The sequence below is a fragment of the Pseudoalteromonas luteoviolacea genome (assembly GCF_000814765.1).
Lineage (GTDB): Bacteria > Pseudomonadota > Gammaproteobacteria > Enterobacterales > Alteromonadaceae > Pseudoalteromonas > Pseudoalteromonas luteoviolacea_H.
Map to the genome: position 1 here is coordinate 1 of NZ_JWIC01000006.1, position 55,440 is coordinate 55,440.

80 protein-coding genes and 1 pseudogene (1 of these 81 only partly in view) are annotated in these 55,440 nt (G+C 37.3%); 79 read left to right on the forward strand and 2 right to left on the reverse strand.

Going from position 1 to position 55,440, the window contains the following annotated elements; genetic code table 11:
* The first annotated feature begins 63 nt into the window (after window positions 1-63).
* The 13 genes from JF50_RS11320 (at window position 64) to JF50_RS11390 (ending at window position 6,688) form a co-directional block, all read left to right on the forward strand.
* Window positions 64-627 (forward strand): hypothetical protein, encoded by a 564-nt coding sequence (locus JF50_RS11320; protein WP_039609595.1) that lies wholly within the window; start codon window positions 64-66, stop codon window positions 625-627.
* Window positions 628-662: 35 nt separating this feature from the next.
* A complete protein-coding gene (locus JF50_RS11325; RefSeq protein WP_039609596.1) occupies window positions 663-977 on the forward strand; it encodes a hypothetical protein in 315 nt (104 codons plus the stop codon).
* A gap of 117 nt (window positions 978-1,094) precedes the next feature.
* Window positions 1,095-1,322, forward strand: coding sequence for a hypothetical protein (locus JF50_RS11330; RefSeq protein WP_039609597.1), 228 nt, complete (start codon window positions 1,095-1,097; stop codon window positions 1,320-1,322).
* Between the two features lie 126 nt (window positions 1,323-1,448).
* Window positions 1,449-1,874 (forward strand): hypothetical protein, encoded by a 426-nt coding sequence (locus JF50_RS11335; RefSeq protein ID WP_152614523.1) that lies wholly within the window; start codon window positions 1,449-1,451, stop codon window positions 1,872-1,874.
* An 86-nt stretch (window positions 1,875-1,960) separates the two neighbouring features.
* Complete coding sequence (locus JF50_RS11340) at window positions 1,961-2,227, forward strand: hypothetical protein (protein ID WP_039609599.1); 267 nt, start codon at window positions 1,961-1,963, stop codon at window positions 2,225-2,227.
* Between the two features lie 175 nt (window positions 2,228-2,402).
* On the forward strand, window positions 2,403-2,759 hold the full coding sequence (locus tag JF50_RS11345) for a hypothetical protein (RefSeq protein WP_039609600.1): 357 nt from the start codon (window positions 2,403-2,405) through the stop codon (window positions 2,757-2,759).
* Window positions 2,760-3,127: 368 nt separating this feature from the next.
* The gene (locus JF50_RS11350) at window positions 3,128-3,418 is read left to right on the forward strand and encodes a hypothetical protein (protein WP_039609601.1); all 291 of its coding nucleotides are present in this window, start codon (window positions 3,128-3,130) and stop codon (window positions 3,416-3,418) included.
* A 111-nt stretch (window positions 3,419-3,529) separates the two neighbouring features.
* Window positions 3,530-3,925, forward strand: a complete 396-nt coding sequence (locus tag JF50_RS11355; RefSeq protein WP_039609602.1) for a hypothetical protein — start codon at window positions 3,530-3,532, stop codon at window positions 3,923-3,925.
* Between the two features lie 48 nt (window positions 3,926-3,973).
* On the forward strand, window positions 3,974-4,336 hold the full coding sequence (locus tag JF50_RS26945; RefSeq protein WP_152614524.1) for a hypothetical protein: 363 nt from the start codon (window positions 3,974-3,976) through the stop codon (window positions 4,334-4,336).
* A gap of 123 nt (window positions 4,337-4,459) precedes the next feature.
* On the forward strand, window positions 4,460-4,669 hold the full coding sequence (locus tag JF50_RS11365) for a hypothetical protein (RefSeq protein ID WP_039609604.1): 210 nt from the start codon (window positions 4,460-4,462) through the stop codon (window positions 4,667-4,669).
* Between the two features lie 596 nt (window positions 4,670-5,265).
* A complete protein-coding gene (locus JF50_RS11380) occupies window positions 5,266-5,922 on the forward strand; it encodes a hypothetical protein (RefSeq protein ID WP_039609607.1) in 657 nt (218 codons plus the stop codon).
* A gap of 24 nt (window positions 5,923-5,946) precedes the next feature.
* Window positions 5,947-6,228: a hypothetical protein gene (locus JF50_RS11385; RefSeq protein ID WP_039609608.1), complete on the forward strand. Its 282-nt coding sequence runs from the start codon at window positions 5,947-5,949 to the stop codon at window positions 6,226-6,228.
* Window positions 6,229-6,331: 103 nt separating this feature from the next.
* The gene (locus tag JF50_RS11390) at window positions 6,332-6,688 is read left to right on the forward strand and encodes a hypothetical protein (protein ID WP_039609609.1); all 357 of its coding nucleotides are present in this window, start codon (window positions 6,332-6,334) and stop codon (window positions 6,686-6,688) included.
* A 160-nt stretch (window positions 6,689-6,848) separates the two neighbouring features.
* Here JF50_RS11390 and JF50_RS27845 read toward each other — a convergent pair.
* Window positions 6,849-7,067 (reverse strand): annotated as a pseudogene (locus tag JF50_RS27845) (site-specific integrase).
* A gap of 306 nt (window positions 7,068-7,373) precedes the next feature.
* On the opposite strand from JF50_RS27845, the gene JF50_RS11395 reads away from it, so the two are divergent.
* The 66 genes from JF50_RS11395 (at window position 7,374) to JF50_RS11715 (ending at window position 54,001) form a co-directional block, all read left to right on the forward strand.
* Window positions 7,374-7,964 (forward strand): hypothetical protein, encoded by a 591-nt coding sequence (locus JF50_RS11395; protein WP_039609610.1) that lies wholly within the window; start codon window positions 7,374-7,376, stop codon window positions 7,962-7,964.
* A 116-nt stretch (window positions 7,965-8,080) separates the two neighbouring features.
* A complete protein-coding gene (locus JF50_RS11400) occupies window positions 8,081-9,142 on the forward strand; it encodes a DUF1413 domain-containing protein (protein ID WP_039609611.1) in 1,062 nt (353 codons plus the stop codon).
* 439 nt (window positions 9,143-9,581) lie between these two features.
* Window positions 9,582-9,911: a hypothetical protein gene (locus JF50_RS11405; protein ID WP_039609612.1), complete on the forward strand. Its 330-nt coding sequence runs from the start codon at window positions 9,582-9,584 to the stop codon at window positions 9,909-9,911.
* A 155-nt stretch (window positions 9,912-10,066) separates the two neighbouring features.
* Window positions 10,067-10,837: a hypothetical protein gene (locus JF50_RS11410; RefSeq protein WP_235423420.1), complete on the forward strand. Its 771-nt coding sequence runs from the start codon at window positions 10,067-10,069 to the stop codon at window positions 10,835-10,837.
* Between the two features lie 347 nt (window positions 10,838-11,184).
* Entirely contained in the window at window positions 11,185-11,481 is a 297-nt protein-coding gene (locus JF50_RS11415; RefSeq protein ID WP_152614525.1) for a hypothetical protein, read from the forward strand.
* Between the two features lie 106 nt (window positions 11,482-11,587).
* Window positions 11,588-12,121 (forward strand): hypothetical protein, encoded by a 534-nt coding sequence (locus JF50_RS11420; protein WP_039609614.1) that lies wholly within the window; start codon window positions 11,588-11,590, stop codon window positions 12,119-12,121.
* 215 nt (window positions 12,122-12,336) lie between these two features.
* Complete coding sequence (locus JF50_RS26055) at window positions 12,337-13,479, forward strand: pectate lyase family protein (protein WP_052262256.1); 1,143 nt, start codon at window positions 12,337-12,339, stop codon at window positions 13,477-13,479.
* 97 nt (window positions 13,480-13,576) lie between these two features.
* Window positions 13,577-13,891, forward strand: a complete 315-nt coding sequence (locus JF50_RS11430; protein WP_039609615.1) for a hypothetical protein — start codon at window positions 13,577-13,579, stop codon at window positions 13,889-13,891.
* Window positions 13,892-13,940: 49 nt separating this feature from the next.
* The gene (locus JF50_RS11435; RefSeq protein WP_039609616.1) at window positions 13,941-14,306 is read left to right on the forward strand and encodes a VanZ family protein; all 366 of its coding nucleotides are present in this window, start codon (window positions 13,941-13,943) and stop codon (window positions 14,304-14,306) included.
* A 929-nt stretch (window positions 14,307-15,235) separates the two neighbouring features.
* On the forward strand, window positions 15,236-15,718 hold the full coding sequence (locus tag JF50_RS11445) for a hypothetical protein (protein WP_039609618.1): 483 nt from the start codon (window positions 15,236-15,238) through the stop codon (window positions 15,716-15,718).
* An 85-nt stretch (window positions 15,719-15,803) separates the two neighbouring features.
* Entirely contained in the window at window positions 15,804-16,148 is a 345-nt protein-coding gene (locus JF50_RS11450; protein ID WP_152614526.1) for a hypothetical protein, read from the forward strand.
* 127 nt (window positions 16,149-16,275) lie between these two features.
* Window positions 16,276-16,728 carry an FxLYD domain-containing protein gene (locus JF50_RS11455; protein WP_039609620.1) on the forward strand — a complete coding sequence of 151 codons (453 nt, stop codon included), beginning with the start codon at window positions 16,276-16,278 and terminating at the stop codon, window positions 16,726-16,728.
* Between the two features lie 326 nt (window positions 16,729-17,054).
* On the forward strand, window positions 17,055-17,369 hold the full coding sequence (locus tag JF50_RS27535) for a hypothetical protein (protein WP_235423421.1): 315 nt from the start codon (window positions 17,055-17,057) through the stop codon (window positions 17,367-17,369).
* Complete coding sequence (locus JF50_RS11465; RefSeq protein ID WP_039609621.1) at window positions 17,362-17,670, forward strand: hypothetical protein; 309 nt, start codon at window positions 17,362-17,364, stop codon at window positions 17,668-17,670. The genes JF50_RS27535 and JF50_RS11465 overlap by 8 nt, the downstream gene beginning before the upstream one ends.
* A gap of 253 nt (window positions 17,671-17,923) precedes the next feature.
* Entirely contained in the window at window positions 17,924-18,220 is a 297-nt protein-coding gene (locus tag JF50_RS11470) for a hypothetical protein (RefSeq protein ID WP_039609622.1), read from the forward strand.
* A gap of 233 nt (window positions 18,221-18,453) precedes the next feature.
* On the forward strand, window positions 18,454-18,768 hold the full coding sequence (locus JF50_RS11475) for a hypothetical protein (protein ID WP_152614527.1): 315 nt from the start codon (window positions 18,454-18,456) through the stop codon (window positions 18,766-18,768).
* A 114-nt stretch (window positions 18,769-18,882) separates the two neighbouring features.
* Entirely contained in the window at window positions 18,883-19,323 is a 441-nt protein-coding gene (locus JF50_RS11480; RefSeq protein WP_200890402.1) for a hypothetical protein, read from the forward strand.
* Window positions 19,324-19,742: 419 nt separating this feature from the next.
* On the forward strand, window positions 19,743-20,078 hold the full coding sequence (locus tag JF50_RS11485) for a CC0125/CC1285 family lipoprotein (protein ID WP_039609624.1): 336 nt from the start codon (window positions 19,743-19,745) through the stop codon (window positions 20,076-20,078).
* Window positions 20,079-20,182: 104 nt separating this feature from the next.
* Window positions 20,183-20,542: a DUF2867 domain-containing protein gene (locus tag JF50_RS11490; protein WP_200890403.1), complete on the forward strand. Its 360-nt coding sequence runs from the start codon at window positions 20,183-20,185 to the stop codon at window positions 20,540-20,542.
* Window positions 20,533-20,679: a DUF2867 domain-containing protein gene (locus JF50_RS27890; RefSeq protein WP_419177510.1), complete on the forward strand. Its 147-nt coding sequence runs from the start codon at window positions 20,533-20,535 to the stop codon at window positions 20,677-20,679. Before JF50_RS11490 ends, JF50_RS27890 begins: the two co-directional genes overlap by 10 nt.
* A 731-nt stretch (window positions 20,680-21,410) precedes the next feature.
* Window positions 21,411-22,673, forward strand: a complete 1,263-nt coding sequence (locus JF50_RS11500) for a hypothetical protein (protein WP_039609626.1) — start codon at window positions 21,411-21,413, stop codon at window positions 22,671-22,673.
* Between the two features lie 124 nt (window positions 22,674-22,797).
* The gene (locus JF50_RS26060) at window positions 22,798-23,160 is read left to right on the forward strand and encodes a hypothetical protein (RefSeq protein ID WP_052262114.1); all 363 of its coding nucleotides are present in this window, start codon (window positions 22,798-22,800) and stop codon (window positions 23,158-23,160) included.
* Between the two features lie 97 nt (window positions 23,161-23,257).
* On the forward strand, window positions 23,258-23,521 hold the full coding sequence (locus JF50_RS11510; RefSeq protein ID WP_039609627.1) for a hypothetical protein: 264 nt from the start codon (window positions 23,258-23,260) through the stop codon (window positions 23,519-23,521).
* A 121-nt stretch (window positions 23,522-23,642) separates the two neighbouring features.
* Window positions 23,643-23,873: a hypothetical protein gene (locus JF50_RS11515; RefSeq protein WP_235423422.1), complete on the forward strand. Its 231-nt coding sequence runs from the start codon at window positions 23,643-23,645 to the stop codon at window positions 23,871-23,873.
* Window positions 23,874-24,004: 131 nt separating this feature from the next.
* Window positions 24,005-24,694, forward strand: a complete 690-nt coding sequence (locus JF50_RS11520) for a hypothetical protein (protein WP_039609628.1) — start codon at window positions 24,005-24,007, stop codon at window positions 24,692-24,694.
* A gap of 147 nt (window positions 24,695-24,841) precedes the next feature.
* Entirely contained in the window at window positions 24,842-25,018 is a 177-nt protein-coding gene (locus tag JF50_RS27350; protein WP_200890405.1) for a hypothetical protein, read from the forward strand.
* 125 nt (window positions 25,019-25,143) lie between these two features.
* Window positions 25,144-25,641: a GNAT family N-acetyltransferase gene (locus tag JF50_RS11525; protein WP_039609629.1), complete on the forward strand. Its 498-nt coding sequence runs from the start codon at window positions 25,144-25,146 to the stop codon at window positions 25,639-25,641.
* Window positions 25,642-25,712: 71 nt separating this feature from the next.
* Window positions 25,713-25,994 carry a DUF7710 domain-containing protein gene (locus JF50_RS11530; protein WP_039609630.1) on the forward strand — a complete coding sequence of 94 codons (282 nt, stop codon included), beginning with the start codon at window positions 25,713-25,715 and terminating at the stop codon, window positions 25,992-25,994.
* A 120-nt stretch (window positions 25,995-26,114) separates the two neighbouring features.
* On the forward strand, window positions 26,115-26,522 hold the full coding sequence (locus JF50_RS11535; RefSeq protein WP_039609631.1) for a hypothetical protein: 408 nt from the start codon (window positions 26,115-26,117) through the stop codon (window positions 26,520-26,522).
* A gap of 107 nt (window positions 26,523-26,629) precedes the next feature.
* Window positions 26,630-26,959: a hypothetical protein gene (locus JF50_RS11540; protein ID WP_039609632.1), complete on the forward strand. Its 330-nt coding sequence runs from the start codon at window positions 26,630-26,632 to the stop codon at window positions 26,957-26,959.
* Between the two features lie 115 nt (window positions 26,960-27,074).
* A complete protein-coding gene (locus JF50_RS11545) occupies window positions 27,075-27,398 on the forward strand; it encodes a hypothetical protein (RefSeq protein WP_039609633.1) in 324 nt (107 codons plus the stop codon).
* A gap of 107 nt (window positions 27,399-27,505) precedes the next feature.
* Window positions 27,506-27,985: a DUF1203 domain-containing protein gene (locus JF50_RS11550; protein WP_039609634.1), complete on the forward strand. Its 480-nt coding sequence runs from the start codon at window positions 27,506-27,508 to the stop codon at window positions 27,983-27,985.
* 180 nt (window positions 27,986-28,165) lie between these two features.
* A complete protein-coding gene (locus JF50_RS11555) occupies window positions 28,166-29,188 on the forward strand; it encodes a hypothetical protein (protein ID WP_039609635.1) in 1,023 nt (340 codons plus the stop codon).
* An 82-nt stretch (window positions 29,189-29,270) separates the two neighbouring features.
* The gene (locus JF50_RS11560; protein WP_200890406.1) at window positions 29,271-29,501 is read left to right on the forward strand and encodes a hypothetical protein; all 231 of its coding nucleotides are present in this window, start codon (window positions 29,271-29,273) and stop codon (window positions 29,499-29,501) included.
* Window positions 29,502-30,154: 653 nt separating this feature from the next.
* Entirely contained in the window at window positions 30,155-30,577 is a 423-nt protein-coding gene (locus JF50_RS11565) for a hypothetical protein (RefSeq protein WP_039609636.1), read from the forward strand.
* 120 nt (window positions 30,578-30,697) lie between these two features.
* Window positions 30,698-31,009, forward strand: coding sequence for a DUF6966 domain-containing protein (locus JF50_RS11570; protein ID WP_039609637.1), 312 nt, complete (start codon window positions 30,698-30,700; stop codon window positions 31,007-31,009).
* Window positions 31,010-31,216: 207 nt separating this feature from the next.
* The gene (locus JF50_RS27155) at window positions 31,217-31,468 is read left to right on the forward strand and encodes a hypothetical protein (protein WP_039609638.1); all 252 of its coding nucleotides are present in this window, start codon (window positions 31,217-31,219) and stop codon (window positions 31,466-31,468) included.
* Window positions 31,469-31,570: 102 nt separating this feature from the next.
* Window positions 31,571-31,858: a hypothetical protein gene (locus JF50_RS11580; protein WP_039609639.1), complete on the forward strand. Its 288-nt coding sequence runs from the start codon at window positions 31,571-31,573 to the stop codon at window positions 31,856-31,858.
* A gap of 127 nt (window positions 31,859-31,985) precedes the next feature.
* Window positions 31,986-32,291 carry an NIPSNAP family protein gene (locus tag JF50_RS11585; RefSeq protein WP_039609640.1) on the forward strand — a complete coding sequence of 102 codons (306 nt, stop codon included), beginning with the start codon at window positions 31,986-31,988 and terminating at the stop codon, window positions 32,289-32,291.
* A gap of 241 nt (window positions 32,292-32,532) precedes the next feature.
* Window positions 32,533-32,859, forward strand: a complete 327-nt coding sequence (locus JF50_RS26065) for a hypothetical protein (RefSeq protein ID WP_235423423.1) — start codon at window positions 32,533-32,535, stop codon at window positions 32,857-32,859.
* A 354-nt stretch (window positions 32,860-33,213) separates the two neighbouring features.
* Window positions 33,214-33,477 carry a PspC domain-containing protein gene (locus JF50_RS11595; protein WP_052262258.1) on the forward strand — a complete coding sequence of 88 codons (264 nt, stop codon included), beginning with the start codon at window positions 33,214-33,216 and terminating at the stop codon, window positions 33,475-33,477.
* A gap of 110 nt (window positions 33,478-33,587) precedes the next feature.
* Window positions 33,588-33,998, forward strand: a complete 411-nt coding sequence (locus tag JF50_RS11600) for a hypothetical protein (protein WP_152614528.1) — start codon at window positions 33,588-33,590, stop codon at window positions 33,996-33,998.
* Window positions 33,999-34,104: 106 nt separating this feature from the next.
* Window positions 34,105-34,626 (forward strand): hypothetical protein, encoded by a 522-nt coding sequence (locus tag JF50_RS11605; RefSeq protein WP_039609642.1) that lies wholly within the window; start codon window positions 34,105-34,107, stop codon window positions 34,624-34,626.
* A 314-nt stretch (window positions 34,627-34,940) separates the two neighbouring features.
* The gene (locus JF50_RS11610; RefSeq protein WP_039609643.1) at window positions 34,941-35,570 is read left to right on the forward strand and encodes a hypothetical protein; all 630 of its coding nucleotides are present in this window, start codon (window positions 34,941-34,943) and stop codon (window positions 35,568-35,570) included.
* Between the two features lie 76 nt (window positions 35,571-35,646).
* On the forward strand, window positions 35,647-35,811 hold the full coding sequence (locus JF50_RS27160) for a hypothetical protein (protein WP_160290468.1): 165 nt from the start codon (window positions 35,647-35,649) through the stop codon (window positions 35,809-35,811).
* A 747-nt stretch (window positions 35,812-36,558) separates the two neighbouring features.
* Complete coding sequence (locus tag JF50_RS11615) at window positions 36,559-36,897, forward strand: DUF6404 family protein (protein ID WP_039609644.1); 339 nt, start codon at window positions 36,559-36,561, stop codon at window positions 36,895-36,897.
* Window positions 36,898-37,466: 569 nt separating this feature from the next.
* Window positions 37,467-37,883 carry a hypothetical protein gene (locus JF50_RS11620; RefSeq protein WP_039609645.1) on the forward strand — a complete coding sequence of 139 codons (417 nt, stop codon included), beginning with the start codon at window positions 37,467-37,469 and terminating at the stop codon, window positions 37,881-37,883.
* A 535-nt stretch (window positions 37,884-38,418) separates the two neighbouring features.
* The gene (locus JF50_RS11625; protein WP_152614529.1) at window positions 38,419-38,826 is read left to right on the forward strand and encodes a hypothetical protein; all 408 of its coding nucleotides are present in this window, start codon (window positions 38,419-38,421) and stop codon (window positions 38,824-38,826) included.
* Between the two features lie 115 nt (window positions 38,827-38,941).
* On the forward strand, window positions 38,942-39,184 hold the full coding sequence (locus JF50_RS11630; RefSeq protein WP_039609647.1) for a hypothetical protein: 243 nt from the start codon (window positions 38,942-38,944) through the stop codon (window positions 39,182-39,184).
* 345 nt (window positions 39,185-39,529) lie between these two features.
* Entirely contained in the window at window positions 39,530-39,928 is a 399-nt protein-coding gene (locus tag JF50_RS11635) for a hypothetical protein (protein ID WP_039609648.1), read from the forward strand.
* 44 nt (window positions 39,929-39,972) lie between these two features.
* Window positions 39,973-40,356, forward strand: a complete 384-nt coding sequence (locus JF50_RS11640) for a hypothetical protein (protein WP_039609649.1) — start codon at window positions 39,973-39,975, stop codon at window positions 40,354-40,356.
* A 558-nt stretch (window positions 40,357-40,914) separates the two neighbouring features.
* Window positions 40,915-41,304 carry a hypothetical protein gene (locus JF50_RS11645; RefSeq protein ID WP_152614531.1) on the forward strand — a complete coding sequence of 130 codons (390 nt, stop codon included), beginning with the start codon at window positions 40,915-40,917 and terminating at the stop codon, window positions 41,302-41,304.
* A 101-nt stretch (window positions 41,305-41,405) separates the two neighbouring features.
* On the forward strand, window positions 41,406-41,804 hold the full coding sequence (locus JF50_RS11650) for a hypothetical protein (protein WP_039609651.1): 399 nt from the start codon (window positions 41,406-41,408) through the stop codon (window positions 41,802-41,804).
* Window positions 41,805-41,918: 114 nt separating this feature from the next.
* Window positions 41,919-42,230: a hypothetical protein gene (locus tag JF50_RS11655; RefSeq protein ID WP_039609652.1), complete on the forward strand. Its 312-nt coding sequence runs from the start codon at window positions 41,919-41,921 to the stop codon at window positions 42,228-42,230.
* Window positions 42,231-42,356: 126 nt separating this feature from the next.
* Window positions 42,357-42,704: a hypothetical protein gene (locus tag JF50_RS11660; RefSeq protein ID WP_152614532.1), complete on the forward strand. Its 348-nt coding sequence runs from the start codon at window positions 42,357-42,359 to the stop codon at window positions 42,702-42,704.
* Between the two features lie 181 nt (window positions 42,705-42,885).
* Window positions 42,886-43,344, forward strand: coding sequence for a hypothetical protein (locus JF50_RS11665; protein ID WP_039609654.1), 459 nt, complete (start codon window positions 42,886-42,888; stop codon window positions 43,342-43,344).
* 500 nt (window positions 43,345-43,844) lie between these two features.
* The gene (locus tag JF50_RS11670; RefSeq protein WP_039609655.1) at window positions 43,845-44,432 is read left to right on the forward strand and encodes a hypothetical protein; all 588 of its coding nucleotides are present in this window, start codon (window positions 43,845-43,847) and stop codon (window positions 44,430-44,432) included.
* Window positions 44,433-44,945: 513 nt separating this feature from the next.
* The gene (locus JF50_RS11675) at window positions 44,946-45,287 is read left to right on the forward strand and encodes a hypothetical protein (protein ID WP_152614533.1); all 342 of its coding nucleotides are present in this window, start codon (window positions 44,946-44,948) and stop codon (window positions 45,285-45,287) included.
* Window positions 45,288-45,488: 201 nt separating this feature from the next.
* Entirely contained in the window at window positions 45,489-45,977 is a 489-nt protein-coding gene (locus tag JF50_RS11680) for a sel1 repeat family protein (RefSeq protein WP_039609657.1), read from the forward strand.
* 687 nt (window positions 45,978-46,664) lie between these two features.
* Window positions 46,665-47,132 (forward strand): hypothetical protein, encoded by a 468-nt coding sequence (locus tag JF50_RS11685; protein ID WP_039609658.1) that lies wholly within the window; start codon window positions 46,665-46,667, stop codon window positions 47,130-47,132.
* A 548-nt stretch (window positions 47,133-47,680) separates the two neighbouring features.
* On the forward strand, window positions 47,681-48,496 hold the full coding sequence (locus JF50_RS11690; protein ID WP_039609659.1) for an MBL fold metallo-hydrolase: 816 nt from the start codon (window positions 47,681-47,683) through the stop codon (window positions 48,494-48,496).
* 350 nt (window positions 48,497-48,846) lie between these two features.
* On the forward strand, window positions 48,847-49,179 hold the full coding sequence (locus tag JF50_RS11695) for a hypothetical protein (protein ID WP_039609660.1): 333 nt from the start codon (window positions 48,847-48,849) through the stop codon (window positions 49,177-49,179).
* Window positions 49,180-49,617: 438 nt separating this feature from the next.
* Window positions 49,618-50,148 carry a hypothetical protein gene (locus JF50_RS11700; protein ID WP_039609661.1) on the forward strand — a complete coding sequence of 177 codons (531 nt, stop codon included), beginning with the start codon at window positions 49,618-49,620 and terminating at the stop codon, window positions 50,146-50,148.
* Between the two features lie 1,189 nt (window positions 50,149-51,337).
* The gene (locus JF50_RS11705) at window positions 51,338-51,751 is read left to right on the forward strand and encodes a DUF6326 family protein (protein ID WP_039609662.1); all 414 of its coding nucleotides are present in this window, start codon (window positions 51,338-51,340) and stop codon (window positions 51,749-51,751) included.
* 150 nt (window positions 51,752-51,901) lie between these two features.
* Window positions 51,902-52,591 carry a DUF4386 domain-containing protein gene (locus JF50_RS11710; RefSeq protein WP_039609663.1) on the forward strand — a complete coding sequence of 230 codons (690 nt, stop codon included), beginning with the start codon at window positions 51,902-51,904 and terminating at the stop codon, window positions 52,589-52,591.
* Window positions 52,592-53,026: 435 nt separating this feature from the next.
* Complete coding sequence (locus JF50_RS11715; RefSeq protein WP_039609664.1) at window positions 53,027-54,001, forward strand: PD40 domain-containing protein; 975 nt, start codon at window positions 53,027-53,029, stop codon at window positions 53,999-54,001.
* Between the two features lie 373 nt (window positions 54,002-54,374).
* Here JF50_RS11715 and JF50_RS11720 read toward each other — a convergent pair whose 3' ends face one another.
* Window positions 54,375-55,440 carry the 3' portion of an FAD-dependent oxidoreductase gene (locus JF50_RS11720; protein WP_039609665.1) on the reverse strand. The gene runs 404 nt beyond the window's last position, so the window shows 1,066 of its 1,470 coding nt (coding positions 405-1,470); its start codon lies beyond the right edge, outside the window; the stop codon is at window positions 54,375-54,377.

Consider the following 55,440-nt stretch of genomic DNA (forward strand, 5'->3'; position numbering starts at 1 on the left):
TCGCTAATTTTAGCCTGCTATTTTGTGCCGTTTACGGCAAGCGTTATGTTTTAAGTTTAAGTTATGGAATACGTTGATAAGTTTATAAGTTCATATTCGAGCCATAGCTTCCAAAAAATACAGTTCTGTCCTCAAAATGATTCACACGGCAAGTTTTTGGATATAAATTCAGAATTTCGTCGCAAAGTCGGCGAGCGTCTTATTAATGGTCAGTGTATTGGAACTGGTGAAATTTTAAGAGATATAATGCTTGAAGAATCCAAGTTTTCGGAAGCAACTTGGGGGGCAACCAATTTATTGTCGGAAATAGCCGCTTTGCTACTCATACAAACTGGCTCACAATATTTAAAAGCATTTTTTGAAGCTAAAGAAAGAACTTTTGATACAGATTGTGCTCTCAACGGCAACATAGTGGAAGTAGCGGTGATACAAGGAATAATAAATGAACTTTCCGATGGAAATTTAAAAAGCTCGGATTTCTACATCGACTATTTTCAAGATTATGTGCCAAGTGTTAAGAAGCTTTCAAACTATCAACAGAAAGCAAATGAAAAAATATTAGAAAAATACAATAATAGTAAAATCAAGGTCGCAAAGCCTTGGTGGCGGCGAGTATTTAAAACATAACAACTATTAAGGCGTTAGGTACAGCGGAGAATTTGGTGTTTAAAGAAAAGTTAGCTGATCTATTTGAAGAAGTTAAAACATCACTAATTGATGAAGGCGAAAAGAGCTTTGCCAAGCAACTCGATACTTGTGAAATACAATCTTGTAGTTCATTTGCCTCAGATAACTCTGCATTTACTATTGAATTTGTGGGTTATGACTCCAAAGAAATCGAAGATACATTCCCTACAGGTAATGCTGAATATACAGTTATGATAACTTACTCAATTAAAAATAAAGTTATCGGTTTAGAAATTATTGGTTGTGAAAATACAAAGTTACAACAGCAATTATTGGTAATTTGCACCTAAAAAGAGGACTGGAAGTGCGGATAAAAAACGGTTGGCTTTGTTCGTACCTCACAAATTATAGCCAACTATTTTTAACCGTTTATTTGCGGCGTTATATAACATTCGGGAATCGGAGAAATGAGTAAAACCTTACTAATAATCGGTATAGCTCTCGCAGTTGCAGGTGCACTGATGTTTATTGCTGACTTCTTACCAGTTGATTTCCTAAAACAGAGTTCAGAAGAAAGTTATCTAAAAATTGAAGCTAGTAAATCATTTTCTCTCGTAAGCTACAGGTTACATTTTTTAGTTGTTGGTATTGTGTGTTTGGTGGCTTATAAATTTAAAAATTTAATTGGTTTTTAATGTGTTACTTAACACATTAATTATACAATGAGCTGCAAAAAAGCAGACTTGCGCTCATTCTTCACTTAGTTTAGCCTGCTATTTTCCGCCGTTTATTAAGGCGTTATGTTTCAACATGGAAAGCAAGTGCAAGAGAAAAAAGTAAATTGTGGTAAATGTGATGTGCTCATTCTAAGAGCTACATTCGATAAAACTGGTGGTTTTTGCATGCCATGTTTCATGGAGCTAAATAATGGGCTAAGGCCTACCGAATTAGATGCTCTGAAGGAAAAAGGCTTATTTGAGTACTTTAATCGGTGGAATATATTTGTAAAAAATGGTGTTCCGAAAATCAAGAGAAATCTGAGTGTCATTGACAAGTTAAACCACTATCTTCCGGTTATAAATGCTTCTATATCTGGGTATCTACGGTTTGGTAAGGGGAGTTTTGACGGGCATAAAAACTCTGAACTCCTTGTCGAATTAAAGGTATCTAGCGAAGGAGAGCTTCTAGAGTTCTTGTCTGAGGTTGAGAGATTTAATAACGAGCTAATGAATGTGACAAAAAAATAACAATCGCAGGTTGTCGGAACGTCTTTCCGCTCCTTTGTCGCTACAAGCCATCCGCAACTGAGGGCGTTATGTTTATAGGTGTAGATATGCTTGAATATTTAGCTTCGTGGGCATCATCAAAATCCAAGATATTTAGCTGTAAAAGTTTATTCGTTGAATTGTCAGAGAAACTTGGTGACGAAGTAAAAGCTCAATACATTGAAATTGAAGGGAACGGCTTACTATCTAGAGCAACTTTGTGGGAAACAGGTAACCTAGTTTTAGAAGCCATTGACATTGAATCAGAGCCGTATGCTATATCGGAAATCTATGAGTTGCGAGATCATGCTCAACTGGACGGCAAACTAAATTAGTGGCTAAGTGAAATTGCCACTTATGAGAAAGTCTAAACATAACAAACTGTTTAAGAGTTATTCGCAACGTGTTGTGTTTTCACTATGCGTTGCTTTTAGTGTTTAAGGTGGTATGCAGCGGCTTCGGTATTGCGTTGCTCACACCTTAACAGAGTGTTATGTACCAAGGGAGCTTATGAAATTAACATTCAAGATTGTGATTGCACTGGTGTGCATTCTGTTTGCGGCATACCATACTTACTTCTTTGTGCTTCCCAGTGTAACGGTGATAAACGACTCAAAATCGGCAGTTGAAAGCGCAAGAGTTAACTTGCCAAGCTCAGGTTTGGACTTTGGCCCCATTAATGCTGGCTCGAAGAACACGATTTTCTATGCGTTAGAGCAAAGTGAGGGTGTTTATCAATACCAGTTCAAAATTGAAAGTGGTCTAGTCTTGTCGGGTAAGTGTGGTTACGTTACAAATAACGAGGTTAATAAACGTGTGGTTCTTTTGGTTAAAGAAAATCAGGTAACCTGCCAATCAAGCACATAACAATCGCATCAAGTAGCCGCTGCGTTTTGCTGTCCTTTATGCGGATCACATGGATTTCCCCCGATTGCCAACGAATTCATCTTTTATAATTAGGTATGAGATTGCACCTCTACATTCGGCCTATTGATGGCAAGCCAAATGGGACAGGCACAAATTTATTGCTGTAATCTTCTCTATTTTATAAATGTATCTGTTCAACTTGCTCTTTTTCAAAGATTACTATTAAACGACAAGTGACGTACTTTAACCATTTCTAATTTGGTGACATCTGCTTAACTTATTGTTAGGGTTGAGGGTATCAAAGTGCGTATTTGAAAAGCTGTTGTTATGCGGCATTTTTCGTAGATAAAAATGTTAGGTCTAAAATCATGCTCGAAGAGTTTCGATACATTTTGTCACCATTAAATGTAAAAAAGCACCCCGAATGGGGAGCGTTTATAGAACTAATTGATTACGAGCATAGAGATTATATTGAAGACGTATTATGTGAGCATTTTGATTTGGATTATGCGTTTAGTTCTAACGAATATGTTACAGGCGACTACGTTTTATACTTTTCTGCAAACGCCACATTTGAAGCCGTAGAAAAAGCGGTGAATGAAATCAATCATTACCACAATATAAATAATAAAGAATATAAAGTGGCACCTTATACCTAACAAATAATTAAACAGGGATTAAAAACAGCAGGCTTGAGCTCATTCTTCGCTTAGTTTAGCCTGCTATTTTTGCGCCGGTTAAGCGAGTCGTTGCATGCCTTGGAGGGAATCGTGCATATTACTATTAGTTTTAAAACATCGATGTTTGATATCTCAACGGAAAATAAGAACCCTATTAACCCAATTTATGGAGAATCACTTTTAAAATGGTTAAAACAAGAGTTGGATTCCGAGTTTGAAATTACAGAGCCAAATGCAGAGGATTGGGGCTGGTATTGCTACATTACATGGAATACTTGGCAATATATGCTGGGCGCATCTACTTACTTCGAAGAAGGTGATGATCCCAAATCAGAATTAGAATGGATCTTCCAAATAGATAAGCCTCGTTCCCTTAAAGAAAAGCTCCTTGGCAGAGAAAAGATATCAATCGCTGACAACTGTGTGCTATTTTTTAAATCAAAGTTTGAGGCACAACCAAAATTTAACTCTGTAGCTTTTGAGTAGTAGGCATATAACAAGTCAATAATGGCATGAATGCTTCGGACATTGAGTATGATGAAAAGAATAGTGATAACAATCATATCATTCTCTTTGATAGCATTAGTTATATTAGCTGTGCCATCATGTAACCTCTGGAACAAATCATTAGGGGTTGGTAAAAACCTTAGTAGAGATCAGGTTCATAATATTTTAGGCATGCCCAATCAAGAGTGGGCTAAAGCCTCTAATATGGATATCTGGATTACAGATTTTCTCCTTGGTGGGGTGCGTATAGATATTTTATACAGCGGTAAAAACTGCAATTGGGATAATCGTTCAATATCCTCTAACTCATGCAGCGTTCGAGGTGTTTATCGGACTTATTATTTTATTTGGGGTAACAGTTGGTTTTTTTCCTACAAAAAGCATACATAATAAGCAGTTTAAAAGCGGACAAAACTCAGTTGGCTGGTTTCGCTCCGCCCCACATTATAGCCAGCTAAATTTTGCCTTTTTACTGAGGCGTTATATTTTTAATCAACATTGGATGTTTACCTTATGAAAGCATTGATTATTTATTGTGTTTCCATTTTCTTATTGTTTAACTTGAGTGGCTGTAGCCCTTCAAAAGAAAAGCAAATTATGCTTAGACAGTCTGAAGAAGGAATGAGTTTTCACGGCCTAAAGAAAAGTAGAGCTTTGGAAGCTGTAGACGTACTTGCAGCAACATTTCCTGAACTAGACAAAACAAAAAATTGTGTCGATTAAATTTGATGATCTAGAAAATGCATATTTTATCGTTCCTGAACATTATATGGCTGTCACTTCAGAATTGACGACTGAGATTAGAGAGTTTTACTATGTCGCTTTATGCGTAGCGCTTCGCGCGCAAAAAAAGCTCAGGAAATTTACAAATTATCAGGGCGTTATGCTGTAAGATGAATGACAGAAGCATAAAGCTAACTGCAAAGGTTATATTAGTAATATTATGTATTATACTGTTGATTCCAGCAGGATTTTCTATATATGGTATTTACTTCGCTTTAACTGATAATGGGCCCAATAGCCATGAAGGCTATATCGGAGCAGGGCTGGTATCTTTCTGGTCCGGTTTAATATGGGCGCCTTATCTTTTCATCTTGTATAAATCAAAAAGTTATACTAGGAAAAACTTTAAGCTAATTTGCTCAATACCAGTTGTCGTGCTTGTTTTATGTTTCCTAATTGCAATATAGTTTTGCAACATGACAAACGCTTTAACCAATGGACGCAAAACAGCAGGCTTGCGTGCCTTCGTCGCTAGTTTTAGTCTGCTATTTTGCGCCGGTTAAGTGAGGCGTTATGCGTAAAAAGGAGCTTCGTAGTTGAGTGCGCTATCCAATCAAATAGACGAAATATTGCTAGAGCCGATGAAAATTCCAGGTGTTTTCGAAAAGCTCTTCAGTTGGATTGAAAAAAACGGCTTCTACGAAGATACGGAAGATGGGAGGGTTGGTTATCTATACCCAATCAGCAAGCTTAGATCTGAGTGGGGAGACAATGAAAGGCCTGGCGGAACATTAATTGAATTCTACGCCGAGAAAGACTGCGATTTATTTTATTTCATAAATGAAAAAACAAAGGGCCGACTGCGGGTCTTCGCCAGAACTGGTGGTGATGGGTCAATGGCTGCGTTTTGGATTGACGATGAAGGGCAACAAAGGATTGTACATATAGGATCAGGCTCTGGATCTATGCTGGCTTGTGTCTTGTGTGATGACCCTCTGGACTTTTTGAGGCTCATTGCTATAGGTTACGATGAAATCTGCTGGAATGATGAGTTTGAACTTACACCTAGCGAAAGCTTCAAAAATAGTAACTTTGTGGTTCAACCAAATTTGAAATATCAGGATTGGCTAGTTCATGAGTTTCAAACCTCTATCCCAAGAAAGGCAAGTGAAATAGTTAAAGAACCAGTGGAATTTGGAGATGAAGACTCGAACGATCCGTTTTGTAAGTGGTTAATAGAAAATGATGCATAACAAAGCTAGCCTAATGGAGTCTGGATGTATAGAGTAACTTTGGTTTGCAAAGGATTGAATCACTCAGTCGGTTCCAAGGTTTCTAACTATATCCTAGAAGAGTTTAAAGAGCATCGGAATTGGCATATTAATCCTCAGTGCAAATGGCTAAATAATATTCTGAAGTTTACTTCAGAAACGGACTTCGACGATGATGGCCAAGCAACGCTGGATGAGTTTGGAGATTGTTTAGTAGCATGTGTAGAAGATTACTGCGACTCTAAAATTACTATTGAATCTGTTGAAAAAGTTGGAAGAGGCATATAACAAGTCAATCAATCAGGACATAAAATCACAGGCTTGCCGCGAGGCGGCAGTGTAGCCTATAATTTCTGCCTATTATTAAAGCGTTCTGTGCTTTCGGAAGCTTATGAAATTAACATTCAAGATTGTGATTGTACTGGTGTGCAGTCTGTTTGCGGCATACCATACTTACTTCTTTGTGCTTCCTAGTGTAACGGTGATAAACAACTCAAAATCGGCAGTTGAAAGCGCAAGGGTTAACTTGCCAAGTTCAGGTTTGGACTTTGGTCCCATTACTGCTGGCTCGAAGAGCACGATTTACTATGCGTTAGAGCAAAGTGAGGGTGTTTATCAATACCAGTTCAAAATTGAAAGTGGTCTTGTGTTGTCGGGTAAGTGTGGTTACGTTAAAAATAATGAGGTTCATAAGCGTGTGGTTCTTTTGGTTAAAGAAAATCAGGTAACCTGCAAATCAAGCACATAACAATCGCATCAAGTCGCCGCTAGGTTCTGCTGCTCTATATGCGGGCCACATGTATTTCCCCCGATTGCCAACGAATTCACCTTGATAATTTAGGTATGAGACTGCACCTCTACATTCGGCCTATTGATGGCAAGCCAAATGGGACGGGCACAAATTTATATTATTGGAACTTAAGCGATAGGCTAAGTGGTTGTTTGATGATCTCTTTATACATATACACAAGTGCATTGAGCGCCTGAGCTTGAGTATTTGCAGCCACATTTTGTTGGTTAGCTTAGTGACTCACAAACTGCTCTACCGCCTCCTCACAGAGTGTTTTTGGATGCAATATATTATTAAATCGAATAAAGGAAGTTATCCAATAGAGGTAACATGAAATGGTACTTTTGGCATATCTTCAAGTATACAGATGTGCCTGAATTAGGATGGGAGTGGTGATTTAATAAGCAGTTCCATTTTAATTTATTTACATGTATATATACAGTGCTCAGTGTTTGTCAAATATCACTGCTATACGACAAGTGATGTACTTTAACCATTTCTAACCTGGTGACATCTGCTTAACTTATTGTTAGGGTTGAGGGTATCAAAGTGGGTATTTGAAAAGCTGTTGTTATGCGGCATTTTTCGCAGGTAAAAATGTTAGGTCTAAATTTTGTTTTAGCGTTAAACTCTAGAGGGAACAATGAAAAACTTTATAATATCCATTGTTAAACTAACTAAAAGACATGCAATTGATACTGCATTGCTCATGACTTTAACATTAGGGGCTTCTTTAGTAACGGATAATGGTATTTGGAAATACATCCCGTTTATTCTATCTATCACGGATACGCCCTCAGAACCAAGAATATACGATCTAGTTCTCGGCTATATCCTCATATTTTCTTCAGTTAGTGTTCTTTGCATTAAACATTTTTCGGAAATTAATCACAAACGTAAGCTTGAGCTTTTGCAATTGAACGAAAAGATCAAGGAGCGTGAATATAAGCATCAAGCTGATATGCTAATACAGCAAGAAAACCATGAAAAAGAATGTCATGCACATGAGCTGGCGGTCAAAGAAAAAGATTATCAGATTGAGCGCATGAAGATTAAAGGCGATGGCGTACTAAAAGCTCGAGAGTTAAATAATATTCGAGAGCTAGAATCAGAGAAAGTAGCTTTAGATGCAAAGCGAGTTGATTTAGAAGCAAAAATCTTAGTATTAAAAGAAGCAGCAAAAGATCAGGAAGCGCACAGAACCAACACTAAAAATGTCCTTAAAGATCTATAGGCCTAACAAACGTATTAACGCGGACTGAAAAAGCTTGGCTTGGTTCGTGCCTCACCAACTTTAGCCAAGCTTTTTCAGCTGGTTATGCGGGCGCTAAGCGACAAGAGAACTTATATATGGACGAAATATTCAAATCTATTAAAGCATTTTTATATGAAAGAAGTGCAAGCCCTCTTTTTGGGGCGTTTGTTATTTCTTGGTGTGCATGGAATTACAAATTTATAGTTACTCTACTATCCTCTGAAAAGCTTGACGATAAATTCTCAAAAATTGATACTTTATTTGATGATGTGGCAATAAATTTGTATTTTGTTGTTGTTCCATTTTCTGGTGAAATACTACATGGTTTTATAGCGCCTGCTATTGCTACTGCATTTTATATATATGTTTACCCTAGCTTAGCTAAGCCAGTTTTCGAGCATAGCCTTAAGAAACAAAAAGAACTAAGAGAAATTAAACAAGCAGAAGAAAACAACAGATTACTTAGTGTTGAAGAATCTAGAAAACTACACACAAAAATAGCCCAACTACAAGCAGAGTTTGATCAAGATACTCAAGACTATCGTTCTCAAATATCAAGCCTAACAGAAACTATAAATAATCTAGAAAAAGATCTTAAAGAAGCACAAGGAAGTAACAGTGTTACACCTAGTAAATTTGATGATATCAATGATGCTGAACCTAAAGAGTTTGATGAGTCCACAAGAGAAAAAATCGAATCACTCCCAGCAGGTGAGTTTCAATTATCAGACTTATTCACTAAAGAAAGCTGGTCAATATTAGATCCTACGCTTAAAAAATCCCTTGGAAAAAGACTTAAAGCCAGGGCAGAACGTGGTGACTTTATGAACGTCACATATAAAGGGAGAGGAACCGGCAATCAGGCTATTTACATAAAGAAGTTAAATGAATCATCAAATCTACTAGATGAAAATGTCGCAAGCTTATTAGCAAACTTTTCAGGCTTACCTGATAACCATGGATATACATCTAATATGCTACAAGAAGAGATAGGAGAAAATATTGAGAATATTAGAGATGCAATTGATAGGTTGTTAGAGTTGAAATTTATAGACCGTCTTGGTCAAAATGAAGATGGAGGTATGCTTTATAGGCTTTCCAAAGATGGTCGAAAGTATTTAATTGAAAACAACCTCTTATCCAATGAGCCCGCTTAACAAGCGCAAGCAACAGGACAACTACTTTTTGCAGGCGTTATTTTTTTGCTAAGTGCTGATTCTAAAAGTTGAGAACTTTTGAATGTGCCAACCCGAATTTGATATTGAAGTAATTTTTAAGGAGTTTACTCCTAGCTTATTAGAGTTAAAAGCAATTCGAGAGTGCGACCGAAAAATAGCACATGTACCGTTAAAACGTTTGAAGAAAGATTTAACAAAAAGCTCTGTCTATAAAATTACAGGTCTAACAAAGTTAGAATTGTCGAGTGTAATAAGTAAATTTCGAAATTACAGCATTGAGTACAAAGTAAGATAAAACATAACAAGATGATTAAGCAAATGGACGTATTAAAGTTGGCTAGGCGTTCGTTCCTCACTGATTTTAGCCAGCATTAATACGGCGCTTATCATGGCGTTATATGCCCTTAAAGGATTGTGCATGAATCAAAACTTATATTTTCAAACTAACAATTTTGATTCTTCTAATGAACTGGCTAATTACGTACATACAGAACTCTTAAAGTTAGGTATTTCTGCAAGCAAACCAATTGATTCGGACTATATGTTTTCAACTGAGCTGAATCTAGACGGAGTTACTGTAGATGTATTTATGGGAAAAAACGATGAAGATACAGAAATTCCACTTTGGCAAATTTGGCCAGAACAAAGGTTTCCTTTCCTCAAAAAGATATACGGCAACGCAAACAAAACAGCTGAACTAAAAGTAAAAAATAAAATAGAAAGATTGTGCGTAATATCAATGGTGTAAGTTCCATTGAGTGGGGCATATAACAAATTAATTAAACAGCGGGCGCAAAACAGCAGGCTTGCGCTCATTATTCGCTTAGTTTAGCCTGCTATTTTTAGCCGTTTATTTGCGGCGTTAGATTTCTTTCATCAAATCCAACACCGGTAAAATTTGCAATGTTGAATTTCAGAATTACAAAATACGATCCTAAAAATAGAAATTCGGATGGTCATTACAAAGTTGATGAATGGACGTGTCCGTCAGATGTCGGGAAAACATTTAATGGAATTGAGTTTAAAGCATCGGAATACTTTAAAATTGAAGAAAAGTATATAAATGCTGTTATAGAGTGCCTCCAGTCCAAACACATTAAGCACCTTCGAGTAGTAGACCTTGAGTCTAAGTTTCTAGAAGATAACCTTTCGGATAAGGATAACCAGTGGTTAGTTCGCGAGGAGTTTAAGAATATTAAACTCTTTGAAGACAAGAAACTTGAAATAGATGATCTTAAAATTGTAATCAAAATGATTTTACGAGGTTTTCTGTGGTGCAGATTGGAGATTAATGAACAATTTAGTCTTAGGTTTGGTTGGGACTACTACATGTATATCTGTTGTTTTGATTTAAATGAGGGCACGATTAAAAAAATTAGTGAAACGGGATTGTTTGTTGAGCTACTGGAACCTCTTTACGATATTAAACGTTACGATTTTTATATCCAAACTTGTCGTGCTGACGAAGATGGACATACCTTAGTTGAAGAAGAGACACTCCTGAAAACTATGACTCGGGAAAAAATAAAGAAAGGTTTAGATCTTTCTGATGAACATACAGGAGATCATAATTTTGATATAACTCCTCAAAATTATGCAATGTTTAAAAATGATATCGAGTTTAACTTCACGGAACATGAGTATTGTCTATATTGCGATAAGATTTACATATAGGTTAAAACGAAATCTAACAAGTCAATTCAGCAGGACAAAAAACAGTTGGTTTTGCTTCTGCGTCGCTAATTTTAACCAACTGATTTTTTGCCTCTGATTGAGGCATTAGATGGCACAATCGAGGTTTAGAGTGAGTAAATCTTTAAGGATAAGAGTGACAGTCGTTTTCTCTGCTGTAATTGGTCTAGTAGCTTTTCCAATTAGTTTGATTTTTAGATATGACTTTTTTATCTTTCCTTCGTTATTGCTTGGTTTTTTTCTGCCATTTTTTTTACTTCTAGAGTGGAAAATTGAAAGAGTATTGAAAGGCCTATGTGTAATATTATATGGGATTTTTGGGGGGGATATTGATACCTCAAATCGTTGAGCAATATATTCCTGAAAGTTTTTCACAAAACTTTGAAATATATAAAAACCTGGTGGTTTTCGCATGCTCTGGAGCAGGTGGGAGCATAATTGCATCACATGCTGAACAACTGTATCAAGCCGATGAAAAACAAGAGGTTAAAGAAACCGTAGTCGATAAAACTCAAAAAATAGAACAACTGATTACAAGTGTAGAGGAATTGAGAAAAACAACTATCCGAATTCATATTACATATGGGGTTTTGATTCTTATTGGTGCTGTAGCACTTGCTATTTAACAAGCCAATCAAGGTGGACGCGCAATGCTAGGCTCGCGCTCATTCTTCGCTAATTTTAGCCTAGCATTACTTGCTACTGATTGCGGCGTTAGGCATTAAGAAAAGTATGGACGAAAACATTAAGGTCGGAGATTGGGTCAGAAGCTATGGCTCAGGAATATGGAGAGTTCACCGAATTCTAGAACTCAATGACTTCGATATTCCAAGCCAAAGTTACAAACCTAGAACTGTTGTTTTCTCTTCACGCTTTGTAAACGACTCTTATAAGCGCTCCTTTTCAACTGAATGTTGTGATTTAGCGTTTGTTTCTCTTTTGGATTCTGATGAAAAACACGAGTTGGATTCGTTTATAAAAAACAACCCTGAGCTGGTTGCAAAATTCGATACTTACAAACCTAAGAGTATTGATGCTATTTACAACGCAAGTGTAAATATACCTTCATCAGGGTGCACGACAGACATAGAAGAAAGGCTATCTACGTTCCAAGAATTAAACTTAGAGCAGTTATATCATCAGCTAATTGAATTTAAAATTGGTTCAAATGGAGCAAAGGGATGGACAGCTCAATTTATTTCAAATAATCATGAGTGCTGTGAAGGTAAATTGTTATATAGCTTTTCAAGAATATTGGCATTTTGATGCCTAACAAGCTGATAAAACCGTGGACAAAAAAGTTGGCTTTTGCTCCTTCGTTGCAAATTTTAACCTGCTATTTTGTGCCGTTTACGGCAAGCGTTAAATGCATGGGTAGCTGTTCAACCCTACTTACAATGGGCTGTACTGCAGTGTTGCCTAGTTTTAAAAAGGAATGCGTAATGATTCGCTATTCTTGTTTAGTGTTAATGGAGAGTTTCATGAAAAGGTTTATTGTTTTTTTAGTTCTGTTTCTACTTAATCATTCTGTAAGCCAAGCAGAGGCGTCTTGCCCGATTAGTGATTTCACTCAATTGTCTGGTGGGATAAACGTAATCAAGCCTAATTGTGTCATTGATACTAAGTCACTCATGGAGCGTCGCTCTGGATTTGCAAAAGGTGTATATGGTGGTTACTCGTCAGGAAAGGTTTACGTGGTAACAAACCTTGAGGATAGCGGGGCTGGGACTCTTCGTGATGCCCTTGAAAATGGTTCTTCTTGGATAGTCTTTGGAGTGTCAGGAACAATTAGTTTAGAACGAAGGTTAGATGTACCATCTGATGTGACAGTTGATGGTCGTGGGGCAAGCATTAGATTGCAAAACTATGGCTTATACATCTCTCAATCGGAAAATGTCATAGTAACTAATATCATAATCGAAAACGGTGTGGCAGATAGTCGCGATGCAATTGGAATAAATAACTCAAATGTAATATGGGTAGATCATACGACGTTAAGGAATTTCCCTGATGGTTTATTAGATATAACACGAGCGCATCGTAATAAAACTCGGGTGACTGCAAGTTGGAATAGATTTGAGAATCATAATAAAACTATGTTGATTGGTTTGCATAAAGATGCTGCGGAAAGTGACAGGGATATTTATGTTACGCTCCACCACAACTATTTTGCCGGAACAGGTCAGCGTCACCCACGTCTGTCCCAAGGATATGTTCACATGTATAACAATGTCCTTCTCTGGAGGTATTTGGGAGCCCAGTCTTATGATAATGGCCGACTATTAATGGAAGCCAATTTCCTTTCGACATTGGATCCGTCCAATTTAAAGGCCACTTCATATGAGTTAAATAATTCTAGTATACCTTCTGGTTATATTCGTGCTCCAATGAGCGGTGTTAACTCAAATGTTATAGTTGGAAATGAAGCGATTGTTGTACTTGAGAATGGGTTCGTCAATATACCATCTTACCATTACGCCATAGATGAACCTTCTAAGTGCATATACTACAAAGTAACTTTGAATGCAGGTCATCACTGGGATGCAAAGTCTAGTTTGACAGACGCTTTGAAGAGGCCTGCCATTCCTAATTCACCTCTTAACTGTGTTACGTATCAAAAATGACGTCAAACGCTTGGCTGATGTTCATTCTTCGCTAATTATAGCCAAGCATTTTGTTCCGTATATGCGGGTTATATAAGCCAAGGTCAGCAATAAGTGTATGTCTCAAAGTAATGAGTGGTTTGATATAAAAAACGATATAGCAAAGTTTATGGTTCCCAGATTGGATGACTACATCGAGAAGTTCGCTTTAGAAGGTGTCGCTATACCAACATGGTTGTTAAGTAAATCAATTAGCAAGGATGCAGCAGAGTTATCGGATCAGGAAATCGAATTGTTACGTGAAGAGTGGCTAGAAGTATTAAAGGCAATACAGCTTGCTTTTCAGAATGTGCTTGAAGGTAACTCCTCTAGCCCGGCGGTACAAAGCGGTTTGGATCTATTTGCTAAGTATTATATTCACTTATGGGATTAATGATTTATAACACCGTTTGCAATGGCGTTATAGTGATTCGGAGAATATCTTGAAATCTTTGTTAAACTTAGTTCAACTTCATTGGTTGTTATTCACGGCTTTAATAGTTCTGGCGATTACTGTTTTGTCCTTATATCCGCTGGATAATCTCCCTTCCGTTCCTGGGACAGATAAAACTCACCACTTTATTGCTTATGGGGCTTTGGCATTTCCAGTAGCGTTAGCGAGACCCAAAAAGTGGCTGTTATTTATCGTCGGTTTCTTGGGTTATAGCGGTGCTATTGAATTAGTTCAGCCATTTGTAAATCGGTATGGTGAGTGGCTCGATCTAGGCGCAAATGGTTTAGGACTCGTTGTAGGTATTATCATTGCGTCTTTTGCTCGGTCGATTTGCCTGAAAGAAAAGTCTCTATAATCATAGGTTTAAGAGTGATTCACTATGCACGATGCTCTCACTTCAAGCAAGTTTCGTGTTTATGGCACATTGCGTTAGGTAAGGTAGTTGCGTTGTTCACCCCTTAATTTGCGTTTTATTGCTAACGATACCTTGGCATGAATCATAGTGGGAGTATGGGGTGTAAATATCAATGGTAGTGATTCATTTGCTGATGTTTATGATGGTTTTTTTTATATCTATAATAATGGTGCAAGTCCAGAGTACGCCTGCTCAAAAGTAAAGGAGTCGTTTCCCGAGTATTTTAAAGACTTTGAAGATTCAAATAACTCTTGGTTTGCAATAGCTTACGCGCAGTGGGAGACAAAGAGTCTAAAACAAAGTGTATATGGGAAAGCCCTATCATTCATAAAGAGTGGAAGTGATTTTATACTCTTGTAAGAATTGGGGGCTAGCAAAGACGATATAAAGAACCGGAAAATCACACTGAATTCGTTTCTCGAAGCAATATCATGTGAAAAGAAAACCAAGAAAGACGTAATAAGCCAAAACATGACTTTCGTATCAATAAGTTAGTTGATCTTGTCGTGCCTGGTAATTAGAAAGTCTTTTCGCTTACCGAAGAGTTTAGGGATGGTCAATATATCCATACGTCTGCGCTAATGATGTGGGGCTCTGAGGGTGGTTCAGTTTTTTATTTCAGTAAAGAGGGTGTACAAGTTAACGCAGAGTGGAGAGATTCTCAGATACTTGCTGTTACCATTGAAAAGATATCGAGTGTTCAAAAAAAGATTACTCTGCATTTTACTGCGGTGATAAAGTATAGGTGATTTACCTTTTTTGGTAACGCAATAGAACAATCGGCTGCGCCGGGCAAAAGCCGCCGTCAAAAAGTTGCTCTGTGAGCTTGGCATTAGTTTTAAAATCAAAATTTAGAGTTAGGAATATAAATGAAAAAATTAGTTTGTTATTTGGCTGTTGCACTTATTGTTGGTTGTTCATCTACTTCACGTATGATCGACAGTAATATAGATGTTGCAGAATTAAATAATGGAACAGAACTTTCTCAATCAAAAGTAACGATTTATCTAAACAATGAGGGTACAGATAGAGCCTCTGTTCGTTTTGAAACTCGATATAAATCAGAACCAAATAGAGTTCATAGATTGTATATATTTGATGAAGACGTACCTGCATTAAAGTTATTGCTAACTAAAGTGCTGAAAGATGAACTAACAGTTCAAGATATGTTGGAGCCTGTCAGCTTTGGTCGTGATAAAGGTATGTTCGGACAAACTAAAGCTGGAGATAAAGAGTATGTCAGGATCAATACAGTAGAAGGTTCTTACTTGTTTCCAGAATCATCAATTCCGAATTTAATTAATGTACTTAATCAACTTCAGGACGCAGCAAAACGTAAAACTAACAAATAAATAATGTTCGCCCAACATGTTGGTCTGGGACGCAGTAAGCTGCGCCCCAGATTTAAGCGTTATAAGTATTTTTAAGGGTAAAGCATTGAGTCAATTTGAATTCACGATAGGCTATTTAGAAAAAAGACTAAACCTCCTAGTTCAAAAGTTAAAAACTGAAGACTTTAACCAACAAGTGTTGGATGAAAAGTTGGATATTGAATTGGCTATAAAAAGCCTGAAATTCAATGTGGAGTATGGCATTAGTGTTTCAGATACCGTTAAAGTATTGCCGAGCCATACAGAGCAAAACTACGGTGAATGGTTTGAATATCGCATCATGAATGACCATGAAACAGATGATGTGAATAAATGGACTAAAGTTAAAGATTCAAAAGGTTTATGTATAACGGCATCGCCCGGTGACTTACTTGTTATAAAGTCGGTGTAGGCGGGTCCGGTTTCTTACAAGCACTTTAAAGTGGACAAAATTCAGTTGGCTGGTTTCGCTCCGCTTTACATTATAGCCAACCAAATTTTGCCTTTTAACTAAGGCATCATAAGTCTAGGAGAATTTTGTGCCATCTAAGAGTTTTGACGAAGTATTAAAAGGCTTCTTTTGGGGTCTTGGTTTCTCGCTTTCTGTCATTGGTATAGGCACCGTTTATACATTGAAAATGGCAGCGCATGTGGATAAAGGCTTTAAAGAAAGTCTACAACTAAATGCTATGAATTCAATAAACGAATTAGCCCCTAGCTACGAAGTTAGCTTGTCTGAACTATTCAAGGAAAATGGCAGAGTAAAGATTACAGCAGAACTAAAAAACACCTCAAGCGAAGAGCTTTATACTGTAGGGGTCATAGCGTCAACTTTTGATATCAATGGCAAGTTCATTGGTAATTGTATCGGTAAAGGGAGTGAAATAACTTTAGCTCCCAAAGAGATTAGCTATATTGAAATTGATTGTGACTTTTTCAGAATTCAAAGTGAGAAAGTTCATTCTGCAAAAGTTAAAATCAAATGGATATAAATTCTTTATAACAAGTTAATTAGGCAAAGGGCGCAAAACAGCAGGTTTGCGCTCCTTCGTCGCTTATTTTAGCCTGCTATTTTTCGCCGTTTATTAAGGCGTTAAGTGGCTGTGCAGTCTCGGGTGGCGTATTGAGTTTTAGTGTTAAATCAAAGTTATTTTAAGCGGTGGGGTTATTGCTTTAGCTTCTGCGTTCTGGCATCTTCTTTGTATCTATTGGTGGACCTAGTTGGTTTGTGTTTGCTCGTGCACCTTAACAGATCATAGACTCTGCGGTTCAAGGTACTTTACTTGCTCCTATTGGCACTATAATCGTTGCAGGTTTAATGTTTTCCTGTACTGTATTTGCTTTTTCGGCAGTCGGTTTAATTCGCAAAGTACCTTTACAAAAATCAGCTCTAATGACGATTGCATTACTTTGTACTTTGCGCGGTTTACTTGCTATCCCAACATTTGTAACTCCTTCGGGCTTTGATATTTGGCAAATTGTAGCGAGCACTATAGACCTGTTAAATCAGTCATATAGTAAGCGCTTTAACGCATGGACTAATAAAGCTTGGCTTGGTTCGTGCCCCACCAATTATTGCCAAGCATTATTAGCCCGTTATGCGAAACGTTATATTTACAGAGACTATGAATAACTATCAGATATTACTTGAATTTAAGCAGCCTTGGTTCGTTAGTGATTTGACGACCAGCAAAGTGAGTGCCGAAAGTGACTTAAAACTGTGGTTTCAAGTGGAGTGCAATGACGAGTGCAAAGGTATTGAGATTGAGGGCTTAGACGACCTAGACCTTATCTCTAATTTGCTTCAGTCAGAAAAGGTAATCATATCTGAAGAGTTAAACACACAACGAGAGTTTGGAACAATTCGTGTAGAGTGTTGGGTTGATGGCTGTTATTCAGAGTTTTGGTGTTCTAAAGCTGAGCTGTCAACATGACAAACTGTTTAACAAGGACAAAACATAGTTGGCTTTTGCGCCTTTGCTGCTTATCCCGCCCAGCTATATTTTATCCCTTAATAGGACGTTTTCTGTTATGGAGTGCTTACAGAATACTGATATTTATTCTAGTTGTATTAGCTTTGATTAATTTTAAGGTAGCCGTGTGTGCTCAAGATTATTTAGATGGTTACTCGGCTCAAAAAAAGTTTTTAGTTGCTGTTAACCTCGCGGATTTTTTATATCGGAGACGTTGTTAGAACTTATCGACCTCCGGTTACCCCAAGCTTTTTGTAGACTTGATACAGGGTATGCTTTTAAAGTTTTAGAATTACTAAAAAGTGAATCTCTGTCATATATGGAAGCTGAACAGTCTTCAATATGTGGAGCTAACTCCCCAAACACGAAAAATTATTGGTCTAATAAAATTGGCGATGAGTTTGTTATAAATGGTAAAGTTTATAATGATGAAAACTATATAAAAGCTGTTTACCCACTCAATAAAGCAATTTTCTTCATGGCAGATATTGTAAAAGCAGCTAACAAGTAATTAAACAGGATTAAAGTAGTGGCTTTTCGCTCTACTCAATTTTAGCCCACACTTTTTAACCTGTTAGTCGAGTGTTAGAAACAGAAGGAAGAATCTCATTGCATCTGAAATTTTTGCTCATAATTTTGTTATTCCAATCATTCAATGCACTGAGTATATGTCTGCCAGATATGGTGGATTACAGTCTGGAAGGTGAATTAAAAAGAACTTCAGCTGTCATAATTGCGACTCCTGTGAATAGGACATGGGAGCAAGATAAGAAAGAGCCTGAGTTTTATTCAGGTGCCATATACCAATTGGAAGTGCATGACGTAATTTATACTAGTTCAAGCTACAATCTAGAATTGTGGGACCCAAATGATAGTGGACGCTTTGCTCCTGATATAGGCCAGCGCTATTTAATGTTTATGCTTGAAAATGAAGATGGTTCTCTATCCGTAGATTATTGTGGTAACTCTGGTTTATTATCTGAAAGGGAAGGGTTGGTTCCTAAAATACGTTCTTTAATGCATGAAAGGCGCAATTTGGACTCCCAACCAGGCCGTTAAAGCGTGGATGTAAAACAGCAGGCTTGCGCTCCTTCGTCACCAATTTTAGCCTGCTATTTTGTGCCGTTTACGGCAAGCGTTATACGAATCTCAAATTTGGTGTAAAAATACATTATGTATGAATGGAATGACCTGAAAGAAGAGTTTGAAGCAGACGGAAGCTTAAGAGATATTTATATTGAAAATATTACGGTTAATAAATGGAACCAGTTCCTAGATTATGCCAAGTCTTCTAAGTATAAGCTTGAATTCACTCATGGTGACCAGTCTATTGAAATACCACAAAACTTAAAGTCGATAAAAGAGTTGCAGGAAACTGAGCCAACAACTCTTTTTATTTGGTTAAATGAAAATATTCAATTAAATTGCCACTTTTTCATAGAGACGGAAATAGAGTTGGATTTGTCACCTTACGACATACGTAGTGAAAAAGATTTTAGAGTGTTGTTGGCGTTTATAGAAGACCTAGCTCAAGCGTTGGAAAATCGAGTCATTGTTACTCATGAAGGAAGGCAGGAACAAGTAATTTTGAGCTGCGATTGTAAACTCGTATAACAAGTTAATCAATTAGGACATAAAATCAATAAGCTTGCCGTGTGGCGGCAGTGTAGCCTATACTTTGAGCGCTATTATTAAAGCGTAATACACACATTGAAAATGTTCTAGGATTTGTTCGTAACGGTGCAACTTTAGCAAATATGGATGAAGGGGTTTTACCTTCCTTTGTAAAAGGAATTTTAATCATATCTGCAGGTTGGGATAATTGGTCTGGCTGTTATCTTCTCTCAGAGTCCAAAGAAAGCGATGCTACCTTACGTGTTATACATGAAAAGTATATAGTGCAGTAAAGGTGTTGCCTATCAAACGCCTTAACCAAAGGACGCAAAACAGCAGGCTTGCGCTCCTTCTTCGCTAATTTTAGTCTGCTACTTTACGCCGGTTAAGCGAGGCGTTTTGGTAACATCGAGTAAAAAATGAAAAAGTGTCTCTTTTTTAGCTTGTTTCCTTTTTTTATTTTCGGTTGCGCTACTCCATACAAGCCAAACGGCATGGGGGGAGGCTACGATGATTGGAAACTTGGTGAAGGTTTATACCGTGTCGCATTTCATGGAAATGGACATAGTACAAAACAGCAGGTAAATGATTATTGGCATAGGCGTTCTTCTGAACTTTGCAACGGAGATTATGAAGTGCTAGAAGTTCATAAAACGGTTAGTGTTATGGGTATAAGCGGGGAGTTGTCTTCTTCGCTTTCTGTTAATCAAGAAGCTGAAATACCAATTCAAATTGGAAAAATCCAATGCCTTTAATGGGTTGTACCATAGCAAACGTATTAACACGCTGCGCGTGTTTGGGACAAAAACACGTAGGCTTCGCTTGTCATTTTACCCGTTATGCCTGTTGGGAGAAGTACATGTCAGTTCCAAAACATTCTGAGTTATTTGATTACGCCAAAGGGGCCTATTTTTCTGATAGCTTTTCACGCGAAATTCCTAATACTAACCAAACCGCACTCGATGTCTATCTTGAAATCGCGAAACAAACGCCAGTGTGGGTCTCATTCTTAATGGCAGCGAGGAATCGCATCGTATCAATGCTTGGTTTAAAGCACTTAGGTCGACTTCAGGATGTTATGTTAGCTGAAAGTGTAGCAAGCATTGGCGTTGGTGAGAGAATCGGTATTTTCACGTTACACAGTAATAGCGATACTGAAATTGTCTTAGAGGACAGTGACAAGCATCTTGATGTAAGAGTATCGTTTTACTGGACGTAGTTGGCGATAAGGTCACAGTACACGCAACCTCTGTGGTACATGTACATAACATGTTTGGCAAAGTGTACATGTTTTTTGTTGCCCCAGTTCACAAGCTCATTGTTCCGAGTTCGTTGAAAACGTTGGCGCAGGGATAACAAAACGTTTAAGAGAGATCCCCAATGCATGGCATTTTTCATTCCATTATTGGGTTTCGTGTTAAAGAGATATGGTTAGGTTTTGTGGTGGCGTTGCTCACAAAAACTCAGTCGGACAGGCACAGAGATATTGCTGTCATCATTTCTAGCTTGTATTTGTAATTTAGGTATCCCTGTAACACCCCCATCAACCTCACACCACAGCCATTAAATAAAGTTATCGCCAGTAAATGTGAGAGGGCACTGTGTTAGCAATGCGGCGATTTCCAGTTCAGTCTTTACAACGTGGCGCTTTTATTGAAATTAAGCGAGAGACTCAGAGGTTGTTTGATGGTCTCTTGATACATATATACAAGTGCATTGAGCGCCTGAGCTTGTGTATTTTCAAGCCACGTTTTGTTGATTGGTTGGGTGGCTCAAAAACTGCTCTACCACCTCCACATCAAGTTTTTTTGGTTCAATAAATTATGAAATCGAATAGAGGCGGTTATCCAATAGAGATACCATGAAAGGGTACTTTTGGTATATTTTTGCGTAGGAAGATACGCTTGGGTTATGGATCAAAAAGGTCGGTTTTATAACTGGTTCTATTTTGGTGACATCTGCTTTACTTATTGTTATGGTTCAGGGTATTAAAGTACGTATCTGAAAAGCTGTTGTTATGCGGCAGACATTACGCTGTTGTTATGCGACATTTGTCGTAGATAAAGATGTTAGAATTTGGGAATAAAATGGCGATATTTGCTGATGAAAAAGAGATGCAAGAATGGCTGAGTAGTCAATTAAGTTCAGTAGATGGTTTATCATCATTGATACTAGAACAAGAGTTATCAGTGACCCCTGCTAACGACCAAGAGAATAATGTTCTAGCGACTTTTAAATATTGTTATCAATCGCTACACCAAGGTGTAGTTATTTCAGAAGATACGAATATTTCTTTGGAGTCAGGGGACATAATGAGACCTGATTTCTTACTTTATGCGCCAGAATCAGAAAGTATGGTTATTATTGAACTTAAGAACTTTGCTGGAGCTACTAGACAAGCTGGTACCGAAATTAGTGCGTATGAAAGTGAGCTTAAAACATATTTGCCTTACATCTCTGATGGAGATCTTATTAGTGTCATTATTTCACCCGAATGGCCCACGCTACTTAGGCACTATGTTTTCAATGAAATATTCTGGCTTCGAAAAAACATCATCTGCCTAGAGCCAGTACTTGATAATCACGGTGAAAAAAAACTGAAGATTAGGTCAGTTAAAGACATTGTAGAAAACAATGAGTTACTATGTATTTCCGAGGAACATTTGGGTGGTCACCAAATTTGCTTATATGATCATCAATATGACGTTAAATCAGGTACTTCATCTTTGGATAATCATATCCAAAAGTTAAATGCAGCTATTATGGCTATGGCTACTAAAGGTTATAGTCAGAACAATAACGGTTTCGCATTTCTCTGGAAAGATTTAAGAGTACATTCTCAGGCCCCTTACAGTATTACGGTTGCAAATTTTGCTCCTTTTCAGTCGCTAGAAAGATTTATAAAGTCTGACTCGGTACATGATGGAAAAATCACCAAGGCACTAATCGATGTTGTGGGAGACCGCAGTCCTAGAGGTCATAGCAAGTCTCTCTATGCGATTTGCGAAGCAGGTACTAAGTGGTTGACGAGAATTACATCTCCTAAACTTGAAGGGTTTGGTTCTTGGGGTTTCTTAAGAGACCAAATGATGGAAAATTCAGAACTGATATCATTTCATGCTTGGGGTGTTTTTGGTGAAATTTATTCTGATAAGCTAGCAGAGTCTTATATGAATGGTAATGATACATGTCCAACCTGCCCAAAGTTAGGTCTTGATATGCTAGAAGAACTAATCGACAGTGATTACGAGTTCGTTGATATTAGTATGTATAACTATGATCCAAGTACTGATTCAGCATTCGATGAAGAAGCTATAAAACTATTGCCGCCTAGTGAAAGAAATTCATAACAAACTATTTAAGAATGATTCGCAACGCGTGGCATTTTTGCTATGCGTTGTGTTTAGTGGTTAAGGTGGTTTGCGGGAGCATTGGTATAGCGTTGCTCACACCTTAACAGGGCGTTAGGTTTACATGGAATTTCTGCACAAATTTGCATGTTTTGATTGTCGAGTGGCATTCAAAAGACGTGCAACTGAAGAGTCAAATACGGGTACTGCTTGGCAAGCTGATTCAGAACTCGTACATAATTGCCCTAATTGTGGTCGCAGGATGGCTTTTTTAGGTCGAAATTTTCGTACACCGAAACAGTCGAATACAAATAAGTGGCATTCAGCAAGGTTACTTTGGGAAGCAGGTTTCAGGTACTGTGGTAGTGGTTACCATTCAGATCCTGTTCTCCCAGAATCCAAAGTTGAAACAATAGAGTTCATTAAGAATAATCCTTGCCACACTCAAAAAATTGCAAGTAATAACTTTTGGGAAAAGTATACCTAACAAGGCCGTTAAACCAAGGACACAAAACAGCAGGCTTGTGCTCCTTCGTCGCAAATTTTAGCCTGCTAGGCAAGCGTCATATGCCTAAGGAAGAATTGTGGGTTTAATCGAAGCTATCTTGTTGGGATTGCAATTTAAGAGTTTAGAGAAACCTCTTGTGTTTTTCTCTATGTTAATTGGATTTCTATTTTTTACTTTAGCTGGTTTTGGAACGCTTTATGGTGTTTATGATATTGCTATAAGCAATAAAAAAGATGGCAAACTTCCATTTGCTTTAGGTGCAACTGCATTTTCAATGTTGTTTTTTGGTCTTGCAAGTGTTTGTGGTTATATGATCAAACGCTGTTTTGCCAAGGTGTAATCGGCTTATAACAAGTCACTCAAAAGGACAAATAACAGTTGGTTTTTGCTCCTTCGTCGCTTATTTTAACCAACTGATATGTGCCTCTTAGTGAGGCGCTATATTTCCTTTGGAGTCTGTAGTGATTCTTAACAATAAGTATGTGGCCATGATTGCAAGTGATGTCAGTAACGGTCGAGACGGAATAGGAGTTGAGATTTACTTCAAGGGTAAGTTGATACTTGAGATATTTCGTGATGACACAAAAAAGTCGCGTGAAGTGACAACTTATGACAAAGATATACCGCTAGAGGTTGTTGAAGCTTCTATAGAGTTATTTAAAAAAGAAATACCTTGGGATTTCCAAGATTAGTTCATTGGAAATATAACAAGTTAATTAAGCAATGGATGCAAAACAGCAGGCTTGTGCTCCTTCGTTGCCAATTTTAGCCTGCTATTTTGTGCCGCTTATTTGCGGCGTTATAAGCCTTTAGAGTATTGTGCATGGAAGATAATAAATTTTTTAAATTAGTTTGGCGTTTTAATGGTTTACTTATTTCAGTCGCGGGCATTTTGGCCATCGGTGTACTTTTATTTGCTGTGTTCCAAATTTTCAAAGATGTAACAAGAGATCGCAACACTCAAAATATTGTAAACATCGAAGAAAGCGGTGAAGTAAAGGAAAGCTGGAGGCTTGGCCATGTAGCGAATCTATCTAGCCACAAAACACTGATGATACCTTTAAACTCTGATCAAAGTTTCAACCGTGGTTATTTCAGTAAGTCTTCTAATTCAACTCGAAATTACCTTTTTATAAATACTGAGTCCAATTCAAATAAATGGTTATTTGACCACACCAATTATCTTATTGAGAGTACCAATCAATTACGTATGGGCGATTACACATCCAAAGAGCCAGTCTTAGCTATTCTCTATACCTTAGTAAAATTAGACTCAAATACTGATAATCGTCTTACGCCAAGTGATTTAACAACCGTTTCTATTTCAAAACCTAATGGTTCAGGTTACAAAGAAATATTAACAGACGTAGAGCAAGTTATAGGTAATACCCTGCTTTCTGAAACAGAGTTATTTATAATTTACCAGTTAAACGGTAAATCATTTAGCTCTACCATTAACTTAACTAACTTTGAGATTGGTAACACAAAAGAGCTGCCTAAAGTCGGCATATAACAAAGCAATCAAGCGTGGACTAAAAAATTTTGGCTTAGTTCGTGCTTCAGCAATTTTAGCCAAGCTTTTTTAGCTGCTTATTGCGGCGTTATGTTTTACGGAAAATAAGCTCAGAAATTAATATAAGATAAAATATGAAGGAACTTTATGAAAGAAGCTATGGATGAGTTAAAAAATGAGGCAAAAGCTAAATTACTGTTTTGGAATAAGATTGAAAGCAAAGCCGTTAAAGTTGCAATCGTATTTGTTTTTATTGGCTTAGTCGCTTTAAAAGTATTTACCACTGTACTTACTTTTGACTGGTTGAAAAATTTATTCACTTAATGAATTCACGGCTAAGTAAAACATAACACGCTGTTTAAGCGGGACTGCTAACGTTTGACTCGGTTTCGCTTCGCTACCTATTTCAGTCAAACATTATCAGCCTTTTACAGGTTTCAGGCATTTTAATGAGTATCGAAGTTCGTAAAGCAAATATTGACGATTTCTCAGCATTTAAAATGTTGTGGCAATTTTATCAATATCATCAAAGTTCATTTTCCTTAGAAGATATCGATGAACAAGGAAAATTTTATATAGATGAAAGTTATCTTGAGGAAGTGTTAAGAGGTCAAGATGAGTGCAATGCTTACATAGTTCTAAGTGAGCAATTAATTGTTGGGTTTGTAACGGTGGAGCCAACTGAAATCATGGGCGAAGAAATGCCAGAACTTTCAGATATTTTTATTTTGCCTAAATATAGAAATCAAGGTATTGCTCAGCTTGTTATCGAGCTGTTGATGCATACAAAAGAAAACAACGAATGGCATGTTGCTGTTTACCGCAATGATAAAAATGCTCTGAGTTTTTGGGAAAAGCATTTTAAACAATCAAATTACTCAGACGTTAAAAAGGTAAAAACGCCTGATTCTGAAGAGTTTCATGAGTTTGTTGTACACAATGCCTAATAAGCAGTGCAACAGGGACAAATATTGTTTGGTTTTTAACTGGGCGTTATAAGCCCTTTGGAGTTTAGTGAATGAAGTCAGTATGGGTATTCAATAAAAACAATGCGGACTTTTCTGGTGGTGTCTTCAGTGAACTCGAATTAGCTGAAAGTTGGATAAAAGAAAATTCACTGACTGGGGTACTGACTAACTACCCACTTGATCAAGGTGTATTTGATTGGGCAGTAGAAAATGACATGCATAATATTAAGCCCGAAAAATTAGCTGAAAAAAGTAAACAGCCTAGTTTCATCGGTGGATTTACTACAGCTAGTCAAGAGCATTATCATTACCAAGATGGCTCTCGTTCATAAGGATTAAAACAAAGCAAATTAAAAGTGCGGACCAAAAACAGTTTGCTTTGCTCGTACCTTACAAATGATAGCCAACTATTTTTAGCCGTTTAGTAGGGTCATAGGTTTTCGGAGGTTTTAGTGAAATATGCTCTATTCTTGATAGTGTTATCCAGCTTTGCGCATGCCCACCAAGACACAGTTCTTAAACTTAATGGTAATAAATTGGTTGGTTTACCTAATCAATATCTCCCCGCAAGTTTTGACGAATCAACAAACATATTAAAGATCAAAAATAGGCAGTTGATTTTCGCAAAATGCTTTGTTGAAAAAGAAGAGTTTGACATTGAGCATGGCATTTATGCTTCCTGGTATCATCGCACTCCTTATAATGACTTAGCGAACTACATTGGTTTTAAGACAAAAAAGTCGCGCTTTGGTTTAGTTATCAACCTTGACACTTTAGAGCCTATTCCTTTTTCTTTTGGTTATGGGCAAACAGAGGCTGAAATAGAATGCTTAAGTCAATTCAAGTATAAAAAAATCTAACAAGTTAATTAAATCGTGGATGAAAAACAGCAGGCTTGCGCTCATTCTTTGCTTAGTTTAATCTGCTATTTTCGACGTTATTAAGGTGTTGGTGATTTGAGAGTTTTGTGAAAATAATATTATTCTTACTTATTTTAGTTGTTTCTTTCAACGTGAAAAGCCATCAGCAGACTACGTATGAAGAGTTTGTAAGTGAATGCACATCAGATTTAGCAAAATTTGCGCGTTATAAACGCCATTGTACTTCTTACTTATTTGGTTATTTAGACGCATTGAAAAGTAACAGTAAATATTCAAGATGTCTCAGTAGTGAAACACCCGAAACTTTGCTTGAAAAGCTAAAACTACTGTTGGTAAATAATACAAAACTAGGCAAATATAACTTTAGTGATGGGCTAAAAGAGTCAGTAGCCAATATTTGCAAAAAAAAGCACTAACAAAGTTGTAAACGCGAAAAAAACACTTGGCTTTGTTCGTGCCTTACAAATTTTAGTCAACTATTATTAGCTGGCTACGACGGCGTTAGTTATACAAGAAAAACTGAGTATTCATATGGACACCTTGCTTAAAAATTTAGAACAGATCGCTGCTCAACAGAATTTGATTTCAAATGCGATAGCAGGCGCTAAATTGTGGGTTGCTTCAGAGGATTTTGGTATAGATAAAGCAATAACCGATAAATTTAAATTCGAATTTCATTCTCACAAACTATGTTTTAAACACGAATACATCGAAGTTTCGTATATTGAAACCAATTTAAATGTTCTACTCGAAGAGGAAGAAGTTGGTTATTATTCTTGGCAGACGCAGTTAGATGGTGAAGTTATAGATGATATGTTAGTTATTACAGATAATGAGTTAAAGTATAGCCAATAAGTACCCAAATCAAGGACGCAAAACAGCAGGCTTGTGCTCCTTCGTCGCTAATTTTAGCCTGCTATTTTGTGCTGTTTACAGTAAGCGTTAGCTATATAAGGAGTCAAATGAAGTATAAAATAGTACCTGTAAGATCGGATTTCTTAGATAAAATTAGAAATGTAGGTATAGACGATCAAAACCAACCTGTAGAAGTATTGGAAGCAAAAGGCGGGGAGCCATGCCGAGATGTACTTCGTGGTGCAAAGGCTGGTGAAGAATTAATATTGGCCAGTTATTGCCCTTTCACAAAAGCAGGCCCATATAAAGAGTATGGCCCGATTTTCGTGTTGGCAAACTCAGAAAGTGAGGAGTTTGATAATACCAAACTGCCATTACCAAATGGATCTGAAACCGATTATTTAGGCCACACATTTGTGTTAAGAGCATACTGTAGTAACGAGCGTATAATAGACGCAAAATTGACATCGCCTGAGCAAGCCGAATCAGATCTTGAAGTGTTTTTAACCAATAACAAGGTCAGCTTTGTCATTGCAAGATATGCAGCTTACGGTTGTTACAGTTTTAGAGTGGAACGTGCGGCATAGCGAATCACCTAATTATTCAGGGTTCGAACCGAGTGTCACAGTGCAATCAGCGATTTAACAAGAGGTTTAAGGCAGATCCCAATGCTCGGTATTTTTAGTTTAAGTCGAGCTTTGTATTTACGGTGCAGTGGCTTAGCGTTGCTCACTACGTAACGCGGCATCAAGAGGTAATGATAACAGATGCAACAATCTCAGATTATGGAAGATAAGATAATTTCAGCAGTGAGAACATTTGCTTACTCGATAAGTTCAGGCAGCAAAGTAGTTGCGGATATGTCTGAACTAGTTGAAGTTACATCTCAGTTGTCTTTTTCCAGTTTTGACTATTGGGAGCGAATCATTCGTTCCGAATTTTCTTCGGTTACTAGGGAGTCAACTCCTCCAAAGTGGAAGGTTTGGTCAAAGCCAAAGGAACTAGTAACGTGGCTTGATCTTATCAGTTGGGATGGTTATAAGCGCGAAAAAGCACTTCTGGCCTTATCTGGGGCTGCTCCGAATACTTTCTTTTTTTCCCTTGCAGTTCGTAGACTCAATGACTGGGTGCCCCAAGTTCGAAAAGCTGCGAGGGATAAGCTCCCTGAGATAGCAAGGTCGACTGATCCTAAATATGTAGTTGATGCATTGTGCGTCGCGCTCTCTAATTGGCACTCATGGGGCAGGATCGAAGATGCAGATAAAGAGGTTATTCTTGAAATTATCTCTGAAAACCAGATTGCAAAGTCCCTTCGGTCCAAGCTAATTAAGTCTGCTTCAGGGCCTATGCCATCACTCTTTTCTCAGCTTGGTCGCACTAAGATACTTGATGAACATATTGAAGAAATAGCTAAATCTGCTATTCAGCCTTCGGTTCGAGCTAAAGCATACCGCAGCTTGTTTGAGGGGCGGATTGTATGGATCGAAGGCAGAAAATGGGTGTGGACCAACATAAGGTATGGCGAAGGCAGGCTAAAGCCTATCGTTGGCGAGCGGAAATTAGAGATTGACACCCCACTAGAAGAATTGCTCAAAAAGTCATCTGAAGACCGCTCTTCCATCGTTAGACGTGTTTCGGCAGAAATTTTAATAAGAGAATTGGACAAACTCGGTATTAAGGCAAGAGTTTTTGCTGAACATTTTGCTTCAGATAACTCGCATGCTGTATCTGAAAGGGGTGAGTTTGCCTTAAGGAAATTAGATGAGGCAGAACGTGCTAATGCCTCTTAGCAAGGGCATGTTGTCGGGGTTGTTTTTCGCTTCGCGCCAAACCACCTGCAAATATGAACTTTAGGTGACTTGGGAGAGAGCGGTGCGATATGAAATTCTCACTGGAGAAATTATTATCGGGTCTACTGAGTTTGAATCAGGAGATCCTACGATGGGGTTTGTCTTCGGAAAATTTTTTCCGAGTGAAAACTATGTATCAAATTTCGATTATCAGGGTTTAAGTGCTTTAGTGTTTGGGACATCAGAACCAATTGCTTTTGAAAGTATCGTGATAGAGGATTATTCTGAACAGTTTGGGGAGGAGGTTATCTAGATCACAGCATTGGTTGAGTCAGCGGAAGAATATGAGAAGCACTTTAATCACCATTACGAAGCATACCGCAAACAATTCGAATAATTGACAGCTAACAAGTTACTCAAAAGGAAAAAACAGTTGGCTTGTGCTCCTTCATTGTTACTTAGTTAACTATTATATTTTTATCAATGTGCTAGGTGAAAAATAGAATCATATATACGAAATTTAAAATGCAAAAATAGTCCACTTAAAAACAAATGATGTTCGTGTTGCTTTAAAATTAAGTGAATTTGAACTGCGAGGCAATAGCTTCAAATGCTCTGTTAATTTAAGTTCTAGGAGCTTTGGTTTTCATGGAGCCGTTTACTTTGACAACCCTAAGTAGTTTCTTAGTGATCTTGAGATTATGAACTCTACAACGAAAGGTTCTGATGAGTTGAAAGAGGATTATAAAGGTCACTTTCTTAAATTTGAGCACAGTAACTCAGGGCATTTAATTGCCAGTACCTGTTTCGTAGAGTAAAGTGAACATGCTTAAAATTTGGCTGTAGAGTTTAAAGCTAACAAACGCTTAAACTAAAAGACTCATAACAGCATGCTGTGCTGCTTCGCGATCATCACCCATTTTAGCTGGCTATTTTACGTCAGTTAAGCAAGGCGTTGTAACTCACATGACTATTGAGCCTAAATTCACAACTTACATCGTTTCAACAGTGTCGGGTTCTTGGATAGCGCTCATAACGTCAGCTATAGTCGTTGCTGTTTTTAAAAGTGAAATAGTCGCAGCGCTTATGCCTGTTTTATTCTTTTCACTTTTTATTGCCACTGGTGTTTCTCTTGTATCATCAATTATTGGTTATCCATCTTTTCGCTACCTTTATAAAAAACTATCACTTTCAGCTATTCCGAAGTTACTTTTGGCTGGAGGGATCTCTTGTCTTATATCTGTGCTGGGTTTTGCTTTGGTATTTAGCTATTTTATAAGTGGTGGTATTTATTTGGGTGCAATCATTCAAATCAGTTTAGGTATATTAATGTTTTGTATTTTGGTTGTTCCTTTCTCTGTGCTAGTTTATTGGTTCATTGAGCGGTGAGTTATAACAAGTTGTTCAAGTTCGATCGTAAGCTCACAGAGGCAATTGGCTTGGCGCTTCGCGCAAGTTTGGCTAGCTGTCAATTGTCCCATAGCAAAGCGTTAGTTGCCGAGGGAAAGCATGCACGAAAATATCCGAGTTCAGTTAACAGAAATGATTTTTTTGTTAGAAGCTGAAAATTCAGATTGGTGGGTTAAACACTTTAAACATGCGTTATCAGCTTTTGATTCTAATGAGTTTCTTAATTGTGCCAACATAATAATGTCAGGAAGTGGCGGTTTGGGTAGCCTCAATGATTTAGTGTTAGGGCAAACGACCAATGCCAAAGGTGAGTTCTGTTGGAAAGCCAATGCTGATGAATTAAATCAAAAGTACATGCACTTATTAGGAGAGCTTTACGCATTTTCAAAGTCAGTGCAAAAAGGCAACTAACAAATGACTCAAAAGGACGCAAAGCGCTTGGCTTATGCTTCTTCTTCGCTAATGTTAGCCAAGCATTTAGAATCCCTTATTGGGTGTTAAGGCTAGAGGTATATGGAAGTTAAATCGATAAATTAAAACGCATCAACTATCGACTGTGCAGAGCAGCCTATTATTACGTGGAGTAACTTTGATTTAAGCGTTCGATTTAAAAATTGGATGAATGAAGATGTTCAACTTACCTTTTTTGACGTACCCCATTTTAAGTTTATAAGTAGCGATGAAAGCACTGTTTCTGATTTAAGCGATGATCGAGTTTACGAAGTCCTAAATTCAGAGTTACTGGCAAATCTAATGAATTGTGGTGAAATAACGGCAGAGGAGCATTGTAAACATTGGTTAATTGGGTTTAATACAATTGGCCCTTATATTGAGGTCATATTTAGAGACTTTGTTGAAAAGTCGTCCTAACAAATTGCTCATAGTGAGCGCGTAATAGTTGGCTCGCGCTCGCAGGTTTAGCCAATTTTTTCGCGTCATTTAGTGGGGCGTTATATTAATGAGGATTAAATATTGAAAAAAGAACAATTGGCGCTTTTAAAAACTCTACAGAGGGCATTGTTAGAAATTCGAATAATTGGCTATAAAGGCCAAGACTCTGGACTATCTGTAGAGCAAAGCGAGTTTATAGCTGACATCGCGGATGCTCTGCATAATATCCCGGATGCAATAACTGATGCCAATGTTGATTTGGATTTTCACACTAAAATTATGCTTGGTGGTTTCGATGATAAGTATGGTACGACAATAAATTTTAGGTTGCTGGAAATTTATAACCACATTTTGCAAAACGAAATATAACAATGGCTACCAAACGGAAACAAAATAGTTGGCAGATTTCACCTTTGCCCCTATTACGGGCAGCTACTTTGCCCCGCTTAGTTTGGTGTTATGAGCCCTGAATCCAAGTGACTTAAGGAGATTTAATTTGATTACTTGCTACTTGAAATATGTCATAGACCCGTACAAATTGTCTGAATTTGAGACATATGCAAAACTCTGGATACCGCTGGTCAACAAGTTTGGTGGAACACATAACGGATATTTCCTACCCTCTGAAGGGGCAAATAATATTGCATTAGCGTTATTCACTTTCCCAAGCCTCGCAGAATATGAAAAGTATCGAGCAGATTCTTTTCAAGACCCTGACTGTATTGCTGCTTTTAAATATGCAGAAGAAACAAAATGCATCATAAGTTATGAGCGAAGTTTTTTTAAACCGGTCTTCGAATGAATAATGCTGTTTAAAAGTGGAAAAATTCAGTTAGCTGGTTTTGCTCTGCGTCACATTTTAGCTAACTTTTTCGTGCCAGTTAGCAAGGCGTTATAGTTATTTTGAGGTATACGTGAAAATTTTTAAATACATTGGATTTGGCTTGTTGAGCATATTTCTATTTTTTATAGGAATAGCAGTCATTAGTTCCATTAATCAGGCTAAACAGAGTGAGACATTTATCCCTTTTATTAAGCAAAATATGCCGAAAATAGCTAAATGGGATAAAGGGGTATTTGAGAGTTTACTGACAGATGAGGCTTTTAATTCAATAACACCAGAGCAATGGGAGCTTTACTTAAACAAGGTATCTTCACTAGGTAGACTAGAAAGTGTAGGCGAGCTACGTCTTGAAAATACTAGCTCTTTTACTTCGTTTAGTGGTGACACACAGTCTACAGCAGTGTATACGGTACCTATGAATTTCACTACAGGTCAAGCACACGCAAAGCTTGTACTCATACATACAGATGAATTAGGTGTAAAAATTCAGCACATCAAGTTTCTATCGGACCATTTGATGCAATAGTACTTATTAGAGGGCCGATTACGGCATGCGTTAGCGAGACTAAGAGTAGTCGTGTATCAAGACATAGAAATGATAGTTTCGATTATCGAAAGCATGAAGCAGGCATCTAGTTTTTTAAAGAAAACACCCCAAAAAAAGATAACAAACGAGACATGCACAAATTTATTGCATTGTCGGCATCCGGCTAAGTTGCTTGTTCAAAAGAGGCAATATGAAATGGTTCTTTAACCATTCCTAATTTGGTGACATTAGTTCAACTTATTGTTATGGTTGGGGCGCAAAGCTCATATCTGAATCGTTGTTGTTAGGTGAGATTTGTCGTAGATAGAAATATTTGCAGGTAAAGGAGCATGTATGCAAAATTTGGAAAAAGTTAAAGTGTTAACCCGTGGAGAGTCAGAGCTGATCGCTGGTGTTTGCTCAGGTCTTTCTGATTATTATTGTTTAAGAAAAAATGGTCTGCGTTTAGCTTTTATTCTGTTAAGTATAATATCTTTCTTTTTACCTGCTATTGTGTACATCGTTTTGTGGCTAATTTTACCCAAATACCCTTCGACACAGGCTATGGCTAGGCATTTGAGAAGAAAAGCATTGCTAAAAAAGAGCCTTTCCAGCTAACAAAAAAGTAAAACCGTGGATGCAAAACTGTTGGTTTTGTTCGCTCCCGATAAATTTTAGGCAACTATTTTTCGCCGTTTATTTGCGGCGTTAGTCATACCAAGAGGCTCGTGCTAGAAATGGAGTATGGGGATTTATCTCAAATTGAAGAAGTCGATTATAGTAAATATCGGACTTGTCGAGGTGCTGCTAACCGAGCGGAGTTTGAAAGCATTATTGAAACGATACGAGATCCTAACTCTAGCGAGGATGAACTCGATGATGCGATAAATGACGGTCTATGGGATCTCTTTTCTCATCAATATACTCTGTATTCTTCAACCCCTTTAGCCCTTTATTTAATACTTAGCCGTACAACTAAAGCTGAGAGAATTAAGCGGGTTGAGCTAAGTGAATTCATTGAACTGTGCAAAAGCCGAGGCAATGAGGGTATTTTCCTAACAGAGCAGGAGCTACTTGCGAACAAACGCGGAGAACTGCCTATATTTTCAATCGCTGATATACTGCGTAAGTATGCCTAACAAGTTAATCATCAGGACATAACATCATAGGTTTGCCGCAAGGCGTCCGTGAAGTTTATAATTTTCTTATTATTAACGTGTTATACAACTATGGATAGTTCAGAGTATGCCCAACCCTTTTATTCCTGAATCATTTAAGCCTCCGACGTTTTTTGATAGTGAAAACTTTCACTTTACAGTTCTTGAAGAAGACGTTGCTGAGTTAGACTTTGAAGCAGTCATGTCCAGTCAAAACAGGCTACAAGGAATATTTGGCCCTGGAACTGAGTGGCCTAAAGTTAATATGACCCTCGAAGAAAATATAGAAAGCTTAAAGGTTCATAAGCAAGAATTTGAATCAAGAGATGCTTTTGCATATTCCGTATTTAACAATTCAAAGGAAAAATGCCTAGGCTCTGTTTATATAGATCCAAGCCAATCACTAAATTATGACTGTGAAGTCTACTTGTGGATTCGAGATGATAGTATTACGTTAGAAAAAATACTTTATCAGACTGTCTTGAATTGGCTTGAAGCCGTGTGGCCTTTCTCAAAAATAGCATTCCCTGGCAAGTCGATTTCATGGCAAGATTGGACCAATGAATTAAAAGTAAAACCAAATAGGGCAGGCACAAATATATTGCTGTGATTTTTTCTATCTTGAAAAAGTGTTTGTCCAACTTGTTCTTTTTCAAATATCACTGTTATTCGTCATTGACGTTCTTCATTGGTTTATAATTTGGTCGCATCTAATTAACTTATTATTATGGTTTACGTTATGATAGTGTGCTTGGCTTTATGACTTGTATAGCTGAGTTATATAATGTTGAAATTGATGGTTTTGGCTGTATCGTTCAAAGCGATACCTAACAAGTCATTTAACAGAGATAAAACTTGCGGGCGATTCGCTTCGTTCAAATTGAGCTCACCATTTTTACTAGATAATCGGGCACTTAGAGTACTATGAAAATCATCGCAATTCTTTTAGTAATATTTCCCATAATATCTTTTGCAGATAGCCATCATAAAGAGTTCAAAGATATTGATTTAATTGGCTCTATTCTAAGCGAGTACGAAGAACCCTATGTATTTGGTGGTCAGTTTTCCACGCATACATTCTTGCTTAGAAATGACGAAATGGGTAACACTAAACATATTGCTATTAAATATGATGACTTTGGTAACGAATCTACCCAGTTTATTTATAAAGTGAATGGACCATGTTGCACTTATTATTCGTTAAAGCTTGTTGATGAAACGGAGTACTTTGTCATTAGTTACTCTCCAGGAAGAGGAAGGTCATTAGCTATTTTCTCTGTATCCGAGTCTAAGCAACCAGATTTCGCTGGCACTCCAGTACTAGAACAACTCAGTGGTGACGAGCCTTATACTAATAATACGTTTAAGGTCTCTAACTGTGGGCTACATAGTGAGGTTAGAGACTTAGATAAAAACGGAAACTGGATTATGGTTCCTGAGGCGGCTTATATAACGCCATCAGGGATCGAAAAATTAAAGGTTGATGATAGTATGTGCATAAAATCCATGACGGAGCTGAGTACTCGTAACAACTCACTTAGGCAGGGTTCTTAATCGTTGACCCGGTGATGCTTCGTTTCATACTTTAGCCAACAATAATTCGCCTCTTTGTGAGACGCTAAGGAAGTTTATGCGTTTATTACTTGTCATCGCTTTGATGTTTATTCCTGAAAAAGTTCAGGCAAAACCTTATGATGTGTCAACATTCCAAAATACTAACCAATTAATCTTGGATGAAGGGTTTAGATCTCATATTCAGGTATTCTTCGGTGATAAGAAAGGGCTTTACTTTTGAAATGCTCCTGTTGCAGAACAAGTTAGAGCTGGATTTGGCGGGCCTTCTGACAATATAACTCAGCCAGCGAAGAACATATACTTGGCATCCGCTTGTCGACAACATTCGTGTCCTGAAAAAGCAGCTTATATTACGGATGGAACACAAGAGCTCTTTGCTATAATTTCGTTTTTCTGCCCCAATGCCAAAAAGCAATCCTCTTATCAGGGGGATGGGTGTTTGGTGATCTTCTATAAAACGAAAAATCAAGAATTCAGCTATCTAAATATCTTGTTGATTGGAAAAATCGACATCAAAAACTGGCTTCGGTCGAGTTAGTATCCGTAATCTAATAAGCCAAGCTGGCGCGTTGTGTTTTACGGAGAGTTTAGTGGGTGAAAAGGTTCAAAAAGCACTCAATAACATTATATACTTTGGTTGTCACGTTATTGTCGGAATCTAACGAGACAGTCACAAACATATTTTTGTAGCTCTATCTATATTGTAAAATCCGCAGCTGATTTTTCATCAAAATCAATATCTTGTTCTAATAACCTCAACATGCCTTGAATCTTATATTTCCGACTATGGTGCCTTTGATGGTGTATAACCTATTTGTTCTTTTCTAATTTGGTGACATCTGTTTACGTTATTGTTATGGTGAGAGGAGTAAAGTTCGTACCTGCATGGTCGTTGTTATGTGGCAGGCATAATACTGTTGATATGCGATATTTGTCATAGAAAAAATGTGAGTGACAGGGAGTATGTATGTCGTATTCTACAAAACTTGAAGCGGCACAAAGAGAGCTTGAAGAAGCAAAAGTGAATAAAATTAACATGATGCCCCCACCATATAGGCTGCTAAGGAAGCTAGGGGTTAAAATTGTGCCTTTTCACTACAATCGTTTTTTATCCAATTTTGTGATCGCTTCGGTTTGGTATATGCCCATATTGTCTGCGCTGGTATTTTGGCATTTAGATGACATTTCAATCGCTAACATTTTTGCTTTTGGTTTGTTTAGTAGCGTGATGTTGGGTTTATGCACGGCAGCTTATTATAGAAATAGCGCCAAAAAGCACAAATTAAGCGCTTGGGCACAATTGTAGCTAACTGTGACAATCACATGTATATTTCTGTAGTCGAGCTATCTCGAAAAGCCTCCTTCCAATTAGTACACCATATCAATACTCTGTACTCGTAACTTCAGTATGCCCATCAGCCTCAACCTACAGACATTAAGCAAAGATACTGTCAGCCAATATTGATAAAAGGGCAGTGTGCTATCCGTACTACGATTTCCTGTTCAGTCAACACAATGATTAACTTTTGTTGGCAGGCTAGGTGACTCGAAAACGGTTCTTTAACTATTCCTAATTTGGTGACATTTACTTAACTTATTGTTATGGTTAAAGACAGTCAAGCCTGCATCACTGTTGATATGCGATATTTGTCGTAGATAAAAATATTCGCTGGCAAAGGCGTTCGTACGCAAAAATTTGGAAAAGTAAAAGTGTTAACTCATATAAAACCAGAGTTGATTGCAGGTGTTTGCTCGGGTCTATCTGATTAGTACTGTTTAAGGGAATATGGTGGGCTTGTGTTCCTACGTCGCAAATATAGCCAACTTTTTGTGAAGTTTATAGCAAGCATTGTAAGTTTGGTTTGAGTACTGAGTATGAAACTAGAAAATGATATAGGGTTATATAGCGTTTTCGTCGACTTGAGCTTCGTTTTGCTGATCTTTTTTGTTTTAGTATTGCCCTTGCAAAGAGACTCTGCAATTTCACTAATAAAAGGTAACTCAGTTGAAAACTGTGGCCAATTTGCAAATTGGTGTAGCCATAATGCACCTATAAAAGTGGCGATTGAAAATGACGGAACAGTACGGTTTTTCCGATACGGAGAAAGTGTAACATTCAATATCAATGAAGTGAGTGAAATCAATCAATATATATATAATTTGCAGAGTGAATTCGAAGCAGAATATGCGTGGCTATATATATCGGAAAATGTATTGGTTAAGAATAGTATTTCGGTCTCATCTTTACTAAAGCAAAATGGCATAATTCATATTGTTTGGGCAGATTTGTAACAAGGTCGTAAACGTGGATAAAAGCCGTTGTCTGTTATGCTTAGCTTCACATTGTGGCTATCAACTTTTTGCCGACTAAAGTAGTGTGATAGGCACTGAGAAATACGTGTAATTATTTAGAATGAGCACATTCGACAATTATATGAAAACCTATCTTGAACTCAAAGATGAGTTCGCAAGTTTGGAAAAGGACACCATACAAGATGTGATTAATACCTGGAAACAGTTATGCAAACAAATTGAAGCTTTCCTTTCGTAAAAATGCGACAAAATCTAGATGGCTTCAGGTTTGGAACAAGGGTTACAAGAAGTGTCGGTATTGCTCTTTGATTTACCAACACCTATTAAAGTACAGGCATTATCAAAATATAATCATATCGTATCTAAGAATGATTCCGAAGTTTGTGTAAAGTACGTATAATAAGCGCTTAAACCTATGGTCGCAAAACGCTTGGTTTGCACTCATCCTTCGGTAATTTTAGCCAATCTTTTTTCGCCTCTTATATGGGCGGTATATTTACGTGGAGTTTAGCCGTTGAAATTTAGTCTATTTATATTGTTTCTTATGATCACATTGAGTGCTCAGGCAGATCAATCAGCTAATCATTTAGCCCGATATATTGGCAATCTAAACATGTACGACGTGACATTTACATTGCTAGACTCTAAATGCAGCACGTCCTATGCATTGACGAAAAAGCAAGTTGAAGAAATTGACAAATTAACTTTAGAAAAAACAGGGGTATCATATAAAAAATACATTTCAATTGTAGGCGACCCTGAACTTACGCTAGAAATGGCTGAAGAAGCAATTCAACTGCTCCTCGAAAATAATTGTAATGCTAGATTGCTAGACCAATGGCATTATAGAGTATCGAAAGGCGTCGATAAAAATTTGTCAGAACTGAGAAATGCAGAACCAACAAATATGCAAATTAAATAAGTTTAATAAGCTTTTAAAATGATGCCACACTGCTTGGTTGACGTTCATTCTTCACCAATTATAACCAAGCATTTATTTGCCTCTTGATGGGGCTTTATATAGGTAAGGAAGTATAGTGCAATATTGGACAGGGCCTTCAGAATCACATCTTGGTGAAGGTATAGTGTGGACCGAGTTTGCAGATGAGGGACATGCCCTTCGCCAAGTAGAAAAGTATGATGGGAAATGGTTTTCCTCAAGAAATGACTCTAAGGATGAATGTTGGTTATACGATGGCAACATAAGAGATTTAGAACTGTCAGACTCTAGAGAGATTTCTAAAGAAGAATTTGAAGTTGTGTGGCGAAAGTCGGCATAACAAGTTACTTTAAGTTTATGGTGAGCAATCAGTCTAATTGTTGTAACTCTGCATCTTGAACAAGGAAATATCCGCCCAATCGTTTGAAAACATATCTTGTAGCGGGTGTGATAGCATCCACATTCACATGCATTGCTGTTGGTATCATGAGCTTATATTTGTTACCTTTCATTTGAGCGTAGTCATTAGTATCGCTTTATTTAGTTTATATCCAGCGAAGCTACCTGAGTGGTAGTGCAACCAACAAGCGCTAAACAAGGATAAAAGGAAATAAGCTCGACGCTTCATTTTATGTTAGCTTATTCAGCTTTGTCTGTGAGTTAAACCTTATGTGCTTGGTGATTTATGAGTGATAATTTGGACATCAATGGAAAAGTGCCAAATCTAATTGATCACGTTCTTGAGGAGCTACTTTGTACTGAGATGTGGTCAGAAGGTATGCTAGTGGATCAAGCCAATGTCATTTACCTTAAGGTTAATGGCTGTTGGTTCCGCCACTATTTTGATTGTGCAATTGTATTTTGGCGTAATCAAGAGAAAGCGCCAAAGTCATATGAAATGCAAGAATTAGATTCATATTTTAAGGTAGTAGACCTCGCTCACAATCTTGGTATCAAAGGCTTAAAAATCCAAAGTTTTGAAACTTATTCTATTAAAGGCGGATCTGAGTCTGTATTTACGTTTGAGAACAGTCGTTCAATTGTGTTCTCTAATATAAATGATATTACCGTATATAGAACATAACAAACGCTGTAAGCGCATCACACAATACAGTTGGCTGTGCTCTTTTGTTGCTAACCTTAGTCAACTTTTATGTGCCGTTTACGGCAGACATTATATTTTCAAATAGTATGTGGCCATTTTCTAGATCTAAAGTGTACATTGACGGTAAAAACCTAGCTATATTTGAAGCAGGTCAAAAGAAAATAGTGTCTATTTCTGAAATTACAGAGATCTCTTATTGTTGGGATCTGTCATTAGGATTTAGAGATTGTTTAACTTTTAAGTGTGCCGCTGAGCAGATTGTTGTTGGTTCCCTTCCCAGAAATATTGACAGCACGTTAAGCGTACTAAATAGCCAGCTGAAAAATGGTTCTTTACCAAGCAAACTAGAAGACCTTATTAATGAAGAGCTGCTTAGTGATACTGTAATACTTTGGCAAAAAACATAACAAGTTAATTCAATCAAGAATATACAAACGCTTGGCCTTTGCTCCTTTGTTACTGATTTTATGCAAGCATATGTGCATGTTATTAAGGCATTAGATCTACTTATGGTAGAGCATTGCTGGATAATGAGCTTGTTAAATTGCTATGCGCAGAATGTCACCCTCCTGAATACTTAGATATATATCGACACATTAACAGAAGTCCGCCAATTTATAGTGTATGGCTTGTGTTTAAAATACTCTTACTACCTCGCATCCGAGGGGCCGTAGTCCCTTACAAGCTAATCCATAAGTAGACTAATAAAATTAGATCTGCTTTGTCACTGGGAGCGGTGTTGTTGTGGTGTTTTCAGGGGGCTGGAACACTGTAAATAGCTGTCTTGAATGCCGCTTTTACTTCAAGCCTTTTCTTTAAATCAGCTTTTAGGTACAGTGGCGTTATTGAGTTTTAAGTCGGTCTTAGTTTCTTGTTTTTCAATTTAAGCGCTGACTGGAACCGTTATTTATCAGTCTAACGCTTCTGTCCAATTTTGTTTTCTCACTGAGGTGTCATATACCCTTATGAAATATCTGATTGCTTGCTTATTATTGGTAGTTTCTCCACTTGTTACGGCATGTAAATGTATGGAATTTAATGTTGGTCAATATGTGTCAAATGCAGAAAAAGTGTACCTTGGTCGTATTATTAGTACCCAAATGCTTGGAGGTAAAGGCAATATGTCTGCAACTTTGAGAGTGAATGAAAAGTACAAAGGGGACGTTTTTGAGCTAGAAGAGGTCGTTCAGAGAAATAGTCGCTGTTCGTTGTTTTTTACTTTAAATGAGGAATATCTGGTGTTTGAAGGAAAGAGTGGCGAAGTGAATCAGTGCAGTATGCGAAACACCCGATATCTTCGTGATTTGGAAAGTCAGTTAAACGCATTGAGCACACTTGCAAGGCAGGGTATATGACAAGGTTGCACATGTGGATAAATCACACCTGTCTTTGTTCGTACACCACAAATTCTAGCCAATTTTTTTAGCCGTTGGCTTGTGACCTCAGGTGTTTATTGATGGCTCGTACACTCATTTTTATACTTATTTTCAATCTGGTTGCTTGCTCACCTACGCAATCTATTTCAAAATATAGAAACTTTCATGGAGTCAAAGTTGAGGCTACAATATCCACTGAACTGGCCCAAATAATTATTAATTATGTAAAAGCGTGCTCAGATTTTAGCTGTATAACGGATGATGAGCATAAATGGATATTGAATTGGTTCAATGTCTATGAATACGATAAGCCTTATAAAATAAGCTTGTATACTAAAAGCAATTTTAAAGTAGAAAATAAGCGCGTTTATTTAGTTGAACTAGATGTTAAAGATGACTACGGTCATTTGTCTTATTATCTTATCGAAGAACATGGCGGTTTTAAAATTATTGGTATTTCACATGGTGAAGTTGGATAAAACACATAACTAACCAATTAAGCGCGGGACTGTGAAAGCTTGGTTCGGTTCCGCTTCGCTACACTTGTTTAGCCAAGCAGTATTTGCCCCCAGTGGCGGCGTGAGGTGACTCTATTGTTTAGTATTCCAGAATTGGGTAAGAAGTTTGAAGTGACAATCGTCAATGTATTTGATTTAGGTCTTATTGTTGAATCAAATGAAGGTGATACATATCAGTTGAGAGTCCCAGAGTTGACAGATAGGTTTCAAGTTTTAGATAGAGAAAGTAGGTTAAAAGAGGTAATAGGGAAGACAATATTCGTGTATGAGTTTGTTGAAGCAAAAGGGCACGTAAGTCAGCTATCCGAGTCAGAACTAAAACACAGAGCAGATATGCACAAAAAACGTATGATAAAAGCGCAACAAAAATATAGTAAAGGTTTTTAATTGTTTCATTTATATAACTGAGTAGCTGGTAAGGGCTAAATATAGTTGGCTTTTCCTCTCTTATCGCATATTATAGCCCGCCGCAAATGGCCTATTAATAAAGGCGTTTGATGATTTAGGAAAATCATGCGTATAAATCTATTTCTCATAATGCTATTTATGTCAGCCAGCGCCCTAGCTCAAACGTTAATTACTGAAAAATATGAGCTAACCATTGCTGAGTTATGTGAAGAGGGCGTTGTCGGCTGCGATAATGTCGTTTTGAATATACTTGAGCATGGAACCGGCGGTGAGCAACGAATTAATGGTGAAACTTTTCACACTCATTGCTCAGATGGCACTACGCCATGCGCATTTCAAGGCTACAGGTTTAAAGCCAAGAATCAAACATACAGAATATTAAACAATGGTACTTTCCAAATTTTTGATAATAATGGTGAACAAGTTTATTCAGGAAAAGGAAAGTGGCAGTAGCTTTTGCATAACAAGCACCTAAACCAAAAAAGCGCAAACCATTGGGTTTGTGCTCCTTCATCACTAATTTTATTCAACGATTTTTGCCGCTTAGGCTCTGGTTATTACTGCATAAGCAGTGACAATTAGATATTTTCTTTTTTAGATATTAGTTTTTATAAATGTAATTTTGGAGTTTTACGTGAAAAAAGTTTTATTTATCACATTGCTTATTAGTTTTCTGGGTGGCTGTGTTGCAATGGGCCCATCACTTAAAGATGCACCTATACCGGAAGGGGATGAGCCTGTAGTTTACGTTTATAGAGAGTTTAGTAAATTTGCGCTGGGTGCTTATGCACAAGTTTATTTAAATGAAGACCATGTCGCAAATTTAGGTATGAAGGGGTTCACTTGGATAAATGTAAAGGAAGGTAAAAACAAAATTGGTGCTTTTCAGGGTCTTGCACAATTCGATGATGGAACACTTAATAGAGAATTCTCGTTGCAAAAAGGTGAAAAGCTATATTTGAAGATTAGTACAAGACATCATACTTCAAACGGTATGACTGTAAGAATACAAAGCTTAGATAAAGTTGATGAAAAAACAGCCCTTGAAGAATTGGCTAACTATTCTTACCAGGCCAACTTCTCGAATAGATAACCTAACTCGTTATTATGTCGGAGCAAAATTTAGTTGGTTTTTTGCTCTTTTTTCGCTTACTTGGCGCAACTATTTTGCGCCACTTAGGCAAATGTTAAGTGAATCGTCGGGATAGATATCTTAAATAAGTGTTAGTCCAATGATTAATGCTTGGCATCTTTTTTATCAGCTAACTTGTTTTGGCTAAATATGCCAGTGATTTTTAAATGTCCGTGATGCCACAAGAGTATATTGGTTCATTCAGGTGTTGTTGTTAAACAACGCTAAACTGGCTGGAGTACGGTCCAAGTATGGCTACTCCCTTATGAATTCGTGTACCAGTGTTTTGAATGTTGTAAACGTGGGCAAATAATAAAATCACAACATAATTGTGGTGCTGTATTCACCTAACAAGTTAATTAAGTTATGGGCGCAAAAACAGCAGGTTTGCGCCCATTTTTCGTTTAATTTAGTCTGCTATTTTTCGCTGTATATTTAGGCATTAGATTTTTGGAGTATAAATGTTTAAAGTCTGTACCAAACTTTTAATTGTGTCTTTTCTTGTTTCGGGTTGTGCAACAACAACGGTTGAGTATGATGAACCGACCGCTGGGGACAGAGCTAAAGTCAGGTTCGTTGCCTCAGGCCATCACGGTGGAGAGGCTTTAGTGGTTGGCTTCGAGACCCCTAACTGTGAAAATGGACAAAATAGAGTGTCGTTATATGCAAAGATGCATGGTAGTTTTATTAAGTCAAAAAAGGTGGGTGTTCCTTTGTGGACATACGGGGACTATGCCGCTAATGCTAAAGAGTTTTATTTTGAAGCTGGTAAGCCTAACAATTTTTTAATTTATAAAAAGCATAGCGGTGTGGGAGTTAGTACGTCTTGTGGTTCCTTTATAACAACCTCATTCGAGAAAGATAAGAACTACGAAATTGACTTTAATACAAATGGTTGCTCAGCTATCGTATATGAAATTCAGGGCACCGATGGTGTATATAATCGTGTGCGTCAGTCTGTAGGAAATAACGACATCTCAACGATGCCTAATTCCTGCATCCAAGAATATAATAATAGAGTAGGAACCAAGGTTCCGCTTAATAACTAAAACCTAGCCAGTTCTATAGTCAGGTTGTAATAGTTGGTTTTGCTTCGCATTATGGCCAACTATTACTCACCGCTTAAGGCTATGTGGGGCTTCTGAGGAGCGCTATGAGCGTGAGTCGAAATTTAATTAAGTTTATTTCTATTAATTACCGTCAAGGATAGACCGAAGTTGTTGAGGTATTCACAGTGGTTGCATTAATGTTGAAACAACATAAATCCACCCGATATAGATATTACAGACATAGATTTTGATTCAGTTGTGACTCCGTTTGATGATGTTGCATAGGTAGCAAATACGGAAGTTGAGTATTGGAGAAACTAAATCTCTTGTTTAGCAGTGAAACAACGCAATTATTTTGTCTAGAGGTAAGGTCAACATATAATAAAGCGAGCAATTCGACATGTAACGTCAAGTTTTTTGCGGGGTATGATTAAGCGTCAGCATAGCCTGACAAACGTTTTGGTAGTTTGTTGTATATGAGCGTGTTAGTTGTATAAAGTGAGGGCGAGTATAATGAAATGGATAGTCTTCTGTTTAATGTTAGTCGTATCCTATGCTTCTTTAGGAGAGGGCGATAAGCTTTTGATCTCTTCATCAAATGAATCTGTTGAATTCAATTTAGTTGAAGGGGGGGAGTTCATCGTTATGAGGGAGAATACCACGTTTAAATTATTTATTAATACGGCGTTTATTGAAGATGGTATAGTCCATGTAGTATATCATTGCCAATTTGATGGAGGTTTAGGGTTTGGTATTGGTGAGCTATCAAGTCTTTCTTTTTCTATTAATGACAGTAAAAGCTACAGCTGTAATAGCGACATAAAAGCGCTTTATACTTTACGATTAGGTAACTAACGTGCGTATTAAAGGGCTGTTTTATTTTTCGATAAAATTGTTTAATTAATATAATAATAAGCCACTGTTTCTTATATGTGGATAAAAGCATTATATAATGCTTGATTTCTTCTTTCTTACCCAATGATTTTTACTCGATAAACGAGTTTCGTGGAAAAATAATGAAAAAAAATACAATTACTATTACTTTTATTTATTCCTTTGGAAGGTCTAGGGAGTGACATTACTGATCAAGAAGCGGAAAAATTATTAACCTTAGGGCAAAAATACTTTTCGGTTCAGCAATACTCTAATGCACTCGTTGTTTGGAATAAATTGATATCAACTTCTGCACCTAGCAAAGAAAAAGTTATTCAGCTCCAGTCAATTGCTGAATCTAATATTGGTTACATTTATTCGAATGGGTTAGGAGTGAAAGTTGATCACAGCAAAGCAGAAGAATATTGGTTAGAATCCTCTAAAAAAGGAAATATGGAGGCGAAATACCATTTGTGCTATACCTACGGCGGTAAGAAGATACCCGAGAAAGGAATAATTGAAGCGTCACAGTTCTGCAAATCAGCTTATAACTTCTATAAAAGTAAAACTAACAAAGAATATAGCGATAAATACATCATTGAGCACATAAGTAAATTCTACAGAGAGTATAAAATGGGGGAGAAAGGGCTTGAACGAGTTAACGACAAGTAACTAAGCGATCTATATAACAAACTAGATGAAACACTGGGAAAACTTTTTTCTAGCATAGCTGGTAGCCTGTTAAACAAAGTGCCAAAAAAAAGATATTTTCCAGATTAACGGTTGGTGGTTTATTTGTGGGGGTATGGATTGTCTAAATAGCCGAAACATGGTTGGAGTTAATCTTCGTATCGATCCTAGCCTTAATAGTAACTATGGTAATCGTAGTAAAAAAGCTTGGATATCAACAATGAGAGAAGGGTGGAAAGAGGATGGAAGTGGCGTTTATCTTCATTCTAAATCAAGCTTCTACGAAGGTATATAACAATAATGCGCAATCTAGAGTTAATTATTAATTTTCCTTAGATTATGTTTTTAGGTGTTAACTTTAAAATAAACTTTGGTGTGATGGTGGGTTTTTAAGTATCTTTAAAGTTTTAATAGTGCCAAATTATTAATCGGTAAAAATTCTTACATATAGTAAATAATCTATACAATTTTAACTTTTTTGGTTTTTTAATCCCTGAAATAGGGTTTTATTTAAAGGGACACTACATCATTCACGAGTGGGTAAGGGGTGTTGTATTAAAATACAATCTGGAGCTTAATTTCTGGCGCTCATAACTGATTTAATAGTTGGCGTGGAGTCGAGGGTTTACGTTTTTTTGTCGAAAGCTTGGGTCTTTTATTTGGATGGTTATGCGAAGCTTTATAATTATATTACTTAGTTTTTTCCACATTAGTGTTTTGGCATGTGAAGATGAGCATGTGATTTCACCGTTTGCTACAGAAGTGCTTGACTATAATGGTTTTGATACCAGCTTAAAATACTTTGAAATCCTGTCTCCGGTTCAAAAGGGTAACGTTTATTTGAGTAGTATCACTGCGCGTGTTAAAGGAAAGTTTGAGTTTAGTTTAGATATACGAGAAGATCGAACCTATAAAGGTAACTTTTATATTTCTAACTTGGGGATCCCAGAAGATCTGCTAGATAAAGTAGAAATATTTATAGCGTACAATACAACTAGGAAAGACCGAAAGACAGTGATCTTTTGTGGCAACTTTGATTACTATAAATTAAGTGAACTACTTAAATTTGAAAAAGCAAAACAAGCACCGCCACCACCTCCAAAGTTGCCTCCTAATGATTTGTCAAATAGCTTATAAAATTGTGCTAAAAAAGGGATAGAAACCGAAGGGCTTGTGCTACATTTAGCCGCTTCGTTGTATCGCTTAGCACAGCGTTATATTTTAATTTTGGATAATTTTTTTTGAAAAACGCATTCAATACGTAGTTGCTATTGTTTTTATTTTCAGCTTATTCCCTGTTATCTTTAATGCAGGGCTTGAAATTATCCTTTTAAAAGGATTTTGGCTAACTATCTTAGCCATAGCTGTGTCACTTCTTTATAGTGTACTTGCAGTACTATCTTTGTATTATTCGCTCAGTGCACGAAGGCTGAACTATCAGGTTTTTAGTTTTACTTTGGTAAAAAATAGGTTTTTTGGTACATATCCCAATCATTTCATGTACTATTTTTAAAGATTCTCTTTGGTTAATACTATTATAAAAGTAAAAAGCTAAGTTAATGAGGCCAATTTAAAGTTGGACCCTATCATTTAGCTCATTATTTTCTTAATTAGGTCGGTTATTTATATCAGCCATTCAGGCTCTACATAGCGATAGAGCTTTTAACATATTAAAAGGAAGATTTATGAAAAGGTTCTCTATTTTAGCATCTATCTCATTATTATTTTTTAACGCTGATGCTTTATCAAGTAGTATCAGTGTTGAAAGAATATCTGAACAGCTTCATATTTTGAGTGGAAAAGAGTATGGAACGAGTATAGGGGTATTAGTTTTAGAAGATGGTATTGTGTTAGTAGACCCTATGCCTGGTAGTGAACATTTAGTGGAACTAGACAAAACTATTCGTACAATTTCTGAGAAACCTATTCAATTTGTATTGAATACACATGCACATTCCGACCATACCGGTGGTAATGAATATTTTATAAAAAAAGGTGGGGTACTTGTTGAGAGCTTACCCAAGATCGAAGGTCTTGAGCATATAAATGTGAAGTCCCATTCTGCAACAGATAACATTTACTACTACAAAAAAAGTAATGTGATATTTGCTGGAGATGTATTCGATAGCAGTTGGCACCCAACGTTTTATGCAGGGGGAACCATTGGTTTTAGCGAGGCGATTGATGCTATTTTAAAACTAGGCGATGATGAAACTCTGATTGTTCCTGGTCATGGCAGTCCTGTAAGAAAGTCATCGCTTGTTGAATTTAAAAAAAATACATTATTATGGATAGCTAAAGTTAAAGAGCTCCACCAAAAAGGGTGGAGTGAAAACAGAATAATGAATGATATTCAAGTCAATGAGATTCTGGAAAAGTTTAATGTAACTGGTAAAACTCCATTCATTCCCGAAAAAGCATTTAAAAGGTTTATTCAAAGAACAATTACGGTAATCGACACAGAAAAAGGGGGAAATAAGGCGGTGGGAGCGGATTTATAATTATTAGGTCAGCCTTGCAACTAAATTAGGTTAAACATTCTTTAGCCTATTTTTTGTGAACGATACTGTCATGGACACTGTAATTTTGTTCAACCCAATTCTTTTATATGGTTTAAAAATCATCGAAAGAGTGAGATTAAATAAGTTCTTCTTTCATCGCTTGAAAAATCAAAGATGGTAGACGAAAAAAAATGCGAGAAGACGAGTCAGGTTCTAATTATTATGACATGGCTATAGTGGCGTTAAAGCAAATCGCGGGGCTGTTTAGTCGTGTTATTTAATAAACCGTTGCTTCTGTTATGGAGTATAGGCAGTGCGGAACAGTCAAAATTATATATCTTGGGGATCTGATGACTAATCAACGGGAAATTTGTTCAAAGTTCAAAGCTGAATATGTTCCATGCTTCAAAAGCGATAAATTAGGTATTGCGATTGAAACAATTGGCAAACAACCAATAAATGGTTTGAGGCATAAAGCTGAAAATGGCACATGTGGATGGTATATTTGGTGTGGGGAAGCGCTGCCAAATGACCCTGACTTTTTTAAACCTTTGCATGTAAGTCACGTTAATCAGTACTTACCACAAGTTCTACCATACTTATCTCTGCCTCCGGGGCATAGGTTTTTGTTGGCTGATGGTTATGAGGATGTTTGGCAAGATCTTAAGTTACTAGGGATATGACACGTTAAATCCCCCATGATTACGAAGCAGTAGGTTTGTGCCTTATTTGTTGTTTAGTTTAATCAGCCATTTTCCCAGGCTTCTTTAGGTATTATATGTCAGAGATAACAATGAAAGTTCGTGCCAATGCTACTTGTTGATTTTAGAACGACCGCCATACGCATTTAGGTATATGGGTCAAAATGTATGACATAGAATTCGCTACCTTGATGAGATTGATACAAGTTGCAGACTACTCTTTGAGGAAGGGAGAGAAGCATTTGATTGAAATATCATTGAGTTAGCAATGGACTTTGTGGATGATACACTTCATGAAACCAGAATGTTCTAGGGAATGCATTTGAACTGTTCGTTATGGATATTAAAATCACTAGAGGGGTCAGATTTTTAGTTTCATAAAATAGTATTGCGTATTAATGCGGTTTGGGTAGCAACTTTATGTATAAACTTGTTTTTATAAATTTCATTTTTTTTAGCTTTAATAGTATAGCGCTTCCATATGGCGGTTATTGGAGCCCTGACTTTAAACGTTCTGTCTGTTTATTATGGCAAACTTCAACCGTTGAAATTCCACCGGGTTTAACTGTGACTATTTCTTCTAACTTTTCTTATAAAGGAAAAGGCTATGAGCTTTCTGAATTGCAACAAAGTTATGGTTTTGAAAAAGAGCGTCATGTTTTGGAGTTTATTCTTCCCGGGGTCTATAACAGTTCATATGTTAAGGTGGATTACCCCTTGGAGCTCTATGTTAATGGCGAGAAATTAACTAAAGTACAAGTGAAAGATACCCAGTACTTTTACCTAACAGGAAAAGCAGTGTCTGCAATTCTAGCACGAGCAGAAAATGGTCATGGTTTTGATGCAAAGCTAAAGTCCATATCTGGAGAGATTCATACTGTAAAGTTTAACGATGAGCAGCTTTCTTTGAGTACAAAAATGCACTTCACTTGCTCTGAAAATATTACATAATCAAGTCGTAGACGCAAAGAATGAACAATTGGATTTTTAGAAATTTGAGACCCGAGTTTATCGGCTCACATAGGCGTTAGGCGGCTATATGGTATTTGAAAGTTAGTAGATACCTGTTGAAAGTGGAAGTATATAACTAGTTGCCTTATCTTGGAGGCTTAGAGAGTTTTTTCCAGAAAAAAGAACAGTGTTAAGTATCAAATCAGAGGTGATATTAATCACGAATAGGCTTTCGTTGCGTTGATGAGCGTGGGCTGACAGAGGTATAACGCAATCCCCCCTAATATTGACTATCAATAAAGTAAAAGATCATGGTTGGCACAAAGAAAGTCCACTTACTTTTTTGTGGGAAGAGATGACGATTGGCCCCACCTAATCATGATCCCCAATGAATGTTTAGAAGTTATTTTACGCAATCGTCCAACCATAAAAAGCTGGGTAAAGTAGAGCCTGTTGTTGATTTACATAAGTAGTATTCATACATAAGTACTAGCTTTCGACGATGCTTCTCCAATCTTGTTCAGCAGTGATTGACAGATTGTTGGTTTGAACACACAAGGTTAAGAGTCCTAATTATTTAGGAAATAATACGACAACATAATTGGTGGGGTGAAAAAGTACAAAATAAGATGGTTTTGCCTCATGAAAACGGCATTCACTTTATTGCCCCTTAGTTTTATTGGTCGCTAAAGTCTCAGTTTCTAATAATGTCGATTTTACTGAGTATGTGATCGTTTTATGCTTCCTTTATTTATATATTAAGTCTTTCCGGCTATTTATTTTTTGGTTTTAAAATTAATTTTTTTAAGTTTTTTTTCACATTCTTTTGATTGAAAACCTCTCTCCTTAGATGCATTTATATAATAAAAATGGATATGGAATTGTAACAATCTGTATAGGTGGTTAAGTGGAACAATGTACGCTTGCATAAGGGCTAACACATAGAAAAAACGAGAGTTTCATTGCAAGTTCATTTTGTTTTTTTAAATGTGCAGCCCAAAAAATGGTTAAATTTCATTTTTTATAGAAGGGCCGAGTTAGTTTGATTGTTTCTAATTGTTTCCAAGGTGGTTACAAAGAGTTAGGTTATTGTTATTGTCTTATGTAATCAAGTGCGTATATGAATAGTCGTTATTATGCGGCACGAGATACGCTGTGGTTTTGAAGCAAAATAAGGAGTATTTGAACAATGTCAGAGCTTTCTGAGTATCAGGTCAATATCAAGATTAAGCTATGTGCTCTATGGTCAGCTGTTATGTCACTTTACATTTATTGTGATTATTTCGAGCTTTATACACCGACAAAAATCGAGTCGATGATCAACGGGACTACTATTTTTGGAGCTGGAGATCAAACAGCTTTGCTTGGGTTGTCTTCGATAATGTTGGTCACGAGCTTGATGATCTGCTTATCCGTATTATTACCAGCAAAAATCAATAGGTTATTGAATATAACAGTTGGGTTAATAATGACAGTTATGCTTATGTTCCTTGCTTATGCTGTGGGTTGGTATTTTTATAAAATGTATGCCGTCGTTGAGTCAATTTTGACTATGGTAATTGTTTGGCTTGCTTGGAAGTGGCCAGAAGAATCCAACGTTTAACAAAGCCTCAAAGTAGGGTCCGTATTGGCTTTACTCGGATCCATTTCGCTCAATGATGTTGAAATCAATTACTTATTGCCTTAATTGGCATTGTAAGCCGTTAGTTTTGAGTATTTATGCTCAACAAGTTTAGTTTATTAAGGAAGAGTCGTGTCTAAAAAAAGTATCGCAAGACTCGCTGGGTTATTTTATCTGGCAGTCGTTTTAACAGGGATATTTAACCTTATTTATGTACCATCTCAGCTTATAGTATGGGGAGATGCGGCAGTAACGGTTAATAACATTCTTAATTCTGAGTTCTTATTCAGATTAGGTATTGTGAGTGGGGTACTCTGCTATATAAGTTTTTTTGTACTGCCGTTTATTTTGTACAAACTATTTAAGTCAGTTGATAAAAACTACGCTTTTCTCATGATTGCACTCGCTGTTGTCAGCGTTCCTATTTCTCTTTTCAATATGATCAATAAAGTTGACGTGCTAACACTTCTTAGTGGAGCTGAATATTTAAAAGCAGTCGATACCGAGCAAATACATACACAAGTGATGCTATTGCTCAGGTCTTACAATAATGGGATTTCAGTAGTTCAGATATTTTGGGGTCTTTGGCTGTTTCCTTTTGGTTACCTTGTTTATAAGTCGGGGTTTCTTCCTAAGATATTCGGAATTTTGTTGATGATAGGCTGTTTTGGATATTTGATAAAATTCTTTGGGTACCTTCTTTTTCCAAGTGTCGCTATTCCTCTGTTTGTCGAATTGCCAGCTTCATTGGGGGAAATAGGAATTTGTTTGTGGCTTTTGATCATGGGGGTTAAAGATAAACCTGCGCAAGGAGTAAGCTAATCCATGCTTGATGAGAGCAGCGTTCCATCAGGAAGAGTTGTCGACATAGAAGCTTGTGAGTGATGAAGGCTTGGTTTTTGCTCATATTTGGATTCAGTATAAGGCAAACAGATTTCGCATAGTTTAAAACCTGCAATGACCTTTAGGTGGGAGCATGTCGGCTTACTCAGAGCGTGTTATCAGCTATGCAGAACAGATCCCAAAAATTGAAGCCGATTGCTTTTGAGAAAAATAATATTTCAGGACAGGCACATAGTTACTTTCTAAAAAGCCCCTGCATACTCATTAGTCTTGTGGTTAGTCGTTTTTAAGTTTTAGTAAAAATGATTGGTAAAAATTTTTTAAGGACAGAGTTGTTTTCTAGTAGCTCGATTCAACACACATTTAATTATTAAAAAGAACATAAAATGTGTTAAAGCAAGAAAGGATATTTATATGATAAAGAATATAAAAGTAGTCAAAGTAGCGTTATTGATGTCAGCGTTTTCTGCTCAATGGTCTGTACACGCTGATGATAAGTTAGCAACAATTTTAAACAACCTAGAACCGAGTTTATTCGCACCAAATACAGTATCGACGAGTCAATTTGAGTATGGTGCTAGCTTATCTCCCGATGGCAAAAAATTTGCGTTTGTTAGGGCATTGGCCCGGTTTTCACACAGCGCGCTCGTCATGACTCATAAAAAAGAAGGGGTTTGGCAGACCCCAACATTACTGCCGTTTAGTGGCGAGTTTCATGACACTAATCCGTATTTTTCAAAAGACAGTAACACATTTTATTTTACCTCCAGAAGGCCCGTAGAAGGTGCGAAAAAAGATATCTTTAAAATGTGGCAAGTAAGCTTTGATGGCGATAAATTTGGCCAGCCTGAGTTGGTACCTGGTAAAATTAACGGAGATCATAATGTGATCTACCCGACTGTGCATATTAATAAAGATATTTACTTCTCATCTATGATCAAAGGGTCTACGGGCAATGTCGATCTCTTTATTTCTAAGTATCATCCTGATGGATATCAAGCGCCGATTGAGATCACAGAGCTTAATTCTACGGTCAGTGACGCAGATCCTGAAGTTTCTACTGACGGAAAGTTGTTGTTTTTCACGTCAATGAGGCCGGGTGGTTTAGGACACTATGATTTATATGTATCGGTTAAACAAAAGGACGGTAAGTGGGGGCAGCCGATAAACTTAGGCAATAAAATAAACTCGCGCAGGATGGACTCAGATCCCATTCTATCAGCGGACGGTAATACCTTATTTTTCTCAAGTGATAACAACCCTGAAGTGAAAGCTGTAAAGAATTACAATGAATTGCTCAAGCGACAGGACAGTGTACACAATGGTCTAATGAATATTTATAGTGTTGATATTACCGAGCTAAATAACTACTTGCGCCAAAATATCTAAGCTGTCAGCCACAATACCGATTGCAATAGCAGGAAAAAATGTTGATTTATCTACATGTTTTCCTGCCTCTTATTCTATGACTAGTACTTCTAAGGGACACACCGTTTTCAAAGGTATTTTATCGTGCCTCATAACCTCAAGCATGCCTGCTTTCTGTGGCTTTGCTCTTGTTGAATACGGTGTATTTAGCTCGTTATGGAGGAAGTATTATGAGGCCGGCAAAAGTATTGTTGAAGTACTGTGGGACAGGCAATGTTTATCCATCTAACCAAGCAACTTCTATTTACCGCAGGATAGGGCGATGAGGCATCTGACACTTCACAGAGGAGTAACGGCTAAAGGTTTTCGTATTACCTAGAGCCGTTTATATTATTTACCCAACAGCAGGCATTGTTCGCCCTGCTAGATCAGCAGGAAAGCCACGTTCCTGTGCAAGGTATTCTGCTCGCTGCGCAATTTGTTGCTCAGTTATGTCACTTGTCATAGATGTATCAACGAAAGCACTTTGACAGTGGGCTGAGTACCTATTGGATAACAAACCGAGCTCAAATAGCTTGTCAATAATGGTGTTTGCAGCTGGCAGGGCTGATGAGGCCTTGACGATTTCACATCGAGCATAGCTATTCGATTGAAAAGCGACATCGGCAACCCTTAACGTTGCATCATCTCCTGGTATTTGCTGTGCGCCATACATCGGGCGACCGCCAACATCTGCACTATCAAAGGCAGGGATAAAGCCTGCAACTTTTTTAATGGCCTTGGTGGTTCTTTCGTGAATGACTTGTTCGTCCCATTGATGATTCACTTTATTGATAAATCTGTTCGGAAGTTCAGGTTGGGCACTTCCTTGCTTTGACGAGACTAAACCCTCATCAAAAAGGGTTATGTCAGGTGTCATGGCATGTATTTGGAAATAACCATTAGGGTAAGGGGTTAATTGAGTCATACCATTTTTCGTGCCTCGAGTACCATGAAAAATGATTTCGGGCCAATTATACCGTTGGTCTTCCCAGCGGCTTATGTAAGCCGCTTTAAATTCAACCATACGTTTTGGTTTAAGTCCTACCATGTCATCGATAGTGCCAGTTCTAAACCCGCATGCATTAATTAAGTAATCAACTTCAAAGGTCTCAGCTGCGCCTGAACGTTTAGTCTCTACGACCCATTTTTCAGCACTGTTCTGTGCCACTGAAGTAACTTGCGTGTTTGTTAATAGTTCACAATTTGGGCTATTTTCTAGTGCCAGACTGGTCAACGCCGCTAGCCTAAAAACACTAATGCCATATTCTTGTACTAGAAAAACGGGAAACTTAAGTTGGGTTAAATCGGTTTGTTTGGCAAAAGCGACCATCCATTCATCAGGCGTTTTTGGCTGACTTGGTACGGGCAATTGCGAGAGTCGTTCAATATCTGACCGTTGGTACAATCTAAAGTACTCA

Excerpts from the sequence above, each read along its gene's own strand:
- JF50_RS11320 (WP_039609595.1), top strand. The coding sequence starts at position 64 with ATGGAATACGTTGATAAGTTTATAAGTTCATATTCGAGCCATAGCTTC.
- JF50_RS11330 (WP_039609597.1), top strand. The coding sequence starts at position 1,095 with ATGAGTAAAACCTTACTAATAATCGGTATAGCTCTCGCAGTTGCAGGT.
- JF50_RS11340 (WP_039609599.1), top strand. The coding sequence starts at position 1,961 with ATGCTTGAATATTTAGCTTCGTGGGCATCATCAAAATCCAAGATATTT.
- JF50_RS11345 (WP_039609600.1), top strand. The coding sequence starts at position 2,403 with ATGAAATTAACATTCAAGATTGTGATTGCACTGGTGTGCATTCTGTTT.
- JF50_RS11350 (WP_039609601.1), top strand. The coding sequence starts at position 3,128 with ATGCTCGAAGAGTTTCGATACATTTTGTCACCATTAAATGTAAAAAAG.
- JF50_RS26945 (WP_152614524.1), top strand. The coding sequence starts at position 3,974 with ATGATGAAAAGAATAGTGATAACAATCATATCATTCTCTTTGATAGCA.
- JF50_RS11365 (WP_039609604.1), top strand. The coding sequence starts at position 4,460 with ATGAAAGCATTGATTATTTATTGTGTTTCCATTTTCTTATTGTTTAAC.
- JF50_RS11385 (WP_039609608.1), top strand. The coding sequence starts at position 5,947 with ATGTATAGAGTAACTTTGGTTTGCAAAGGATTGAATCACTCAGTCGGT.
- JF50_RS11390 (WP_039609609.1), top strand. The coding sequence starts at position 6,332 with ATGAAATTAACATTCAAGATTGTGATTGTACTGGTGTGCAGTCTGTTT.
- JF50_RS11395 (WP_039609610.1), top strand. The coding sequence starts at position 7,374 with ATGAAAAACTTTATAATATCCATTGTTAAACTAACTAAAAGACATGCA.
- JF50_RS11400 (WP_039609611.1), top strand. The coding sequence starts at position 8,081 with ATGGACGAAATATTCAAATCTATTAAAGCATTTTTATATGAAAGAAGT.
- JF50_RS11405 (WP_039609612.1), top strand. The coding sequence starts at position 9,582 with ATGAATCAAAACTTATATTTTCAAACTAACAATTTTGATTCTTCTAAT.
- JF50_RS11410 (WP_235423420.1), top strand. The coding sequence starts at position 10,067 with ATGTTGAATTTCAGAATTACAAAATACGATCCTAAAAATAGAAATTCG.
- JF50_RS11420 (WP_039609614.1), top strand. The coding sequence starts at position 11,588 with ATGGACGAAAACATTAAGGTCGGAGATTGGGTCAGAAGCTATGGCTCA.
- JF50_RS26055 (WP_052262256.1), top strand. The coding sequence starts at position 12,337 with ATGAAAAGGTTTATTGTTTTTTTAGTTCTGTTTCTACTTAATCATTCT.
- JF50_RS11430 (WP_039609615.1), top strand. The coding sequence starts at position 13,577 with ATGTCTCAAAGTAATGAGTGGTTTGATATAAAAAACGATATAGCAAAG.
- JF50_RS11445 (WP_039609618.1), top strand. The coding sequence starts at position 15,236 with ATGAAAAAATTAGTTTGTTATTTGGCTGTTGCACTTATTGTTGGTTGT.
- JF50_RS27535 (WP_235423421.1), top strand. The coding sequence starts at position 17,055 with ATGTTTTCCTGTACTGTATTTGCTTTTTCGGCAGTCGGTTTAATTCGC.
- JF50_RS11465 (WP_039609621.1), top strand. The coding sequence starts at position 17,362 with ATGAATAACTATCAGATATTACTTGAATTTAAGCAGCCTTGGTTCGTT.
- JF50_RS11480 (WP_200890402.1), top strand. The coding sequence starts at position 18,883 with ATGTATGAATGGAATGACCTGAAAGAAGAGTTTGAAGCAGACGGAAGC.
- JF50_RS11485 (WP_039609624.1), top strand. The coding sequence starts at position 19,743 with ATGAAAAAGTGTCTCTTTTTTAGCTTGTTTCCTTTTTTTATTTTCGGT.
- JF50_RS11490 (WP_200890403.1), top strand. The coding sequence starts at position 20,183 with ATGTCAGTTCCAAAACATTCTGAGTTATTTGATTACGCCAAAGGGGCC.
- JF50_RS11500 (WP_039609626.1), top strand. The coding sequence starts at position 21,411 with ATGGCGATATTTGCTGATGAAAAAGAGATGCAAGAATGGCTGAGTAGT.
- JF50_RS26060 (WP_052262114.1), top strand. The coding sequence starts at position 22,798 with ATGGAATTTCTGCACAAATTTGCATGTTTTGATTGTCGAGTGGCATTC.
- JF50_RS11520 (WP_039609628.1), top strand. The coding sequence starts at position 24,005 with ATGGAAGATAATAAATTTTTTAAATTAGTTTGGCGTTTTAATGGTTTA.
- JF50_RS27350 (WP_200890405.1), top strand. The coding sequence starts at position 24,842 with ATGAAAGAAGCTATGGATGAGTTAAAAAATGAGGCAAAAGCTAAATTA.
- JF50_RS11525 (WP_039609629.1), top strand. The coding sequence starts at position 25,144 with ATGAGTATCGAAGTTCGTAAAGCAAATATTGACGATTTCTCAGCATTT.
- JF50_RS11530 (WP_039609630.1), top strand. The coding sequence starts at position 25,713 with ATGAAGTCAGTATGGGTATTCAATAAAAACAATGCGGACTTTTCTGGT.
- JF50_RS11545 (WP_039609633.1), top strand. The coding sequence starts at position 27,075 with ATGGACACCTTGCTTAAAAATTTAGAACAGATCGCTGCTCAACAGAAT.
- JF50_RS11550 (WP_039609634.1), top strand. The coding sequence starts at position 27,506 with ATGAAGTATAAAATAGTACCTGTAAGATCGGATTTCTTAGATAAAATT.
- JF50_RS11555 (WP_039609635.1), top strand. The coding sequence starts at position 28,166 with ATGCAACAATCTCAGATTATGGAAGATAAGATAATTTCAGCAGTGAGA.
- JF50_RS11565 (WP_039609636.1), top strand. The coding sequence starts at position 30,155 with ATGACTATTGAGCCTAAATTCACAACTTACATCGTTTCAACAGTGTCG.
- JF50_RS11570 (WP_039609637.1), top strand. The coding sequence starts at position 30,698 with ATGCACGAAAATATCCGAGTTCAGTTAACAGAAATGATTTTTTTGTTA.
- JF50_RS27155 (WP_039609638.1), top strand. The coding sequence starts at position 31,217 with ATGAATGAAGATGTTCAACTTACCTTTTTTGACGTACCCCATTTTAAG.
- JF50_RS26065 (WP_235423423.1), top strand. The coding sequence starts at position 32,533 with ATGCCGAAAATAGCTAAATGGGATAAAGGGGTATTTGAGAGTTTACTG.
- JF50_RS11595 (WP_052262258.1), top strand. The coding sequence starts at position 33,214 with ATGCAAAATTTGGAAAAAGTTAAAGTGTTAACCCGTGGAGAGTCAGAG.
- JF50_RS11605 (WP_039609642.1), top strand. The coding sequence starts at position 34,105 with ATGCCCAACCCTTTTATTCCTGAATCATTTAAGCCTCCGACGTTTTTT.
- JF50_RS11610 (WP_039609643.1), top strand. The coding sequence starts at position 34,941 with ATGAAAATCATCGCAATTCTTTTAGTAATATTTCCCATAATATCTTTT.
- JF50_RS27160 (WP_160290468.1), top strand. The coding sequence starts at position 35,647 with ATGCGTTTATTACTTGTCATCGCTTTGATGTTTATTCCTGAAAAAGTT.
- JF50_RS11615 (WP_039609644.1), top strand. The coding sequence starts at position 36,559 with ATGTCGTATTCTACAAAACTTGAAGCGGCACAAAGAGAGCTTGAAGAA.
- JF50_RS11620 (WP_039609645.1), top strand. The coding sequence starts at position 37,467 with ATGAAACTAGAAAATGATATAGGGTTATATAGCGTTTTCGTCGACTTG.
- JF50_RS11635 (WP_039609648.1), top strand. The coding sequence starts at position 39,530 with ATGAGTGATAATTTGGACATCAATGGAAAAGTGCCAAATCTAATTGAT.
- JF50_RS11645 (WP_152614531.1), top strand. The coding sequence starts at position 40,915 with ATGAAATATCTGATTGCTTGCTTATTATTGGTAGTTTCTCCACTTGTT.
- JF50_RS11650 (WP_039609651.1), top strand. The coding sequence starts at position 41,406 with ATGGCTCGTACACTCATTTTTATACTTATTTTCAATCTGGTTGCTTGC.
- JF50_RS11660 (WP_152614532.1), top strand. The coding sequence starts at position 42,357 with ATGCGTATAAATCTATTTCTCATAATGCTATTTATGTCAGCCAGCGCC.
- JF50_RS11670 (WP_039609655.1), top strand. The coding sequence starts at position 43,845 with ATGTTTAAAGTCTGTACCAAACTTTTAATTGTGTCTTTTCTTGTTTCG.
- JF50_RS11675 (WP_152614533.1), top strand. The coding sequence starts at position 44,946 with ATGAAATGGATAGTCTTCTGTTTAATGTTAGTCGTATCCTATGCTTCT.
- JF50_RS11685 (WP_039609658.1), top strand. The coding sequence starts at position 46,665 with ATGCGAAGCTTTATAATTATATTACTTAGTTTTTTCCACATTAGTGTT.
- JF50_RS11690 (WP_039609659.1), top strand. The coding sequence starts at position 47,681 with ATGAAAAGGTTCTCTATTTTAGCATCTATCTCATTATTATTTTTTAAC.
- JF50_RS11695 (WP_039609660.1), top strand. The coding sequence starts at position 48,847 with ATGACTAATCAACGGGAAATTTGTTCAAAGTTCAAAGCTGAATATGTT.
- JF50_RS11700 (WP_039609661.1), top strand. The coding sequence starts at position 49,618 with ATGTATAAACTTGTTTTTATAAATTTCATTTTTTTTAGCTTTAATAGT.
- JF50_RS11705 (WP_039609662.1), top strand. The coding sequence starts at position 51,338 with ATGTCAGAGCTTTCTGAGTATCAGGTCAATATCAAGATTAAGCTATGT.
- JF50_RS11715 (WP_039609664.1), top strand. The coding sequence starts at position 53,027 with ATGATAAAGAATATAAAAGTAGTCAAAGTAGCGTTATTGATGTCAGCG.